The 52,709-nt window shown below is 68.9% G+C and carries 58 protein-coding genes and 1 tRNA gene (2 of these 59 only partly in view); 26 read left to right on the top strand and 33 right to left on the bottom strand.

Features of this window, described 5'->3' with window-relative positions:
• Together yidC and PW734_03885 are read left to right on the top strand one after the other, a co-directional pair.
• Positions 1–1,673: the 3' portion of a membrane protein insertase YidC gene (gene yidC / locus PW734_03890; GenBank protein ID MDE1170341.1), read on the top strand. Its footprint begins 55 nt before the window's first position; only the last 1,673 of its 1,728 coding nucleotides appear in the window; the start codon falls outside the window, past its left edge; the stop codon is at positions 1,671–1,673.
• Between the two features lie 40 nt (positions 1,674–1,713).
• Complete coding sequence (locus tag PW734_03885; protein ID MDE1170340.1) at positions 1,714–2,181, top strand: KH domain-containing protein; 468 nt, start codon at positions 1,714–1,716, stop codon at positions 2,179–2,181.
• Here the strand turns inward: PW734_03885 and PW734_03880 are convergent.
• The 5 genes from PW734_03880 to PW734_03860 are packed head-to-tail and all read right to left on the bottom strand — an operon-like array spanning position 2,070 to position 7,582.
• Complete coding sequence (locus tag PW734_03880; protein MDE1170339.1) at positions 2,070–3,110, bottom strand: TIGR01777 family oxidoreductase; 1,041 nt, start codon at positions 3,108–3,110, stop codon at positions 2,070–2,072. The two genes, PW734_03885 and PW734_03880, sit on opposite strands and share 112 nt — an antisense overlap.
• A gap of 12 nt (positions 3,111–3,122) precedes the next feature.
• Positions 3,123–4,487 (bottom strand): SRPBCC family protein, encoded by a 1,365-nt coding sequence (locus tag PW734_03875; protein ID MDE1170338.1) that lies wholly within the window; start codon positions 4,485–4,487, stop codon positions 3,123–3,125.
• A gap of 53 nt (positions 4,488–4,540) precedes the next feature.
• Complete coding sequence (locus PW734_03870; GenBank protein MDE1170337.1) at positions 4,541–5,077, bottom strand: MarR family transcriptional regulator; 537 nt, start codon at positions 5,075–5,077, stop codon at positions 4,541–4,543.
• Between the two features lie 60 nt (positions 5,078–5,137).
• The gene (locus tag PW734_03865; protein MDE1170336.1) at positions 5,138–6,193 is read right to left on the bottom strand and encodes a WD40 repeat domain-containing protein; all 1,056 of its coding nucleotides are present in this window, start codon (positions 6,191–6,193) and stop codon (positions 5,138–5,140) included.
• A gap of 6 nt (positions 6,194–6,199) precedes the next feature.
• Entirely contained in the window at positions 6,200–7,582 is a 1,383-nt protein-coding gene (locus PW734_03860; GenBank protein MDE1170335.1) for a GTP-binding protein, read from the bottom strand.
• Positions 7,583–7,675: 93 nt separating this feature from the next.
• On the opposite strand from PW734_03860, the gene PW734_03855 reads away from it, so the two are divergent.
• The 3 genes from PW734_03855 to PW734_03845 are packed head-to-tail and all read left to right on the top strand — an operon-like array spanning position 7,676 to position 10,264.
• Positions 7,676–8,644 carry a metal ABC transporter substrate-binding protein gene (locus PW734_03855; GenBank protein MDE1170334.1) on the top strand — a complete coding sequence of 323 codons (969 nt, stop codon included), beginning with the start codon at positions 7,676–7,678 and terminating at the stop codon, positions 8,642–8,644.
• Positions 8,641–9,450 carry a metal ABC transporter ATP-binding protein gene (locus PW734_03850; GenBank protein MDE1170333.1) on the top strand — a complete coding sequence of 270 codons (810 nt, stop codon included), beginning with the start codon at positions 8,641–8,643 and terminating at the stop codon, positions 9,448–9,450. Before PW734_03855 ends, PW734_03850 begins: the two co-directional genes overlap by 4 nt.
• Positions 9,451–9,454: 4 nt before the next feature.
• On the top strand, positions 9,455–10,264 hold the full coding sequence (locus PW734_03845; GenBank protein MDE1170332.1) for a metal ABC transporter permease: 810 nt from the start codon (positions 9,455–9,457) through the stop codon (positions 10,262–10,264).
• A gap of 7 nt (positions 10,265–10,271) precedes the next feature.
• Here PW734_03845 and PW734_03840 read toward each other — a convergent pair whose 3' ends face one another.
• Positions 10,272–10,766, bottom strand: a complete 495-nt coding sequence (locus tag PW734_03840) for a DUF2062 domain-containing protein (GenBank protein ID MDE1170331.1) — start codon at positions 10,764–10,766, stop codon at positions 10,272–10,274.
• Complete coding sequence (mnmG, locus tag PW734_03835; GenBank protein MDE1170330.1) at positions 10,763–12,619, bottom strand: tRNA uridine-5-carboxymethylaminomethyl(34) synthesis enzyme MnmG; 1,857 nt, start codon at positions 12,617–12,619, stop codon at positions 10,763–10,765. Before mnmG ends, PW734_03840 begins: the two co-directional genes overlap by 4 nt.
• Before the next feature lie 127 nt (positions 12,620–12,746).
• On the opposite strand from mnmG, the gene dnaB reads away from it, so the two are divergent.
• The 4 genes from dnaB to PW734_03815 all read left to right on the top strand — a co-directional run bounded on the left by dnaB (position 12,747) and on the right by PW734_03815 (position 16,391).
• Positions 12,747–14,201: a replicative DNA helicase gene (dnaB, locus tag PW734_03830; protein MDE1170329.1), complete on the top strand. Its 1,455-nt coding sequence runs from the start codon at positions 12,747–12,749 to the stop codon at positions 14,199–14,201.
• A gap of 3 nt (positions 14,202–14,204) precedes the next feature.
• On the top strand, positions 14,205–14,528 hold the full coding sequence (locus PW734_03825) for a hypothetical protein (protein ID MDE1170328.1): 324 nt from the start codon (positions 14,205–14,207) through the stop codon (positions 14,526–14,528).
• Positions 14,529–14,821: 293 nt separating this feature from the next.
• On the top strand, positions 14,822–15,532 hold the full coding sequence (locus PW734_03820; GenBank protein ID MDE1170327.1) for a zinc-binding dehydrogenase: 711 nt from the start codon (positions 14,822–14,824) through the stop codon (positions 15,530–15,532).
• A gap of 61 nt (positions 15,533–15,593) precedes the next feature.
• On the top strand, positions 15,594–16,391 hold the full coding sequence (locus PW734_03815) for a hypothetical protein (GenBank protein MDE1170326.1): 798 nt from the start codon (positions 15,594–15,596) through the stop codon (positions 16,389–16,391).
• A 12-nt stretch (positions 16,392–16,403) separates the two neighbouring features.
• Here the strand turns inward: PW734_03815 and PW734_03810 are convergent, their stop codons facing one another.
• From PW734_03810 to PW734_03795, 4 genes are all read right to left on the bottom strand, one after another.
• Positions 16,404–18,086: a Na/Pi cotransporter family protein gene (locus PW734_03810; protein ID MDE1170325.1), complete on the bottom strand. Its 1,683-nt coding sequence runs from the start codon at positions 18,084–18,086 to the stop codon at positions 16,404–16,406.
• A gap of 64 nt (positions 18,087–18,150) precedes the next feature.
• Positions 18,151–18,309, bottom strand: coding sequence for a hypothetical protein (locus tag PW734_03805; GenBank protein ID MDE1170324.1), 159 nt, complete (start codon positions 18,307–18,309; stop codon positions 18,151–18,153).
• 55 nt (positions 18,310–18,364) lie between these two features.
• Complete coding sequence (locus tag PW734_03800) at positions 18,365–19,444, bottom strand: TRAM domain-containing protein (GenBank protein ID MDE1170323.1); 1,080 nt, start codon at positions 19,442–19,444, stop codon at positions 18,365–18,367.
• Positions 19,445–19,555: 111 nt separating this feature from the next.
• On the bottom strand, positions 19,556–19,933 hold the full coding sequence (locus tag PW734_03795) for an exosortase system-associated protein, TIGR04073 family (GenBank protein ID MDE1170322.1): 378 nt from the start codon (positions 19,931–19,933) through the stop codon (positions 19,556–19,558).
• 78 nt (positions 19,934–20,011) lie between these two features.
• Between PW734_03795 and PW734_03790 the strand changes: the two genes are divergently transcribed.
• Complete coding sequence (locus PW734_03790) at positions 20,012–20,815, top strand: alpha/beta hydrolase (GenBank protein ID MDE1170321.1); 804 nt, start codon at positions 20,012–20,014, stop codon at positions 20,813–20,815.
• Here PW734_03790 and PW734_03785 read toward each other — a convergent pair.
• From PW734_03785 to PW734_03750, 8 genes are all read right to left on the bottom strand, one after another.
• The gene (locus PW734_03785; GenBank protein ID MDE1170320.1) at positions 20,812–21,867 is read right to left on the bottom strand and encodes an SDR family oxidoreductase; all 1,056 of its coding nucleotides are present in this window, start codon (positions 21,865–21,867) and stop codon (positions 20,812–20,814) included. The genes PW734_03790 and PW734_03785 overlap by 4 nt on opposite strands.
• A 9-nt stretch (positions 21,868–21,876) precedes the next feature.
• The gene (locus PW734_03780) at positions 21,877–22,902 is read right to left on the bottom strand and encodes an HD domain-containing protein (protein ID MDE1170319.1); all 1,026 of its coding nucleotides are present in this window, start codon (positions 22,900–22,902) and stop codon (positions 21,877–21,879) included.
• A 6-nt stretch (positions 22,903–22,908) separates the two neighbouring features.
• Positions 22,909–24,960, bottom strand: a complete 2,052-nt coding sequence (gene tkt, locus PW734_03775; protein MDE1170318.1) for a transketolase — start codon at positions 24,958–24,960, stop codon at positions 22,909–22,911.
• A 43-nt stretch (positions 24,961–25,003) separates the two neighbouring features.
• A complete protein-coding gene (locus PW734_03770) occupies positions 25,004–25,636 on the bottom strand; it encodes a hypothetical protein (GenBank protein ID MDE1170317.1) in 633 nt (210 codons plus the stop codon).
• 49 nt (positions 25,637–25,685) lie between these two features.
• On the bottom strand, positions 25,686–26,438 hold the full coding sequence (locus tag PW734_03765) for a hypothetical protein (protein ID MDE1170316.1): 753 nt from the start codon (positions 26,436–26,438) through the stop codon (positions 25,686–25,688).
• Positions 26,435–27,589 carry an amidohydrolase family protein gene (locus PW734_03760; GenBank protein MDE1170315.1) on the bottom strand — a complete coding sequence of 385 codons (1,155 nt, stop codon included), beginning with the start codon at positions 27,587–27,589 and terminating at the stop codon, positions 26,435–26,437. The genes PW734_03765 and PW734_03760 overlap by 4 nt, the downstream gene beginning before the upstream one ends.
• A gap of 65 nt (positions 27,590–27,654) precedes the next feature.
• Positions 27,655–27,801 carry a DUF3309 family protein gene (locus tag PW734_03755; protein MDE1170314.1) on the bottom strand — a complete coding sequence of 49 codons (147 nt, stop codon included), beginning with the start codon at positions 27,799–27,801 and terminating at the stop codon, positions 27,655–27,657.
• Between the two features lie 40 nt (positions 27,802–27,841).
• Positions 27,842–28,729, bottom strand: a complete 888-nt coding sequence (locus PW734_03750; protein ID MDE1170313.1) for a DMT family transporter — start codon at positions 28,727–28,729, stop codon at positions 27,842–27,844.
• Positions 28,730–28,787: 58 nt separating this feature from the next.
• Here PW734_03750 and PW734_03745 point away from each other — a divergent pair, with 58 nt between their 5' ends.
• Positions 28,788–29,279, top strand: a complete 492-nt coding sequence (locus PW734_03745) for a GNAT family N-acetyltransferase (GenBank protein ID MDE1170312.1) — start codon at positions 28,788–28,790, stop codon at positions 29,277–29,279.
• Here the strand turns inward: PW734_03745 and PW734_03740 are convergent.
• The 4 genes from PW734_03740 to PW734_03725 all read right to left on the bottom strand — a co-directional run bounded on the left by PW734_03740 (position 29,268) and on the right by PW734_03725 (position 34,280).
• A complete protein-coding gene (locus tag PW734_03740; GenBank protein MDE1170311.1) occupies positions 29,268–31,451 on the bottom strand; it encodes a glycoside hydrolase family 31 protein in 2,184 nt (727 codons plus the stop codon). The two genes, PW734_03745 and PW734_03740, sit on opposite strands and share 12 nt — an antisense overlap.
• A 28-nt stretch (positions 31,452–31,479) precedes the next feature.
• Complete coding sequence (locus tag PW734_03735; protein ID MDE1170310.1) at positions 31,480–32,331, bottom strand: methylated-DNA--[protein]-cysteine S-methyltransferase; 852 nt, start codon at positions 32,329–32,331, stop codon at positions 31,480–31,482.
• A 52-nt stretch (positions 32,332–32,383) separates the two neighbouring features.
• The gene (locus PW734_03730; GenBank protein MDE1170309.1) at positions 32,384–33,397 is read right to left on the bottom strand and encodes a zinc-binding alcohol dehydrogenase family protein; all 1,014 of its coding nucleotides are present in this window, start codon (positions 33,395–33,397) and stop codon (positions 32,384–32,386) included.
• A 133-nt stretch (positions 33,398–33,530) separates the two neighbouring features.
• Positions 33,531–34,280 carry a glucose 1-dehydrogenase gene (locus tag PW734_03725; GenBank protein ID MDE1170308.1) on the bottom strand — a complete coding sequence of 250 codons (750 nt, stop codon included), beginning with the start codon at positions 34,278–34,280 and terminating at the stop codon, positions 33,531–33,533.
• A 109-nt stretch (positions 34,281–34,389) separates the two neighbouring features.
• Here PW734_03725 and PW734_03720 point away from each other — a divergent pair, with 109 nt between their 5' ends.
• Positions 34,390–34,851 (top strand): helix-turn-helix domain-containing protein, encoded by a 462-nt coding sequence (locus PW734_03720; protein MDE1170307.1) that lies wholly within the window; start codon positions 34,390–34,392, stop codon positions 34,849–34,851.
• Positions 34,852–34,945: 94 nt separating this feature from the next.
• On the opposite strand, the gene PW734_03715 is transcribed toward PW734_03720, so the two are convergent.
• A tRNA-Asn gene (locus PW734_03715) sits at positions 34,946–35,020 on the bottom strand.
• A gap of 122 nt (positions 35,021–35,142) precedes the next feature.
• On the opposite strand from PW734_03715, the gene PW734_03710 reads away from it, so the two are divergent.
• Positions 35,143–36,348 (top strand): DUF1343 domain-containing protein, encoded by a 1,206-nt coding sequence (locus tag PW734_03710; protein MDE1170306.1) that lies wholly within the window; start codon positions 35,143–35,145, stop codon positions 36,346–36,348.
• Positions 36,349–36,359: 11 nt separating this feature from the next.
• On the opposite strand, the gene PW734_03705 is transcribed toward PW734_03710, so the two are convergent.
• Positions 36,360–36,791: a response regulator gene (locus tag PW734_03705; protein MDE1170305.1), complete on the bottom strand. Its 432-nt coding sequence runs from the start codon at positions 36,789–36,791 to the stop codon at positions 36,360–36,362.
• 85 nt (positions 36,792–36,876) lie between these two features.
• Between PW734_03705 and PW734_03700 the strand changes: the two genes are divergently transcribed.
• From PW734_03700 to PW734_03690, 3 genes are all read left to right on the top strand, one after another.
• Positions 36,877–38,412 (top strand): ATP-binding protein, encoded by a 1,536-nt coding sequence (locus PW734_03700; GenBank protein ID MDE1170304.1) that lies wholly within the window; start codon positions 36,877–36,879, stop codon positions 38,410–38,412.
• Between the two features lie 74 nt (positions 38,413–38,486).
• A complete protein-coding gene (locus PW734_03695; GenBank protein ID MDE1170303.1) occupies positions 38,487–41,204 on the top strand; it encodes a GYF domain-containing protein in 2,718 nt (905 codons plus the stop codon).
• 77 nt (positions 41,205–41,281) lie between these two features.
• Positions 41,282–41,440: a hypothetical protein gene (locus PW734_03690; GenBank protein ID MDE1170302.1), complete on the top strand. Its 159-nt coding sequence runs from the start codon at positions 41,282–41,284 to the stop codon at positions 41,438–41,440.
• Between the two features lie 12 nt (positions 41,441–41,452).
• Here PW734_03690 and upp read toward each other — a convergent pair whose 3' ends face one another.
• Positions 41,453–42,076 (bottom strand): uracil phosphoribosyltransferase, encoded by a 624-nt coding sequence (gene upp, locus PW734_03685; GenBank protein ID MDE1170301.1) that lies wholly within the window; start codon positions 42,074–42,076, stop codon positions 41,453–41,455.
• A 54-nt stretch (positions 42,077–42,130) separates the two neighbouring features.
• On the opposite strand from upp, the gene hemB reads away from it, so the two are divergent.
• Positions 42,131–43,141, top strand: a complete 1,011-nt coding sequence (gene hemB, locus PW734_03680; protein MDE1170300.1) for a porphobilinogen synthase — start codon at positions 42,131–42,133, stop codon at positions 43,139–43,141.
• Here the strand turns inward: hemB and rnc are convergent.
• The 3 genes from rnc to PW734_03665 are packed head-to-tail and all read right to left on the bottom strand — an operon-like array spanning position 43,138 to position 45,484.
• Positions 43,138–43,830 (bottom strand): ribonuclease III, encoded by a 693-nt coding sequence (gene rnc / locus PW734_03675; GenBank protein MDE1170299.1) that lies wholly within the window; start codon positions 43,828–43,830, stop codon positions 43,138–43,140. The genes hemB and rnc overlap by 4 nt on opposite strands.
• Positions 43,831–43,841: 11 nt before the next feature.
• Positions 43,842–44,774, bottom strand: a complete 933-nt coding sequence (locus tag PW734_03670) for a tyrosine recombinase (protein MDE1170298.1) — start codon at positions 44,772–44,774, stop codon at positions 43,842–43,844.
• Entirely contained in the window at positions 44,771–45,484 is a 714-nt protein-coding gene (locus PW734_03665) for a sugar phosphate nucleotidyltransferase (protein ID MDE1170297.1), read from the bottom strand. Before PW734_03665 ends, PW734_03670 begins: the two co-directional genes overlap by 4 nt.
• 45 nt (positions 45,485–45,529) lie before the next feature.
• On the opposite strand from PW734_03665, the gene cysK reads away from it, so the two are divergent.
• Positions 45,530–46,492 (top strand): cysteine synthase A, encoded by a 963-nt coding sequence (gene cysK / locus PW734_03660; GenBank protein ID MDE1170296.1) that lies wholly within the window; start codon positions 45,530–45,532, stop codon positions 46,490–46,492.
• A gap of 7 nt (positions 46,493–46,499) precedes the next feature.
• On the opposite strand, the gene PW734_03655 is transcribed toward cysK, so the two are convergent.
• Entirely contained in the window at positions 46,500–47,372 is an 873-nt protein-coding gene (locus tag PW734_03655) for a formyltransferase family protein (protein ID MDE1170295.1), read from the bottom strand.
• 71 nt (positions 47,373–47,443) lie between these two features.
• On the opposite strand from PW734_03655, the gene hisI reads away from it, so the two are divergent.
• Genes hisI through PW734_03640 form a run of 3 tightly spaced genes read left to right on the top strand, consistent with a single transcriptional unit; the run spans position 47,444 to position 48,577 of the window.
• A complete protein-coding gene (hisI, locus tag PW734_03650) occupies positions 47,444–47,869 on the top strand; it encodes a phosphoribosyl-AMP cyclohydrolase (GenBank protein MDE1170294.1) in 426 nt (141 codons plus the stop codon).
• 4 nt (positions 47,870–47,873) lie between these two features.
• Positions 47,874–48,362, top strand: coding sequence for a hypothetical protein (locus tag PW734_03645; GenBank protein MDE1170293.1), 489 nt, complete (start codon positions 47,874–47,876; stop codon positions 48,360–48,362).
• Positions 48,359–48,577, top strand: coding sequence for a hypothetical protein (locus PW734_03640; GenBank protein MDE1170292.1), 219 nt, complete (start codon positions 48,359–48,361; stop codon positions 48,575–48,577). The genes PW734_03645 and PW734_03640 overlap by 4 nt, the downstream gene beginning before the upstream one ends.
• Before the next feature lie 57 nt (positions 48,578–48,634).
• Here PW734_03640 and PW734_03635 read toward each other — a convergent pair whose 3' ends face one another.
• Both PW734_03635 and PW734_03630 read right to left on the bottom strand, forming a co-directional pair.
• On the bottom strand, positions 48,635–49,282 hold the full coding sequence (locus PW734_03635; protein ID MDE1170291.1) for an ATP-dependent Clp protease proteolytic subunit: 648 nt from the start codon (positions 49,280–49,282) through the stop codon (positions 48,635–48,637).
• A 31-nt stretch (positions 49,283–49,313) separates the two neighbouring features.
• Positions 49,314–49,538, bottom strand: a complete 225-nt coding sequence (locus PW734_03630; GenBank protein ID MDE1170290.1) for a hypothetical protein — start codon at positions 49,536–49,538, stop codon at positions 49,314–49,316.
• A gap of 85 nt (positions 49,539–49,623) precedes the next feature.
• Here PW734_03630 and PW734_03625 point away from each other — a divergent pair, with 85 nt between their 5' ends.
• Genes PW734_03625 through PW734_03610 form a run of 4 tightly spaced genes read left to right on the top strand, consistent with a single transcriptional unit; the run spans position 49,624 to position 51,433 of the window.
• Complete coding sequence (locus PW734_03625) at positions 49,624–50,241, top strand: type II secretion system protein (protein MDE1170289.1); 618 nt, start codon at positions 49,624–49,626, stop codon at positions 50,239–50,241.
• A gap of 60 nt (positions 50,242–50,301) precedes the next feature.
• The gene (locus tag PW734_03620) at positions 50,302–50,544 is read left to right on the top strand and encodes a hypothetical protein (protein MDE1170288.1); all 243 of its coding nucleotides are present in this window, start codon (positions 50,302–50,304) and stop codon (positions 50,542–50,544) included.
• A gap of 39 nt (positions 50,545–50,583) precedes the next feature.
• Complete coding sequence (locus PW734_03615) at positions 50,584–50,988, top strand: rhodanese-like domain-containing protein (GenBank protein MDE1170287.1); 405 nt, start codon at positions 50,584–50,586, stop codon at positions 50,986–50,988.
• A 4-nt stretch (positions 50,989–50,992) separates the two neighbouring features.
• Positions 50,993–51,433, top strand: coding sequence for a rhodanese-like domain-containing protein (locus tag PW734_03610; protein ID MDE1170286.1), 441 nt, complete (start codon positions 50,993–50,995; stop codon positions 51,431–51,433).
• Positions 51,434–51,444: 11 nt separating this feature from the next.
• On the opposite strand, the gene PW734_03605 is transcribed toward PW734_03610, so the two are convergent.
• Positions 51,445–52,383, bottom strand: coding sequence for a 5'-3' exonuclease H3TH domain-containing protein (locus PW734_03605; protein MDE1170285.1), 939 nt, complete (start codon positions 52,381–52,383; stop codon positions 51,445–51,447).
• Positions 52,384–52,425: 42 nt separating this feature from the next.
• Here PW734_03605 and PW734_03600 point away from each other — a divergent pair, with 42 nt between their 5' ends.
• Positions 52,426–52,709, top strand: the 5' end (the start) of a protein-coding gene (locus PW734_03600) for a glycosyltransferase (GenBank protein ID MDE1170284.1). It continues 943 nt past the right edge of the window; the window shows 284 of its 1,227 coding nt (coding positions 1–284); the start codon lies at positions 52,426–52,428; its stop codon lies beyond the right edge, outside the window.

Genomic DNA, 52,709 nt, shown 5'->3' with positions numbered 1-52,709 from the left:
TCATCGTCGGCTGGCTTCTCTACTCCTCCTACCGCTGGCCCACGCCGCAGCCCCCGGCCAAGCCCGCCGCCCGCGCGGAAGCCGCGGCGCAAAAACCGGCCGCCTCCGCTCCGGCAATTGCCCCCAGCCTCAAGTCCGCGCCCAAAAACACGGCGCCGGAGACCCGCACCGCCCTGGCCAACGGAAACCTGCGCGCCATCTTCACCTCCCGCGGCGGCGGCGTGGCCCGCATCGACCTCCTCCAGCACGCGGCGCAGAAGAACGCCGACCCCGTCGTCCTCAACGGCGGCGCGGACGACATCACCCCCGTTTTCAGCCTGACCGGCTGGGACGCCGCGCCCGCCGCGTACGCGCAGTCCTCCGACGCGCAGTCGGTCACCTACACCCGCACGCTTCCCGGCGGCCTCCGCCTGGAGCGCCGCTACACCCTGGCCCCCGGCGACGGCTACCAGATCGAGCTGGAACAGAAGATCACCAACCCCGGCGCGCAGGCCGTCACCCTGCCGGAATACGGCATGGAAATCGGCGCCGCCCTGCCCCTCTACGACGGCGACCTGCCGCAGACCGTCAGCGCCAACTGGGCCCAGGACGAGGGCAAGCGCTACGGCCGCGTCAACCCGGGCGAGTTCAACCCCTCCAACGGCTTTCTAAGCTTCGGCGCCCACCCCGCGCGCGACGCCGTCTCCAGCCCGGAAAAGGAAACCGACCTGCGCTGGGCGGCGGTGAAAAACCGCTTCTTCGCCCTCGTCGTCGTCCCCCCCGCCGACCGGCCCATCTCCTCCGTCGTCGGCCGCCCCGTCACCGTCTTCCCCCCCGGCGTCGACGCGGGCGTCTTCCGCCCCGCCACCGGCATCCAGGCGGAAGCCCGCTTCGCCCCCCTCACGCTGGCCGCCGGGGAAACCCGCACGGAACACTACGTCCTCTACGCCGGCCCCAAGGAGCACGGCCGCCTGGCCGCCCTGGGCCACGGCGCGGGAGAGCTGATGGAATTCGGCTTCTGGAGCTGGGTCGCCATCCCGCTCATGAGCATCCTGGAAGCCCTCCACCACGTCATCCCCAACTACGGCTGGGTCATCGTCTTCCTGACCCTGGCGCTGAAAATCATCTTCTGGCCCCTCCAGTCCGCCGCCAACCACAGCATGAAGCAGATGCAGGCCCTGGCGCCGAAACAGAAAGAACTTTCCGAGAAATACAAGAGCGACCCCCAGCGCATGCAGATGGAAGTCATGAAGCTCTACAAGGAATACGGAGTCAACCCCGTCGGCGGCTGCCTGCCCGTCCTCATCCAGATCCCCATCTTCTTCGGCTTCTACACCATGCTGCAGAGCGCGGTGCAGTTCCGCCACCAGTCCTGGCTCTGGGTCCACGACCTGGTGAAACCGGACACCATCGCCCTCCTGCCCGGCCTGCACCTGCCGGTCAACCCCCTGCCCATCATCATGGCCGTCAGCCAGTGGGTCGTCATGAAGATGACGCCGCAGGCCACCGAAAACCCGCAGATGAAAATCATGCAATTCATGCCCCTGGTCATGCTGGTCCTCTTCTACAACTTCGCCGCCGCGCTGGCCCTCTACTGGACAGTTAACAACCTCGTCACCGCCGTGCAGACCTACCACAACCTGCGCAAACCCATCCCGCTGCTGCACCGCATCAAAAAGAAAAAGAAGTCGTAAGCCGCCCTGCGCGCGGGCAGGATAAGGGGACACGATTTTTATGAGCACCGTACAGGAAGGGCAAAGTCCGCGGGAAGTCCTGGAACTGATGCTGGGTCACCTCGGCCTCGTCTTTGAGATCGAGGAGAGCCACGACACCGCGCGCGACCGCGTGCTGCTGAACATCCGCACGCGCGAGCCCGCGCGCCTCATCGGGCGCGACGGGCGCACCGTCGACGACCTGCAATACCTCCTCAACCGGATGATCGACCGGGGAGAGGGGGACGGCGGCCGCATCGTCGTCGACGTCGAGGGCTACCGGCAGAAGGAAGAGCACGAATTTCTGGAGCAGATCCGCGTCCGGGCCGAGCGCGTCCGCCAGACCGGCGAGACCGAGACCCTGCCCCCCATGAACGCCTACGAGCGGTGGACCGTGCACCAGGCCTTCAAAGACGACCCCGAAGTGGCCACCCGCAGCGTGGAAATGCCCGGCGGCCGCCTGAAGCAGGTCGTGATCGAGCGGCGGTAACGCCGCAAATCGCGCGCGGCCTCTTCCCATTGCGGGTGCTGAAAGGCAAAGCCCTCCCGCAACAGCCGTCCCGGCACCACATAGCGGCTTTTCAGGACCAGCTCCGTCTCCGTCCTCAGAAAGAACGCCGCAATCTCCAGCATCCAGGCGGACGCAGGCAGGCCGAAAGGAACGCCCCAAGCCCGGCGCAGTCCCCGCATGAACGAAGCGTTCGACAGGGGTTGGGGGGCGGCGAGGTTGACGCAGCCGGAAAGCCCCCCGTTTTCTATCAGCCAATAAACCGCCCGGACAAAGTCGTCCCCGTGAATCCACGAGACGTATTGCTTTCCGTCGCCCGAGCGTCCCCCCAGCCCCAGGCGGACCAGCCAGGACAACAGGTTAAACGGGCCGCCGGCCCCGGGCGTCATGACAATGGCCGAGCGCAGCAAAACCACGCGGGTTTTCGGCAGCGGCCCCGCCTCCTCTACCGCTTTTTCCCAAGACGTGGCCACATCGATGCTGAAGTTCCACGTTTCGGGAACCCCCGGCTCGCCGCCGCCCAAAAGCCCGTCCTCCTCATTGGCGGCGTCGTAGCGGTGGGCGTAAATCGTCGCCGTGCTGGCTTGCAGCCAAACGGCGGGGGGACGCGCGGCACCGGCGATCGCCAGGCCGACCGCCCGGACCGAATCCACCCGGGAGTCTTTGATCTCCCGCCGGTTCTCCGGGCCGTAACGGCAATTGACGCTCCGACCCGCCAGATTGATCACGGCGTCCGCCCCCTCCAGCTCCCCGGCCCACGCCCCGACGGTCCGGCCGTCCCAAGCCACCACCCGCCAGGGGGCCGGCCGAACCCGCCGGCTCAAGACGACGACCTCATGCCCGTCGCGATGAAGGGCGCGGGCCAGCAGCGTCCCCACCTGGCCCGTGCCGCCGGGAAGAACGATTTTCATCGGAGGGCCGGACTAAGCCGGGGTGGTTTCCGAGAGGGCCTTGATATGATTCAGCACGCGCAGATGGATGCGGTGGATGATGAAGTCGCTCCAGAGCTCCCAGTAATTCACGGGCCAGATCCGGTTCGTGTACCACGTCGTCCCTTCCAGCCGCGTGCGGTTTCCCGCCAGCGGCACCAGGCGAAGCTCCCCGTGCTTTGAAACGATGTAGCCGTCCAAGTGGGGTGGGTGGATGTGCGCATACGGAGTCAGCTCATCCAGCGGCTCCGGCTGATGCGTCACAGAAAACGCCAGAAGGCGCGGCGGGTCCCATTTTTGGACGGGCTCGACAAATTCTCCCGTCGAGAAAATGCAGTGGCGCACGGCGCCGACGCCGCACCCGTCGATCCGGGCGTGCGTGGGATAGGCGATGCCGGTGTGGAAAAGCCACTCCCGCTTTTCCGGAATCGCCGAAAAGGCGACGACGTTCGGCCAAACCTTTTCCGGCGGCGCGTCGATATCGACCTGGGAGCTCACCTGCAAGACGGGCGGTTCCAAATCGATCCAGCTCTCCATGCCCATGAACAACGGCGTCGCGGCAAGGATCGCCGCCGCGACCACGGGAGAGACGCGGGCGTGCCTCGCCTTCTGGATCGCATAACCGACAAGGCCCCCGGCCAGCGCCAAAACCAGCGCGATCGGCGCCGCCATGAGAAGACAAATCAGGCCCTCAAACGGAATGGCAAACAAAGCCGCGCCAATAAAAACCACCGGCAGCACCGCCACCCTAAGGCTCGCTCCCAGGCCCCTGGGCCACCGGTAATTGTAGATCAGCACCGATGTCAGTCCGAGCTCGAACGGAAGCGCAACGAAAAGGCCCGAGCCGTAGTTGTGCAGCACCTTCACGCCCAGCACCACCAGTCCGGTCCCCACCAGGCCGACGATCCCGATGCTGCCCAGGGCTCCCGTCAGCCAATCCCATCCCCCCGGCAACGGCGGAGGGACGCTGCTCGCCCTCTCAGCGGAGCGGGGAGGAAGAAGGCTGAGCAAAAGGAAAAACAGCAGATTCACCGCCGGCACGAAGAACAGAAGGCAAAGCCCCCCATGAAGCCCCGCCGACTTGAGCCGCTTCCACGTCAGCGCGAGCCCCATGAAAAGGAACGGAAGCGCAGTGAGGAGAAGCGCCAAATAAAACCCCTGCTCCGAAACGCCCACGGCATCGATCGACGCGCTGGCATGCGGCTTCACATAGCTCGACATCTGCCACGTGCGCCTAAAACCAACCCAGGCAATCACGCGATCCAGATTGTACTTCACCGCAATGAGAATGAACCCTTGCGAGAAATAGGCCCACCGCCCGATTGGAGCGGCCAGCCAGTTCTTGATACCTTCCACCATAGTGACCTCCTTTTTGGGTTACCCTTACCCCGCGTAACGCCGGGGCGAAAAATTCAGCTCTTCTTTTTCCCAAGGAACTTCAAAGCCAGAGACATAAGGATCCCCCGCTCCGTGCGCGAGACGCGCTCCATCACCGCCTCAGCCAAGCCGATGAACTCGCCGAGCGCCTTGACCTGTTTATGGAAGGCCGCCGCCTGCTCCCCCTTCAGGGAGCGCGTCTTGGCCTCGCACGCGCGCAGCACCCCGGCCACCGGCTCGATCTCCCGGCGCTTTCTGCCCCGGGTGATGGTGCAAAACATTTTCCAGACATCCTTCTCCGACTCGAAGTATTCCTTCCGCTCCCCCTTGCGGAGCACCGTCCGAATCAGCCCCCAATCGATGAGCTCTTTGAGGTTTTGATGCGCGTTGCCCCGGCTGATCTTCAGCTCGGCCATCACCTCGTCCGTGGTGAGGGGCCGCTCGCTGGTCATGAGCAGAGCGTGGATCTGGGCCATGGTGCGGTTGATCCCCCAGGCGCTCCCCATCGCCCCCCAATGGGCGATGAATTCATCCCTGGCTTCAACGAGAGCGGGGTCCAGAGCCGCATCCATATTTTCAATATTTACTGAAAATTCAATATTTGTCAAGACCTCTCGCCGCGGCGGGCGGGGCTACAGCTTGAAGAGGAGGACCTCGCCGCCTTCGCATCCGGCGGCCAGGGCGGCGCCGTCGGGCTTCCAGGCCAGGCGGTGCGGGATGCTCTCCGGCACGGCGCGCATGCCGACGGGGTCGTCCTTGCCGATCTGCCAGATGAAGATGAGCTGGTCCCGGCCCGACGACGCCACGCGGCTCTCGTCGGTCGGATGCGCGGCCAGGGCCGCCACCGCTTCCGAGTGGGCCATCCACTCCTGCGGCGCGCTCCCCTCCGGGCCCGCGCCCCGGAAGTCCCAGCAGACCACGTTCGGCCCGCCGCCGGTGGAGAGGGACTGCCCCCCCTTGTGCCAGGCCAGCTCGCGGACCTTGCCCGCGTAGCCCGCCATGCGGAGCGATTCGTCGGTGCCGACCTTCCAGACCTCGACGCTGGCGTCGCCCGTGCCGGCGGCGACCCATTCCGCTTCCCACGACTCGGGCCGCCAGGCGGCGGCCAAAAAGGAGGTGCCCCACGCCTTCGCGGCGACGGGCTGCGCCTCGCCCGCCTTCCAGACGGAGAGCGCGCCGAAGCCGCCGACCACCAGCTCCGGCTCCCTCGGATGCCAGGCCAGGGCGGCAGGCGTCGCCTTTTCGAACGGCGTCACCCGGCCAACCTCGGTCCCGTTGGCGTGGTAGAAGAGGACTTCCTTTCCGGAGGTGAAGGCCAGCGTCCCGTCGGCCGCCCAGGCGCCGTGCTCGCTCCAGCGGCGGCGTTCCTGGAATAGGGTGACGATCGGCGCGCCGGTGTCGGCATGCCAGAGTTTCACCGCGCCGTCCTGGCCGCCGGTGGCCAGGAGCGGCTCCGCCGGATGAAAGGCGAGCCAAAGCGCGCCCGCCGGATGGGCGTCTTCCCGGATCCAGCGGGGCTTACCCGTCTGGCCGTCCAGGACGGCGACCTCCCCCGCCAGCGTGGCGGCGGCCAGGGTGTGCCCGTGCGGCGCCCATTGGAGGGCGTGGACGCAATCGGCCCCGGCCCATTTCCAATGGGGGGGGCGGGCCTTCGACAGTTTTTGCAGGGCGGGGGCGGGCTCGGCCATCGCTCGTTACGCTTTGCAGGCCAGGACGCCTTTTTCCAGGGCGGCGCGGTCCAGGTTCTTGCCGATGAAGACGACGCGGCTCTTGCGCGCGCGGTCGCCCCACGGCTTGCCGGGGCGGCCGTCGAGGAGCATGTGGACGCCCTGGAAGACGAATTCCTCCGCCTTGTCGGCGAAGCTGACGATGCCCTTGAAGCGGTAAAGGTCGGCCCCCTTGTCCCGCAGGAGCGCGCCGATCCAGGCCTCGAACGCGCCGAGTTTCAGGTCGCCCGGCACCTCGATGCCGACGGAGCCGATGCCGTGCTCGTGCTCATGGGTGTGGCCATGGCCGTGCCCGTGGCCGCCGTGGGGATTGTCCGGGCCGAAGCCGTGGCCCTCGGCGGGGGCGACGAGCTTGCCCTTTTCCGTGGTGACGCGCGCGCCGGTTTCCTGCGGGCCGTGCTCGGTGAAGAGGGCGTAGCCGCCCGCCTGCGGCACGCGCAGGGTGAAGGCGGTGTCGCCTTCGGCCAGGGAAAGGATGCTCGGCGTTTCCTCCACGTTGAGGACGCCGCCCGCCGCGACCGGCTCCGGCGCTTTCTCAAAAAGATGCTCCGCCTCGTGCTCGGCGACGTGGAGGCCGCGATGGCTCACCTCCTTCACGGGGAAGAAGGCCACCGTCTGGCTCTCCTCGCCTTCCGGGGCCTGGAGGACGTAGCGGTATTCCCCCGCCTCCAGGTTGTAGAGGCCGCCCCAGCGGAAGGCGGGCTCTTTTTCAAAGAGGGCGGGATCGACCTCCACCGCCTTGTCCAAGTTGAACGCGCCGACGCCGATCACCTTGTCCAGGCCGATCTCCGCGTTGCGCGTCCGCTCGATCTTGGCCACGGCGTTGATGGCGTGGATCCGCCCTTCCAGCGCGGCCAGCTCCTCGGCGGAGACCAGGTCGGTCTTGTTGAGGAGGATGACGTCGGCGAAGGCGACCTGGCGGCGGCACTCCTCGCTCGAGTCGAGGTGGAGGAGGAGGTGCTTCGAATCGACCAGGGTGACCACCGCGTCGACGCGGAGCTGCTCCCGCATCTCGGCGTCCATGAAGAAGGTCTGGATGACCGGGCCGGGATCGGCCAGGCCGGTCGTCTCGATGAGGATGGCGTCGAACTTCTGCTTCCGCTTCAGCAGCGTGTTGAGGACGCGGATCAGGTCCCCCCGGACGGTGCAGCAGAGGCAGCCGTTGTTCATCTCGAAGATCTCCTCGTCGCTGGAGACGACCAGGTCGTGGTCGATGCCGATCTCGCCGAATTCGTTCTCGATGACGGCGATCTTCTTGCCGTGCTGCCCGGTGAGGATGCGGTTGAGAAGGGTCGTCTTTCCGGCGCCGAGGAAGCCGGTGATGATGGTGACGGGAACGGGGGTGGCCATAGGGGTGAAAAAGGGGAGCGTCATCCTCCCCCCGATCGGCACGGAAAGCAAGCGACCCTTGCAAACGGCATGCATATCCTGCAGGCTGCTTGCATGCGGCGCGCCCTCCTTCTTTTTCTTCTGCTTTTTCCGGCTTGGGCGGACGCCGCGCCGCTGCGGGTCGTCGCCTCCTTCCTCCCGCTCTACGCGGCGGCGCAGAGCATCGGCAGCGGCCGGGCGGAGGTGGCCGACCTGGGAGTGGGAGGCGCCGATCCCCATGACTTTTCCCCCAAGCCGAGCGACCTGAAGAAGATCGCCCAGGCCGATCTGCTGGTGGTCAACGGCCTCGGCCTCGAAAGCTGGCTGGAGCCGACGGTGAAGGAAGTCGGCGCGGGGAAGCTGGTCGTCGTCGATGCCAGCGCCGGATTCGATTATCTTCCCAATCCCCATACGCTCGTCATTCCGGAGCCGATGATCCTGGGCGATTTTCCGAATGGAGGCAGGATACATGTCGAAAAGCCCGAGACGAACGCCCCCGTCCCCGCCTCGCCCGCCAATGTAAATCCCCACGTCTGGCTCGACCCGCTCCTCCACGCCCGCCAAGCCCAAGCGATCGCTGCCGCGATGGAAAAGGCCGACCCTGCCAACGCCGCTTTTTACCACGCCAATCTCCAGGCTTATTTGGCCCGGGTTTGGGCGCTCGACGAAAAGTTCAAGGCCCTCTTCGCCGCGCTCCCGGCGGGAGAAAAGAACCTGGTCACCTTCCACGACGCCTTCCCCTACTTCGCCGCGCGCTACGGCCTCCATTACCTCGGCTCGGTCGAGGAATTCCCGGAGAAGGCCCCCTCCCCGCGCCAGCTGGAGCGGTTGACCGACCTGATCCGGAAAAACCGCGTCGGCGTCCTCTTCGCGGAGGAAGGCTACGAGCCGAAGCTCCTGCAGACCCTCGCCGCCCAGACCGGCGCGCGCGTCGCCCAGCTCGACACGCTGGAGGTGGGCCCGCCCGCGGCCGACGCCTACTTCGTCCGGATGGAGGCAAACCTCGACGCGCTGCGCAAAGCGTGGGAAAAGACCTCCCCATGAGCGACGGATGTCCCGACTGCGGCGGCCACTCCCACGGCGCGCCGCTGCCCCGCCGCGCCGCCCCGGCCCGCCCCCTGGTCCGCCTGCGCGGCGCGGGCGTCCGCCACGGGGAAAACTGGGCCGTCCACGGCATCGACCTCGACGTCGGGACGGGGGAGATCGTCGCCCTCATCGGCCCGAACGGCGCGGGAAAGAGCACGCTCCTCCGCGCGCTGGCCGGTCTCCAGCCCCTCACCCAGGGCGCGATCGAATGGGCGGAGGGCAAGCCGCTCCCCCTGGGCTACGTGCCGCAGCAGCCCGCGCTCGACCGGCGGCTCCCCATCTCCGTGGAGGAATTTCTCCGCCTCAAGCTCCGGCGGGAGCGCGGCTGGTCCTGGCTGCGGCGGCCGGACGCCGCCCTCCGCGCGGAGACGCGCGCCGCGCTCGACGCCCTGGGCGTCGGCCACCTGGAGGCGCGCCGCCTGGGCGCCCTCTCCGGCGGGGAATTGCAGCGGGTCCTCATCGCCTACGCGCTCCTGGGCCGCCCGCGCCTGCTTCTTTTGGACGAGCCGATGACCGGCATCGACGTGGCGGGCGGCAAGGCCTTCGAGGAGCTGCTCGACGCCGTGCGGCGGGAGCGGGACCTGGCCGTCCTCATGGTGACGCACGACCTCCACCGCGTCGGCGCGCTGGCCGACGTCGTCGTCTGCCTCAACTGCCACCTCTGCGCCGCGGGCGCGCCCGCCGAGGTGCTGCAGGAGCACATCCTCTCCGGCATCTACGCCCACCCGCAAGGGGGGACGGCCCCCCTTGGATTCCCCCGCTAGTTTCATGGACTTCTGGCACTATCCCTTTCTCCGCAACGCCTTCCTGGCCGCGCTCCTCCTGGGCCCGGCCTGCGGGCTCCTGGGCGTCTTCGTCACGCTGCGCGGGATGGCCTTCTTTTCCGACGCGATCGCCCACGCCGCGCTGACCGGCGTCGCCCTGGCGCTGCTCCTCCAGCAATGCCTCGGCACCCACGTCGACCTCCTGGCCGTGGTCCTCACCTTCAGCCTGGGGCTCTCCGCCGCCATGGCCCACCTGCTCAACCGCACCCATCTGCGGAGCGACACGGTGATCGCCTTTTCCTTCACGGGAAGCGTCGCCCTCGGCGTCCTCCTCATCAGCAAGCTGGGCCAATACCGCCTGCTCGACGGGGTTCTCTTCGGCGATATCTACGCCAACGCGCCGCGCGACCTCCTGGCCCAGGCGGGGCTGGCGGCGGGGCTCTTCGCCTTCTTCGGCTGGAATCTGCGCCCCTATCTGTTGACGCTGGTCGAGCCCGACCTGGCCCGCGTCGAGGGGGCGAACCTGGAGCGGCTCAACCTCGTCTTCGCCCTCCTGGTCGGCGCGACGGTCACCCTTTGCCTGAAGATGCTCGGAACCCTGCTTCTCAGCGGGCTGATCGTGATTCCTCCGGCGGCGGCCAAGCTGGTGGCCCGCAACTTCCGGCAGATGATTTTTTACTCCGTGGGGCTCGGCCTCGTCGGCGCGGGAAGCGGCGTTCTCCTCTCCTACGCCTGCGATACCCCCACCGGCCCCACCCTGGTTTTAACCGACCTGGGGCTTCTCTTTCTTTGCTTTATTTTTCGACTTAAGTAATTCGATATTAATTACTTAGGTCTTCGTCTTCTTTTTTCTTGGCCGCGCGCTCGAGCTTTTGCTCGATCCCCCACAAAGTCAGCACATAGGCCAGGATCGCGGGCAAGACCGCCAGCAGTACCGACCCCAAAAGAACCGGCCAAAGGTGATAAGCCTCCTGCTTCCAGAGGGAGGGATGATGAAGAATATGGAGCATCTTCTCCGCCCGGAGCGGCTGCGGGGTGTGAAGCAGCCAGCTGCCGAACTGATAGCTGGCGTGGAGGTAGAAGGGATAGATCGGCAGCAGCAGCTCGTGCAGGGCGACGGCGGCGACGGCGGCGACCTTGTTCACCCGGCAGGCCCAGGCGGTCAAAAAGGTCAGGATCGTTTTGAAGCCGAAGAAGGGAGTGAACCCCCAGAAGACCCCGATGGCGACCCCGGCCGCGATCGACTTCTTATCGTCCTCCAGATGAATGATGGCGTGGATCTGGCCTTTGGTCCAACAGATGACTTTTCCAATCATGACGCGTTCTTTTCTCCTCGTTTCGACCAGACCATGAGTAGGGCAATGTCGCTCGGATTAATACCAGAAATGCGGGCCGCCTGGCCGAAGGTGCGGGGACGGATCGTCTTCAGCTTGTGGCGGGCCTCGGCCTTGAGGCCGTGGACTTGGTCGAAATCGAGCCAGGGCGGGATCGGCTTCTCCTCCCCTGCCTTGGCCTTGGCGATCTGGGCTTGCTCCCGCTCGACATAGCCGGCGTATTTGATGTCGGTCTCGATCTGGTGGGCGACGTCGATCGGCAGGCCGCGCCACGGCTCCGGCAGGTCCTGCCAGCTGAAGTCGGGTCGCTTGAGCCAGGAAGCCAGCGTAATCCGCTCTTTCTTGTTCTCTTCCAATCCGGCCCGGGCGGCGGCGATCTGCCGCTTTTTCTCTTGAACCCGCTCCAGGCGGAGCGGCGAGGCCAGGCCGATCCCGGCCCCCAGCTCGGTCAGCCGCAGATCGGCATTGTCCTGGCGGAGGAGGAGCCGGTGCTCGGCCCGGGAGGTGAACATCCGGTAAGGCTCCTGCGTCCCCTTCGTCACCAGGTCGTCGATCAGGACGCCGATGTAGGCCTGGTCCCGGCCCAGGATGACGGGGGGCTTCCCCTGGTTCTTCCGGGCGGCGTTGATCCCGGCGACCAGCCCCTGGGCGGCCGCCTCCTCATAGCCGGAGGTGCCGTTGATCTGCCCGGCAAAGAAGAGCCCTTCGACTTTTTTTGTCTCCAAGGAGGGGGAAAGCTGGGTCGGCGGGCAGAAATCGTATTCGACGGCGTAGCCCGCCCGGAGCATCTCCGCGTTCTCGAGGCCGGGGATCGACCGGATGAAGGCGTACTGGACCTCATAGGGCAGGGAGGTGGAGCACCCATTGATATAGTACTCCTCCGTATCCCGGCCCTCCGGTTCCAGGAAGATCTGGTGCCGCTCCTTGTCGGCAAAGCGGACGACCTTGTCCTCGATCGACGGACAGTAGCGGGGGCCCACCCCCTCGATCTGGCCGCAGTACATCGGCGACAGGTGGAGATTGGCCTTGATGATCTCGTGCGTCGCGGCAGAGGTATAGGTGATCCAGCAGGGCAGTTGTTCCACGTGGAACATTCCGTCCCGCATCCCGTTGAGGGTGAAAAGCCGTTCCGGCTTAATGGTATCGAAAACGTAAGAAAAAAGCGGGGGCGGCTCGTCGCCCGGTTGGGCCTGGCACTGGGAAAAGTCGATGCTCCGGCCATTGAGGCGGGGGGGCGTCCCGGTCTTCAGGCGGCCCAATTCGAACCCCAGATCCCGCAGGGAGTCGGAAAACCGGCTCGCCGCGTCGCCCATCCGGCCGCCGGGCTGGTTTTTGAGGCCGACGTGGAGGAGGCCCTGAAGGAAGGTCCCCGTGGTGACGATCACCGTCTTCCCCCGGTAGGTGACGCCGAATTGGGTCGTCACCCCGGTCACCCGGTCGTTCTCGACTTCCAGGGAGGCGATCTGCCCCTGCTTCAGGTCGAGGTGCTCCTGCCGTTCGCAGGTCGCTTTAATGCGGAATTGGTAGGCCTTTTTATCGCACTGGGCGCGGGGGGCGCGGACGCTGGGCCCCTTGGTGGCGTTGAGCATGCGGAACTGGATGCCCGTGGCGTCGGTATTGAGGCCCATCTCGCCCCCCAGGGCGTCGATTTCCCGGACCAGGTGGCCCTTGGCCAGGCCGCCGATCGCCGGATTGCACGACATCTGGCCGACCGTGTCCAGGTTCATGGTCAAAAGAAGGGTCCGGCACCCCATCCGGGAGGCCGCCAACGCCGCCTCCACCCCCGCATGGCCCGCCCCGACCACGATCACCTCATATTCTTTGGGATAAATCATAAGTATTTTTCCAAGAAAGACTTATGGAGTTGTTCCCAAATTACTCACAAAAATCGGGCGCAAATCGTTCCAGGCCAAAGATTTGTGTTGAAATGCGCGGCGTTGTGCAACATTGTGCAGCCTTCGTATGGTTTCCCGCGCTCCCGCCCGCAAGAAGGCCCCCGTTTCCGGCACGGCCGCCGATCCCGCCCAACTCACCGCCCCGCTCTATAGCGCGGAAGCGGAGAAGGCCGTCCTCGGCTCGATGCTCGCCCACCCGGACATGGTGATGTACCAGGTCCTTGAGTCGCTCAACCGGGACGACTTCTTCGTCCCGGCGCACCAGGAAATTTTCGAGGCCATCAAGGATCTGCACTTGAGCCAGCATGCCATCGACATCATGACGGTGCACCAATATTTGGTCGACCGGAAATTGGCCGACGTCGTCGGCAGCCCCGGCATCCTCGCGGAGCTGGGCGCGGCCCTGGTCACCCACCTGAACGTGGCCACCTACATCCGCCTGGTGCGGGACAAGAGCCTGCTGCGCCACCTCCAGGGCGCGTGCATCAACATCGTCCAGGACATCGCCGACTCCCCGCACGAGGTTTCCGCCGTCCTCGACCGCGCGGAGACGGAGGTCTTCCGCGTCACCGAGTCCGGCCTCACCCAGTCGACCGTTCCCGCGAAGGACGAACTGGAGCGCGCCATCGCCATCATCGACCAGTTCCGCAGCCGCAAGGGGCAGCTCCAGGGCATCCCCACCGGCTTCTCCCAGCTCAACGAGCTGACCACCGGCTGGCAGAAGGGGGACATGGTCGTCCTCGCCGCGCGCCCCGGCGTGGGCAAGACGGCGCTGGCCCTCACCTTCGCCCGCCACGCCATGTCGGACCGCTACGATCCCGCGCGCGACACGTGGGTGAAGCCCGGCCACCCCGTCGGCCTCTTCAGCCTGGAAATGACCAACGCGCAGCTGATGCTCCGTCTCCTGGCCTCCGTGGCGGGGGAAAGCCTGCAAAAGATCCGCCGCGGCGAGCTGGACGACTTCGGCATGGAGAAGCTGCGCCACATCGCGGAAGACATGAAGGGCTGGCCCCTTTACCTGGACGATTCCAGCCACCTGACGATCAACCAGCTCCGCGGCAAGGCCCGCCGCATGAAGCAGCGCTACAACATCGACCTGCTCATCATCGACTACCTCCAGCTCCTCCACTCGGAATCGGCCCAGGCGAAGGAAAACCGCCAGAACGAGGTGGCGGAGATCTCCCGCGGCATCAAGGCGCTGGCCAAGGACCTCGACATCCCCATCATCGTCCTGGCCCAGCTCAACCGCCGCGCCGAGGAAGGCAAGACCGAGCCCGCCCTGCACAACCTGCGCGAGTCGGGCGCCATCGAGCAGGACGCCGACATGGTCCTCCTCCTCCACAAGAAGGACGAGGAAGAGGGCGCCGCGCCGAGCAACCTGCGGGACTACACCCTCATCATCGCCAAGCAGCGCAGCGGCCCCACGGACAAGCTGCCCATCCGCTTCAACGCCCCCTTCACCCGCTTCGAGGACCCCGTCCGCCACGAAAGCCGCCAGGGCGACCTCCACGACGAGGAGTAGAAAATGAGCCGCCGCCCCCAAAGCACCGTGCTGGCCCAGTCCAAGTCCGAACTGGCCGGCCACACCTATTACGACGGCCCCGGCACCCTGCAAGAGCCGGACGGCGGTTTCCAAACCGTCGAGCCCGGCCGCACCCTCGACCTGACGGAGGCGCCGGACGGCCTCCGCGTCCAGGGCGGCGTCCTGCGCCAGGTCGCCGAGCGGACCCGCTGGACCCACAAAGTCACCCTCGACCCGCAGGAGTGCCTCGCCCTCCGGCGGAGCACGAAGGGGGAGGGCCCGGCCCTGGCGCCCCTCGACCTCGCCGCCATTCAGCGCGTCCGCTGAGCCGCCGATGCGTGCCCTTCTCCTCGACCGCCCCGGCACGCCCTCCTCCCTCCGCCTGGCCGACGCGCCGGAGCCCGCGCCCGGCCCCGGCCAGGTCGCCGTCCGCGTCGAAGCCGTCGGCCTCAATCCGGTCGACTACAAGGTGATCGCCTCCGGCCATCCCGACTGGGCGTGGCCGCACATCCCGGGCCTCGACGTCGCCGGCACCATCGAGGCCGTCGGCCCCGGCGGCGACCCATGGATCCCCGGCCAGCGCGTCTACTTCCACGGCGACCTGCGCCGCCCCGGCGGCTTTGCCGAGGTGGCCCTGGCCGACGCCGCCGCGCTGGCCGCCCTGCCGGACGAGGTGGCCGCGACCGACGCCGCCGCGCTTCCCACGGCGGGCTTCACCGCCTACCAGGCCCTTTTCCACCGCGTCCGCCCCTGGGGCGGGCCAGTCGATCCTCATCCACGGCGGCTCCGGCGGCGTCGGGGGATTCGCCCTGCAGCTCGCGCGGGAACTGCGGCTCCGCGTCCTGGCCACCGCCTCCCCGGCCAACCTGACCCTGGTCCAGGAATTGGGGGCCGACACGGCCATCGACTACACCGGGGGAGAGGCCGCGATCGCCGAGGCGGTCCGCCACGCCACCCAGGGCCTGGGCGTCGACGTCGTCCTCGACGCCGCCGGGCCGCCCCGCGCGACGGAGGCCTTCGACCTCCTGGCCTTCGGCGGGGCGCTCGTCTGCGTGGCGGGCCTGCCCGATTTTTCCAAATGGAAACCCTTCCACAAAGCCTGCTCCGTCCATGAGATTTCCCTGGGCGCGGCCTACGGCCCGGGCGGCTCCCCCGCCGCGCGGGCGGAGCTGGGCCGCCTGGGCGCGTCGGTGATCGGGCGGCTGGCGGCGGGGCGGATCTCCTCCCTGGTCACGGAAGTCGTCCCGTTCGAGGAGATTCCCCAGGCCCTGGGCCGCCTCCAGCGCCGGGAGGTGACGGGCAAGATCGTCGCCCGCGGGCCGGGGTTTTAGGCGCCGGGCCGGCCTTTTTTAGGAAAGATAGCCGAATTGTACTCCTAAAGGGGGCATTCGCATGAACTGGAAAGAAGCCGCGGAAGAGACGAAAGACACCAACTACGCCTGGTGGCACATCCGCGAGGCGGTGGAGAGGTTTTCCGATACCGAGGCGGCCGAGATCGCCGCCCTGGTCGCCCAGACCGCCCGGCAAAAAAACTTCCCCGTTTTGGCCAAATCCCCCAACGGGGTGGACTTCCTTCTCGACCGTTCGGCGTTTCAAACCTTGTCCGCCTATCTCGCCGCTCCCGGCACGCCGCTGGGCAAGGAGATCGCGATGGATGAAATGCTCACGCGCTACGAGCGGCTGGATCAAAAAGGCCCCAAAGATCCCGCCTACCGCCACAACCTCCAGGCGCTCATCTGTTCTTTCGCCAAGGAGGTCGACCTTCAGAATCTGAGCTTTCCCAACGGAGGATCGCAGAAAGACGAGCTCCACCCCTACGGCGGGCCGGTGCGGCACCTGCTGTTTCAATGGAATAACCTGGGGACCTTTCACTGGCAGGCGGAACCTTACGCCCGGCGGCTCCAAAAAATCGGGATCGGCCCGGAGGCGCTCGACGCGGCGCCGAAGACCCCCTTCCTTCGCCCCATGCAGGAGGCCGCCTCCGCCGCCCAAACCGATTTTCTGACGCAGGAGCGCCACCCCAAAGCCGCGGACTTAAGCGCCCTGGCGGGGGCCCGCAGGGCTTCCTCTTTTTGTTCCGGCGACGACGGGCTTCTCCATCGGAGCGACAAGATCGCGCTCGATCTTTCCGATTCTTACCGCGACCACAGCGGCGGCGGCTGGGGCGGCGGGGGCGGAAGCTTCGACTAGGGCCCGGGCCGCCTAGTCCTGCTCCGGCAGCGGGGTGGCGGCGGGGGCGGAAGCGGCGGGGCCGCGGCGGCGCTTGGCCGGGGCGGTGGTGAAGGAGTAGCCGATCGTGCTCACGTGGCTGTTGATCCGCCGGAAGCTGTCGAGCATGTCCAGGAAATGGGCGCTGACCGCCAGCGCGTCGGCGCCGTCGTGGCCCGCGTGCATCTTCAGCCGCTCGTAGTGGGCCTTCTGCTCCTGGCGGCACCACTCGTTGAGCGTTTCCTTTCCGCGCAGGAAGGCGCGGACCTGGCCCGCGCCCTGGGTGGTGAGCAGCCCGATCGCCTCGTCGAAGCGGTGCATGACCCGCTCGTAGACGGCGCGCAGGACGGCGGCCTCCTCGGCGGGGAGGATGGTCCCCTCGTTCAGGTGCTTGCGCAGCTGGTCGCAGAGGCTCTTGTCGATGATGTCGCCGACCGACTCCAGCTCGTTGGAGAAGGTCAGGAGGGCGAACTGCCATTCGGCCTCCTTCTTCGTCAGCCCCTCGCGGATGCGGGAGAGGTAGTTCTGCACGGCGCGGTAGGTGCCGTCGACCAGGTCGTCGGCCTGCTGCACCTGGGCGATGAGGGCGAGGTTCCGCTCCGTGTGGACGCGCCAGGCGCTGGCCAGCATCTGCTTCACCGCGTCGGTCATGCGCAGGGTCTCCCGCGTGGCGTTGGCCAGGGCGACGGAGGGGGTCTCCAGCGCCTGCGGGTCGAGGTAGGTCTCGATGGCGGGGAGGCCCGACGCCGTCGGCTCCGGCGCGGGCAGCAGGTCGCGGACGAGGAGGACGATCCGGTCCAGGAAGGGCATGGCCAGGAGGCCGACCAGGAGGTTGAAGAGGCTGTGGAAGACGGCGATGTGCCGGGTCACCGAGCCGGTGCCCAGGTGGTAGAGCGCCTCCGTGAGGGAAGGCGCGGCGAAGAGGAGGAGGAGGGCGAAGGTCCCCTTGATCATCAGGTTGGCCGTGGTCAGGCGGCGGCCTTCCAGGGTGTTCCAGCCCATGATGACGCCGGTGACCGAGATGCCCAGGTTGGTCCCCAGCACCCACGGCACGGCCAGGGAGGCGGCGAAAACCGGGTTGGCCGCCAGCGCGATGGCGAAGCTGATGCTGACCGTGGAGCTCTGCACCGCCACGGTGAAGAGGGCCGCCAGCACCAGGACCAGGAGCGGGTGGGTGGAAAAGAGGGTGATCCAGGGCCCGTTGGCCGGATCGCGCAGGAAGACGCTCACCCCCGCGCCGATGTACTGCATGGCCACGAAGATGAAGCCGAAGGAAAGGAGGCACTGGCCGATGCCGCGGATCGTCTCCCGGTGGAGGAACTGGAAGCCGATGACGCCGAAGACGAGCAGCACGCCCGCGTAGCTCTGGACGTGGAAGGCCAGGAACTGGGCCATCACCGTGATGCCCAGGTTGGTCCCCAGGAGGACGGCGAGCATCCGCGCCGCGTCGATGCGGCCGCTGTCGATCAATTGGAGCGTCAGGAGGGAGAGCGCCGTGGAGGAGGGGGCCAGCGTGCCGACGGCGACGCCGGAGCCGAAGGCCTTCCACCGCCCCTGGGTCATCCGGGAGAGCCAGAGGACCAGCTTGCCGCCGAAGAGGCGGTCCAGGCCTTTCCGCAGAAAACGGACGCCGAAGATCACCAGGGCGATGCCGCCCGCGATCTGGAAGAAAAGCATCGGTGTCTTAGAAAAGAAAAGGGGTCGTCACCCGTTCGTAACCTTGGAGGCAAAAAAACGGGCCTTAGCCCATTTTGACGGGGCCGCCCTTTTCCACGCAGGCGCCGAGGCCTTCGAGGATCTGGCGGAAAAAGCCGGGGCGCTTGGGGGAGACGTCCTTCATCGCTTCGGCGACGGGGGCGGTCCGTTTCGGAAAAGAAGGGAGCGGGGCGGGCTGCTTCATAGAAGGGGAAGAAAATAGGCCTTCCGGCGCGGAAGATCAATCCCTCAATGCCGCGCTACACCGGCGCCAGCACGGCGACGGCCTCCACCTGCGCGGTGCGGGGGAAGAGGTCGACAGGGACGACCCTCTCGACGCGGAAGACGGAAGAGAGCCCCGCCAGGTCGCGCGCCAGGGTGGCCGGATCGCAGGAGACGTAGACCGCGCGCGCGACGCCCGACGCGCCGGCCCGCAGCGCTTCCAGCGCACCGGGGGCCAGGCCTTCCCGGGGCGGGTCGAGGAGGACGAGGGCGGGCGCGGAAGCCGCCGCGGCCAGGGCCTCGGCCAGCCGGTCTTCGACCTTTCCTTCAATCCACTCCACCTGTGGGAGCTGCCGCCGCCGGGCGTCGCGCAGGGCGCGGCCGTCGGCCTCGATCGCCCAGGCGCGCGCGCGGCCCGCGGCGAGGGCCTCCGTGAAGAAGCCGCCGCCGCAGTAGCCCTCGACGAGGTGGGGCGCGTCGGTCGCCGCCGCCTGCGCGGCGACGAGGTCCCGCAGCGGCTCCAGGAGAAAGCGGTTCACCTGGTGGAAGGCCGACGGCGGCAGGTCGGGCATGCGCAGGGAGAAATGGCCCTCGGCGGGCCGGGGCTTCTTCCGGCGCAGGTCGGTGAGGGCGTCGTTGACCTCCGGCGCGGCCAGGAGGCAGTGGGCCACGTCGACGATCTCCCGGGAGCCCGCCCGGTGGAAGCCGAGGCGGCCCTGCCCCGCGTGGACGGTGATGCGGTTGCGGTAGCCGTAGGCCTGGGGAGAGGGAACGATCGGGTCGACCGGGGCCTCCACCTTTCCCACGCGGCGGAGCGTCTCGGCAACCTGGGCCTGCTTGGCCCGCAGCTCCTCCTCATAGGTAAGGTGCTGGTATTGGCAGCCGCCGCACGGCCCGTAGTAGGGGCAGGGCGCGGCCTGGCGGGCGGGGCCGGCCTTCACCACGCGGACGACCTCCGCGCGGCCGAAGTTCTTCTTGAGCGTCGTGACGCGGACCTCCACCTCGTCCCCCGGCGCGGTGAAGGGGACAAAGTAGACCCGCCCCTCCGCGCGGCCGATCCCCTCCCCGCCGAAGGCCAGGGTGTCGATGGAAAGAGTCAGGGGAGGATTGGCAGACATTATGCTCGAATGGTTTGAGTGGGCCGAGGCGGATGCGCACCGGCTCCGCCCACGAAAAAAGCCGGGATCGGGGGATCCCGGCTTTCTCGTTAGCCTGGAAGTTCAGGGGTTCTAGTAGAAATTGATGAGATCGCCCGGGGGGTAGTCCTGCACCACCATCGAGTCGTAGGCGGGCTGCTTGAAGCCCTGATAGCTGACGCCCGGGCCGATCGGCAGCGGGGAGGTGGCCACGTCGACGACGCCCAGGCCGATGTCCTGGACCACGCGGCTGGTCCCCTGGACCAGGCCCTTCGACCAGGCAACGGTGGGGCCTTCCAGCTCGTTGAGAGAATACATCGAGTCGAAGATCTCCGCCGGAGCCCAGGCGATGTTCGCGATGCCGCGGCCCATCTTGTCGTAGAAATTGTCCTTCAACGGCATCGAAATGTCGGCACGGGCCAGGGTCAAACCTCCCAAAACGAGCGCCAGCGCGAGGGTCTGCGGCTTCATACCGTTATATTTCCACTAAAAACGGGAAAATCCAGTACGAAGATTGCCGTCTCCCGGCAGCCCGGCATAACCGGGGGAATGGCCGATTCCATCCCCCTCTGGCCCGGCGGCGCGCCGGACGCCCGCGGCGGCGCCCCCCACGACGCCCCCGCCCTGACCCCTTTTCCGGCCGACGTCCCGCACCCCGCCCCCGCCCTCCTGGTATTGCCCGGGGGCGGCTACGAGTATCTCAGCCCCCGGGAGGGGGAGGAATTCGCCCTTTGGCTCAACGAGCGGGGGATCCACGCCTTCGTCTTAAGCTACCGGCTGGGCAAGAACGGCTACCGCCACCCGGCCATGCTCCAGGACGCCGCGCGCGGCCTGCGGACACTCCGCCACCGCGCCGGCGAATTCGGCATCGCGCCCGGCCAAATCGGCATCATCGGCTCCTCGGCGGGCGGCCACCTGGCGGCGACTCTTCTGACCCGGTTTGACGCCGGGGATCCCGCCGCCGCCGATCCGGTGGAGCGGCTCTCCTCCCGGCCCGACCTGGGCGTCCTTTGCTACCCGGTCATCACCCTTTCCGGCCCCGCCACCCATGAGGGGTCCCGGGACCAGCTGCTCGGCGCCGGGGCGGAGGAAGCGCAGCGGCTTCTTTTAAGCGCGGACCTCCACGTCACGGAACAGACGCCGCCCTGCTTTGTCTGGCACACGCAGGAAGACCCCTACGTCCCGGCGGAAAACGCGCTGCTCTTCGCCCGGGCCCTCCAGGCCAAGAAAGTCCCCTACGCGCTCCACGTCTATGAGCGCGGACCCCACGGCCTGGCCTTGGGCAACCATCCCTGGACGGCGGAGCTGCTTCGCTGGCTCTCCCTGCGCTGGCCGGTGCGGCACGCGGGCTAGCCCGGAATAATCTTTTCCGCCCGCAGACGGGCGAAGAGGTCGAGGAAGGAATCCTCCGTCACCTGCACGTCCCGGAAGCCGAGGCGGCGGTTCTTCGTCATGTCGGTCAGGGTTTCCAGCGGACGGCCCAGGTCGGCGTCGGTATGCCACCAGGAAACCAGCGTCTCCAGGGCGAAGGGCTGGAGGTTGTGCTTGGTGACGACCTTGTCCCACAGCGGCGCGGCGTCCGCCCACATCGCTTCCAGCGGCTGGGCGTGGCCCGGGTATTCCGCCGCCTCGACGCCGAGGGCGCGGGCGAGCTTTCCCCACATCCGGCGCCAGCGGAAGACGTCGCCGTTGACGATGTTGAGGGCCTGGTTGCCCGCCTGCGGCTCGGTGGAGGCCCATTCCAAGTGGCGCGCCAGGATGCGGGCGTCGGTCACGTCGGTGAGCGCCTCGTACTGCTGGGGGGAGCCGGGGAAGACGAAGGGCCGCCCCGTCTCCCGGCAGAGGGCGGCGTAGACGGCCAGGGTGACGCCCATGTTCATCGCGTTGCCCAGGGCCCAGCCGATGAGGGTGTGGGGCCGGTGGACCGACCAGCGGAAGCCCTGGCGGGCCGCCGCCTCGAAGAGGATGTCTTCCTGGGCGTAATAGAAATTGGGGTAGGGAACGCGGGGCTGCTCCTCGCTGAAGGGGGTGTCCGGCTTCACCTTGCCGTAGGACTCGAAGGGCCCCAGGTAGTGCTTGAGGCCGGTGACCAGGGCGACGTGCTCCGGGCAGGCGGGAAGGGCTTCCAGGAGGTTGCGGAGCATCGCGCCGTTGACGCGGATGTTCTCCGCCTCGTTCGCCTGGCGGGCCCAGGTGCAGTAATAGACGTGGGAGAAGGCCTGCCCCTCCAGCGCGTGGCGGACGGAGGCCGGATCGGCCAGGTCGGCGACGACGGGGACGATTCCCCGGTGGGTGCCGGGGCGGCGGGCCAGGCCGTGAACGGTCCAGCCGTGGTGGACGAGGTGGTCGGCCAGGTTCTGGCCGGAAATGCCGGTCGAGCCGACGACAAGGGCGGTGGGCTTCATCAAAAAAAATCAGGCGGCGGGCGGAACGTAGGCGGCCAGGGAGCGGACGGGGCGGCCCTCCAGCGGCGGGCGGCGGTCGAAGATGCCGGGGGCGATCTCCGCCTTTTCCTCGTAGGCGCTGCGGAGCATCTCCAGCTTGGCGTCGAGGTTGTCGAGGTAGTGGAGCGCCCACGCCTCCGGCGTGCGCGGCGTCACCGGCGCGCCGAATTCCCGCTGGCCGTGGTGGGAGGCGATGAGGTGGAGGAGGTGGAGCTTCACCTGCTCGGCCGACGGGGTGGCCGCCTGGGTGAACTCCTCCCGCTCCGCCACCGTCCGCCAGAGGGCGTTGACCAGCTCCATCCCCACAGGGATGTGGCCAAGCAGCTCGCCAATCTGGGTGTAGGGCATGACGAAGCCCTCGGCGGCGTAGTCGTTCTCCCACAGCTTGCCGCAGTCGTGGAAGAGGACGCCCGCGCGGACCAGGTCCCAATTAAGCCGGGGATAGACGGGGGCCAGCGCCGCCGCGCCGCGCAGCATCTGCGCGACGTGCTCGACGAGGCCGCCGCGCCGGGCGTGGTGGAAGTCGCGCGCCGCCGCCGCGCGGGCGAAGCGCTCCCCGTATTGGGAAAAGAAAACCTGGCAGAGGACCCGCAGCCGCGGATCGGCCAGGGAGGCGGCGGCTTCCTCGATATAGGCCAGCTCCCCGGCCAGGAAGTCGCGCCGTTCCGGCGTCCCCGCCAGGAGGGCGGCCGATTCCTCCTCCGAAAGGGGGCGGAAATGGAGCCGGTCCGGGTTGAGGCCGAAGCCGTTGCGCCGGAAGACGGCCTCGACCCAGAGGAAGGCGCCGGGGCGGAGGCCCTGGGCCTCCTCGTAAGCGGGCGCGTCGGACCAGAGCTTGATCCGTTCCGCGCCGGTGCCGTCGGCCAGCTCCAGCTCCAGGTAGGGCTTGCCCGTCTTGGTGGTGCCGGGACGGGCGGCGGCGACCTGGCAGGCCAGGCCGCCGCTCCACTCCGTGCCGTCGGCGGGCGCGGCGAGGAGGAGTTCCCGGAAAGTCACGGAGGGTTAGGAGGCGAGGAGCGCCTTGGCCTTCTCGACGACGTTGTCGACCGTCAGGCCGTAGACTTTCGCCAGCTCCTTGGCCGGGGCGCTCGCGCCGAAGCGGTCGACGCCGACGAACGCGCCGTGGCGCCCGATGTAGTGGTCCCAGCCCATGCGGATGCCGGCCTCGACGGCCAGGCGCTTGACCGCCGCGGGGGGCAGCACGCTGTCCTGGTAGGCCTGGTCCTGCCGGTCGAAGAGGTCCCAGGAGGGCAGGGAGACGACGCGGATCTTCTTCCCTTCCGCGGCCAGCTTCTGCCCGGCCTCGAAGGCCAGGGAAAGCTCCGAGCCGGTGCCGATGAGGATCAAATCGGGGGTGGCACCAACCTGGCTCTCCCACAGGACGTAGCCGCCCTTGAGGACGCCGCTGGCGGCGCCGGTCTTCGTGCGGTCGTAGACGGGGAGGTTCTGGCGGGAGAGGGTCAGGATCGTCGGGCGGTCGGTGTTGTGCAGCGCGGCCAGCCAGGCGTAGGAGGTCTCGTTGGCGTCGCCCGGGCGGATGACGGAGACGCGCGGGATGGCGCGGACGGTGGCCAGGTGCTCGACCGGCTCGTGCGTCGGGCCGTCCTCGCCGACGAAGATGGAGTCATGGGTCATGACGTAGATCCCCTGCAGGCCGGAGAGCGCGGAGAGGCGGATCGGCGGGCGCATGTAGTCGGTGAAGACGAAGAAGGTGGAGCCGAACGGGATGAGGCCGCCGTAGTAGCCCAGGCCCGCCACGATGGCGCCCATGGCGTGCTCGCGGATGCCGAAGTGGAGGTTGCGGCCGCCGAAGTCGCCCTTGAGGAAGGAGCCGAACTCCTTGATCCAGGTCTTGGTGGAGGGGGCCAGGTCGGCGGAGCCGCCCAGGAGCTGGGGCACCTTGCCGAAGAGGACCTTCAGCACCTCGCCGCCCGCGTTGCGGGTGGCCTGGGGCTTGTCGGCGGGGAACTGGGGCAGGGCCTTTTCCAGGTCGGCGGGGAGCTTCTTTTCCAGGGCGTCCTGGAAGATTTTGGCCTTCTCCGGCTCGGCCTTGGCGTAGGCGGCGAAGCCCGCCTCCCACTCCTCGCGGGCCTTGGCCCAGTCCTTGCGCTTGGCGGCGAAGAACTCCTTCACGCGGCTGGGGACCAGGAAGTGCTGGTCTTCCGGCCAGCCCAGGTTCTTCTTCGTCGCGGCGACCTCTTCCTCGCCGAAGGCGTCGGAGTGGGCCTTGGGCGTGCCCTGCATCTTGGGGGAGCCCTTGCCGATGACGGTCTTGCCGATGATGATCGTCGGCTGGCCGGTGACGCCCTGCGCCTCGGTCAGCGCCTTCTCGATCTGGGCGCGGTCGTTGCCGTCGATCTGGATGACGTGCCAGTGGTAGCCCTTGAAGCGGGAGGGGACGTCGTCGGAGTAGGAAAGGTCGGTCTTGCCCTCGATGGAGACGTGGTTGTCGTCGTAGAACCAGATCAGGTTGTCCAGGCCCAGGTGGCCGGCCAGGGAGGCCGCCTCGTGGGAGATGCCTTCCTGGAGGTCGCCGTCGGAGACGATGGCGTAGACCTTGTGGTCGGAAACTTTGAAGGAGCCGCTGTTATAGGTGGCGGCGGTGAACTTCTGCCCGATGGCCAGGCCGACCGAGTTGCCCGTGCCCTGGCCCAGGGGGCCGGTGGTCACCTCCACGCCGACCGTCTCGTGCGACTCGGGGTGGCCCGGGGTGAGGCTGTGGAGCTGGCGGAAGTTCTTCAGCTGGTCCAGGGTCATCTTCTCGAAGCCCGCCAGGTGCAGGAGGGAGTAGATGAGCATGGAGCCGTGGCCCGCGGAGAGGACGAAGCGGTCCCGGTTCGGCCAGTGGGGGGCGGTGGGGTCGATGCGGAGGAACTTGGTCCAGAGGACCACGGCGAAGTCGGCGCAGCCCATCGGCAGGCCGGGGTGGCCGGACTCGGCCTTCTGCACCGCGTCGAGGGTCAGGGTGCGGATGGTGTCGGCGGCGAGCTGCTCGATGGGGACGTTCTGGAAAGAGGCCGGTTCGGCGGAGGCCGTGGGGGCAGGGGTGGACATGGTAACGAGAACCGTAACCAGGGCCGCCGGAGGTGTCAAAAAACTAATAGGTCGCCGTGATGGAAAGGACCGCCGTGCCGCTCCGGGACTGGGTCCAGGGGCCGCTGTCGCCGGAGGCGCCCCCCACGCTGTCGTAGCCGCCCGCCTCGTCGTACCACAGCGGCAGGGTGAAGCCGTCGGCCGTCCCGTCGACCGGCCACCGCTTCGGGATGGCGACCAGGAAGCGGTAGCTGCTGACGGTCAGAATCGCGTTCTGGGCGCTGAAGGCCAGCCGGGGATAGATCAGGCCGCCCCAGGAATAGGCGTAGGGGGAGGCGCCGGTCCCCCAGACGACGAGGGAGACGGTGGCGTCCCCTCCCGACACTCCCGCCGGGCAGACCAGCTCCCGCTGCGTCCCGCCGCGGTCGACGGTCACCGTGTCGGTGATGGGGGCGGAAAAGGAGGGGTTGGAGGGATTGGGCTGCGTGCCGGAAAAGGCGAAGGCGGCGGCGGCCTGCCAGGTCTTCGCCTGCCAATACCAGCGCATCGCGTCGGCCAGGGAGAGGCCGACCGGATAATAGGTCCCCGGCCCGACGTAGCCGGCGGGGAGGGTGCTGCTCGTCGGGTCCCACAGGCCGGACGCGGGCAGGACGCAGAAGGGAAAGGAGCCGGAGCGGGAAAGGTGGAGGACGGCCATCCCTTCTATTTATAAAAGGCGGAAGGACCGCGCCTCGACGGAGGAAATGTCAGGAATGGAGGAGCCAGTCGAGCGCCCCGTCGACCGCCTTGAGCAGGTCCCGGTCGACGCGCAGGAAACGGTTCCAGCCCAGGGCGAAGGGGAAGAGCCGGTGGGGGAAAGCCCCGGCGTCGATCCAGCCGGTTTCGACGAACCAGCCGTTCCGGTCGAACGCGGCGGCCACGGGCAGGTCCTGCAGCGCGGCCCCCTTGGCCGCCAGGGAAAAGCTCCCCGCCCCCCCGGCCGACATGCCGAAGCGCTCCGCCAGCCCGCTGCCGCAGCGGCCCCGCGCGGGCGGGTTGACCAAAAGGAGGCCCATCAGCCGGGCCGGGGCCGGGGGCTGGGCGGCCAGCAGCGCCTGCGCCGCCCCGGGGCCCACGCCGCCGTAGAGGATCGGCACCCGGTCCGCCCGCTGGACGGGGACGGCGGCGGCGGCGATCCGCTCCAGGTCGGAGGCCAGGTTCTCCGCCGTGTAGGGCGCGGCGGCGTAGGCGGGCAGGTCGAGGCCCAGGACGTAGAGGCCGTTGCGGACCAGGTGGCGGCAGAGGGTCTCCTCCCAGAACGTCCACCCGTTCCCCCCGGAGACGAAGACGAGGATCGCCGCCGGCGGCCCGGCGGGCGGCAGGTCGTAGACCGTCGCGCGGCCCCGGGAGAGCGGCAGCGTCAGGACGGGGCGCGCGGTGGGAGCGGCCGCGCGGTCCTGCGCGGGCAGGAGCGGCGCGGCGGCCAGCAAAAGCAGGACGGAAAAGATCAGGCTCTTCATACCGCCTCCTCCGGTTCCTCGCCGGAAAGGCGCTCGCCGTCCCGGTAGACGGAGCGGAGCCGGGGCTCCCGCTCCGTGTCGAAGAGGCAGAAGTCGGCGGGCATCCCCTTTTCCAAGCCGTGGGAGAGGCCGATCCACGCGGCGGGACGCAGGGAAAAGGCGTCCCACAGATCGTTCCACGGCAGGCCGGAAAGGGCGGCGGCCTGGAAGACGCCCCGGAAGGGCGTCAGCGTCGAGCCCGCCAGGCGGCCCGTGCCGGGCTGCGTCGCCCGGCCGTCGGCGGCCACCGCCACTTCCTGCGCGCCCAGGGTGAAGGGGCCCTCGCCCGCGGCCCCCGCCGCGCTCATGGCGTCCGTCGTCAAAAGGAGGCGCGGCCCCAGCGCCCGCGCCAGCGCGCGGAAGGCGGGCGGCGGCACGTGGAGCCCGTCCGGGATGAGGAAGGCCCGCAGCCGCTCGTCGGCCAGGACGTGGAAGAAGGGGTTCTCGAACTTGTCGATCTGGCGGGGCAGCGCGTTGCCCAGGTGGATCCAGGCGTCGGCGCCCGCCTCCACCGCGTCCGCCAGGGCCGGGCCCATCGCCAGGGAGTGGCCGATCGCCGCGCGGACGCCCGCCGCGCGCAATTGGCGCAGGAAGGGGAGCGCCCGCTCCGGGGCGATCTCCGGGGCCAGCGTCACCAGCCGGACCGCGCCGCCCGCCGCCGCCTGCCAGCGGGCCAAAAGGGAAAGGTCGGCCGGGATCATCCGCGCCGCGTCGTGCGCGCCGCGCGTGCCCGGATCGGGATTCAGGAAGGGCCCCTCCAAATGAAAGCCCAGGCAGCCGCCGGGGGATTCCGCCCGCCGCGCGGCCAGCGCGCGCAGGAGCGCCTCCCCCTCGTCCGGCGCGTGGGTGATGAGGGTGGCCAGGAAACGGGTGCAGCCGTGCGCGGCCAGCGCGCCGTGCGCGCGGGCCCAGGCCGCCGGATCGGCGGGCAGGCGGTTGAAATCGGCGCCGCCGAAGCCGTTCACCTGAAGGTCGACGAGGCCGGGAGCGATCCACGGCAGGCCCGCGGCGGGCCCCGTCCAGAGTTCGAAGGCGGCGAAGCGCCCGTCGGCCACGGCGATCCGCATCGGCGCGCCGGTCCGGTAGTGGCGCGCGGCCAGATGGAACTCCATGGGCCGACTCTACGCCAACCCCCCGCGCCCCCGCAACCACGCCGCGCTCCGCTTTCTCTTAAGCGTTACGCGCGCCAGAGCACCAGGATCAGGATGACGATCAAGAGGAGGCTGCCGCTCGGGTAATAGCCCCAGCCGGCGGCGTAGGGGAAAACGGGCAGCGCGCCGAGGAGGGCGAAGAGCAGGAGGATCAGCAGGATGGTGCGTAACATGGGATCGGTGGGGTTGGTTTCCCCAACGTAACCCCGTTTCCTACTTCCGCAAACGGCGGGCGGTGAGCAGGCCCGTCGCGCAGCCGGTTCCCGCCAGGATGACGGCGCAGCCCACGACCATGCGGAGGGTGACCGCCTCATGCAGCAGGACGACGCCCAGCAGCATGGCGAAGACCGGGACCAGGAAGGTGACCGACATCGCCCGCGCCGGGCCGACGTGCGCGACGAGCCGGTAAAAGACGATGTAGGCAAAGGCGGTGCAGAGAACGCCAAGCGCCCCCACCGCCGCCCACGCCGCCGGGGTAACCGCCGCTCCCGGGCCGCGCGGAAACAGGAGCCATGCGGGCAGGGCCATGAAAAGGGCCGCCCCCACCTGGCTGCCGCCGGCGATGAGCAGCGGCGGCACGCCGGGGAGCATCTTCTTGGAATAATTCGTCCCCACGCCGTAACAGAGCGTGGCCAGGAGCGCCGCCGCCAGCGCGGGCCCCGCGCCGCCCGCGTGGAAGGAGGCCTTCCCCCACACCAGGAGGACGACGCCGTAAAAGCCGATGAAGAGCCCCGCGACCCGCATGCGGGTGAGCCGCTCCCCCAGCCAGACGCGGGCGATGAGCGCGCCGAAGAGCGGCGTCGCCGCGTTGAGGACCGCCGCCAGCCCGGCGGTGATGGTGAGCGTGGCGTAGGCCAGCAGGGCGAAGGGGATGGCCGAGTTGACGATGCCGACGACGGCGATGTGCCCCGCCTGCCGCCAGGAGGCCGGGGCCTGCCGCCGCAGGAGGAGGAGCGGCAGAAGGGCCAGCGCGCCGATCGCCACCCGCAGGGCGATGAGCGGGACCGGCCCCAGCTGCGGCGCGGCCAGCCGCATGAAGGGGAAGGAGCAGCCCCAGATGGCGGCCAGGAGAACCAGTTCGGCGGCGTCGCGCGGTTTCATCGGAGGCTCCCGATAAAAGGGGTTCGCCAACCGCCCGCCAAGCGGCAATTTGGGCGGCATGGAACTGCGCCCCGCCACGGAGGCCGACCTGCCCGGCATCCTGGAAATCTACAACCACGCCATTCTCACCAGCACCGCCGTCTACGACTACGAGCCGCACTCCCTGGAAATGCGCCGCCGCTGGCTGGAGGAAAAGCGCGCGGCGGGAATGCCCGTCTGGGTCGCCGCGGAGGGGGAGGCCGTCCACGGCTTCGGCGCGTACGGGCCCTTCCGCCCGTGGGCGGGCTACCGCTTCACCGTGGAGCACTCCCTCTACGTCGCGGAGGCGCGGCGGGGCCAGGGCCTGGGCAAGCGCCTCCTGGAACGGCTCCTCCTGTCCGCGCGGGAACAGGGAATGCACACCGTGGTCGCCGGGGTCGACGCGGCCAACGAGGGGAGCATCGCCCTCCACCGCGCCTTCGGCTTCGAGGAAACGGGCCGCCTGCGGGAGGTCGGCCAGAAGTTCGGCCGCTGGCTCGACCTCGTATTCCTGCAGAAGCTACTGAGCTAGATCGAAGGAGCCGCTCGGCCCCAGATCGGCTTCCGGGCTCTCCTTCTTCCCTCCCGCGCCGTAGACGACCGCGCGGACGCGGCGAAAGACGGAAGGCCCGTCGTAGCTCCCCTCCCGCACCCAGCCCAACGTCCGGCGCGCCTCGTCCCACGTAAAGCGGGTCTTGCGCACCGCGCCGCTCAAATAGCCGTCGGTCGCCCCGTCATCCTCCACCAGCGTGAAGGCGGCGTCCTTCCCCGCGTAGACCTCCACCGTGAGCGGGCCGCCGGGGAGATCCGCCGTCGTCTGGACGACGGGCCCCAGCGGCAGGATCGTGCCGGGCCGGACGTAGAGGGGGATCTGGTCCAAGGCCGCATCGACCTCCGCGCGGCCCGCCGGAAGCTCCCGCGCCTCCTCGAAGGCGCGGAGCCGCTCCGGGAAATAGACGCTCCGCTTCGTCCCCGGCGCCAGGACCGGCGCGGCCAGGAGGCCCGGGCCCAGGAACCACTCGTCGGACAGATCCGCCGCCTCCGCGTCGCCCGGGTAAAGCATCGCCACCGGCCGCAGGAGCGGCAGGCCGCTTTCCCACGCCTCATGCGCCAGGCTGTAGAGATAGGGGATCAGGCGGTAGCGGAGGTCGAGCGCCCCGCGCATCGCCTCCTCCGCCTCCTCCCCGAAGGCCCAGGGGAAATGGGGCGGCACCTTCCGCGCGGAATGGGAGCGCATGACCGGCAGCAGGGCCCCCGCCTCCATCCAGCGGGCCAGCATCTCCGGCGAGGGGCGGCCGGGGAAGCCGCCGATGTCGCAGCCCGCGTAGGGCATCCCGGCCAGGCTCCAGTTGAGGAGGTTCACCGGCGTCACCGCCAGCGCGGGCCAGGTGGAGAAAATATCCCCCGTCCACGCCGCCGCGCCGAGCCGCTGCAGGCCGGGGGAGAAGGAGCGGTTCAGGCTCCAAAAACGCTCGTGCGGCCGGGCGCGGCTCCACGCCTCCCGCTCCGCCTCGTTCCACCAGTAATATTTGGTGTAGATCGACTCCCCCTCGTCGTTCCACCAGCCGGCGACGCCGTCCCGCGTCATCGGCTCGAGCTGCGCCGCATACCAGGCGCGCGCCGCCGGATTCTCGAAGTCGAGGCCCCGCAGGTCGGCCTTCGTGCTCTTCTCCCCGTTCCCGCCCGCCGCGCGGATCCACTTCTTTTCCCGCAGCATGGCCAGCGTCTCCGCGTCGCCGATGCGCGGTTTGCGGATGGGAATGACGCGGACGCCCTCCTTCGCGTAGGCCGCGATCTGCGCCGCCGGATCGGGGAAGAGCGACGGATTCCACGAGAAGTCGCCGAACCGCGGCGCCCCCTCCGGCGGCAGCTCGTAGTCGGGCGTGGCCGTGTAGCACTCAAAGTCGAAGATGAAGGCGTCGACCGGCAGGCGGCGGAGACGGAAGGTCTTCAGCGTTTCATCGACATAGGCCGGATCCTTCCAGCCCCAGCGGGACTGGAGATAGCCGAAGGTCCAGCGCGGCGGCACCGGCGCGGCTCCGCTCAAGGCCGCGTACCGGCGGCAGGACTCCGCCAGGTCGGCGGCGGGGAAAAGGTAAAGGGAGGCCGTCCGGCCGGGAAAGGTCCAGCGCACCTTCTGCGCGTCGGCGGCCCACCGGGCCGGGGCGTCGTCCACCTCCGCCACCCCCAGCGCGCCGTAGCCCGCCGCGGACCAGTAATAGGGAATGGCCGCCTTGCCGTTGCCCAGGCGGGAAAGCCCCTCCGTCTTGAGCAGCGCGTCCGCCTCGCCCCGCCCGCCGCCGCCCGCGCCATAGGCACGGAACGGCGCGCCCGCCGGCAGCGCGAGGTCGAGGGCCAGCGCGCCCTTTTCCTCCCGCGCCACCGTGCCGCGCGCCAGCACCATGCCGCCCGCGCGCAGTTCCCACGCGCCGGTCGCCTTCTCCACCGCCAGCTCCTGCCCGTCCACGGACACGCCGCGCCAGCCGTCCTTATCCACCTCCGTCCCCGCGCGCGCCCGGGCCAGCGCCGGATCGGTGAAGATGCTGGCGGGCCGCTCCGGCGCGCCGAGCGACTCGGTCAGGCAAAAGAGGCCGGGCTTGAGCGCCTCCACCCGGACGTGGACCGGGCCGACGTCGAGATCCGCGGCCCAGGAAAGAGAGAAAAGGGAAGCGAGCGCGGAGAGGGAAAGGGCCAAGCGGCGCATTTCCCCATCTTAAGCCGAAAAAGAAAAATTACGAGCGCGCCTCCCGCTCCAGGAGGATCCGCTTCCGCTCCGCCGTCCAGCGGTAGCCGGAAAGGCCGCCGTCCGTCCGCACCACCCGGTGACAGGGCACGGCCAGCGCCAGGACATTGGCCGCGCAGGCCCCCGCCACCGCGCGGACCGCGCGCGGCGCGCCGATCTTCCGGGCGATCGCCGCGTAGGTCGCCGTCGTCCCCGCCGGGATGCGGCGGAGCGCCTGCCAAACCCGCTTTTGGAAGACCGTGCCCCGGAGATCGAGCGGCAGGCCGATTTCCAGCCCCGGCGCCTCCACGCAGCCGACGACCCGCGCCACCCATTTCTCAAACTCCCGGTCCGCCCCCGCCAGGCGGGCACGGGGGAAACGCTCCTCCAGCTCGCGCACCAACACGGCCGGATCGTCCCCCAGGGAAATCATGCAAAGCCCCTTCTCCGAGGCGGCCACCAGCAGCGCGCCGAGCGTGGTGGCGGCCACGGCAAAGCGGACCTCCGCCCCCGCGCCCCCCTTCCGGTAGGCGCGCGGCGGCATCCCCAGCTCCCGGGCCGCCTCCGCGTAGAAGCGGCCGCTGGAGCCGAAGCCCGCCTCGTGGAACCCCTCCGTCACCGTCCGGCCCCGGGGCAGCGCGGCGCGGACCTTCTCCGCCCGGCGCGCGGAGGCGTAGGCCTTCGGCGTCAGCCCCGTCGCCGCCTTGAACGCGCGGTGAAAATGGTGGCGGCTCATCCCCGCCGCCCGCGCCAGCGCGTCCAGGGAGGGGGCTTCCGCCGCCGCTTCCAGAAGGCGGCACGCCCGGGCCACCGCCGCCGCGTGGCGGGTGGCGGTCTGCGGCAGGGGCGGCTTCTTCGTCATGCGGGAAAGCTTACCCCTCCCCGCCTTCCGAAACACTCCGGTTCTGGCTTTTTTACCAGCCGGAGAGGACGATCTTCCCGATCGTCCGGCCGCTTTCCAGCTTCTTGTGGGCGGCGCGCAGGTTGGCCGCGTCGATCGGGGAAAGCGTCTCCTTCAGCGTGCCGCGCAGGGCCCCGGCCTCAAAGAGCGCCGCCGCCGCGTCCAGGATCTCCCCCTGCCGCGCCATGTCGGGGGTTTGGAACTGCGCCCGCGTGAACATGAACTCCCAGAAAAACGCCGCGCTCTTCGCCTTGAGCAGGCCCAGCTCCAGCGGCTTCCGGTTCTCCACCACGCAGACGATCCGCCCCTGCGGCCGGACCGCCTCCGCCATCGTCTCCCAATAGGCATCCGTGTCGGAGAAATTGGCGATGAAGTCGACCTCCCGGTGGCCGAAGGCCGCCAGCTGCGGCGCCAGCGGCTGCCGGTGGTCGGCCACGTGGTCGGCGCCCAACGCCTCCACCCAGGCCCGCGTCTCCGGCCGGGACGCCGTCGTGACCACCGTCAGCCCCGCGCGCTTCGCCAATTGGATCCCGATCGAACCGACTCCGCCCGCCCCGCCGATCAGGAGGAGCGTCCGCCCCGCGCCGCCCCCTTCCGGCGCGATCCCGAGCCGCTCGAAAAGCGCCTCCCACGCCGTCAGCGTCGTGAGCGGCAGGGCGGCCGCCTCCGCAAAGGAAAGGGTGTGCGGCTTGCGCCCTACGATCCGCTCGTCGACCGCCTGGAGCTGCGCGTTCGACCCGGGCCGCGTGATGTCGCCCGCATAGTAAACCGCGTCGCCGGGGCGAAACCGCGTCACCTCCGCCCCCACCGCCTCCACCACTCCGGCGGCGTCCCAACCCAGGACCCGGGGCGCGGCTTCGACCTTCGCCTTCGGCGCCCGCACCTTCGTGTCCACGGGATTGACCGAAACGGCCTCCACGCGCACCAGGAGATCGCGCGGCCCGGGCACCGGATCGGGCAGCTCGCAGTCAAAGAGGGACGCCGGATCGTCGATCGGCAAATAACGGCTCAGGGCGACGGCTTTCATGGGAAGTCCTACTCTAAGATGCCGCGCGCGGGCGGCAAGAAAGAGGGAAAGACCCCACGGCTACGGCGCCCAGGCTTCGCGCCATCGCGATCCCGCAACCGGGCCGCAGGCCAGTCGCGGGACCGCGCCGGGCTCAGACCTGCGCCATTCCCCCATCTACGGCGAGATCCACGCCCGTGATGTAAGAACTTTCATGGGAAGCCAGGAATACGACAGCCGACGCGATTTCCTCGGGCTTGCCCCTGCGCCCCAGCGGAACCTGCGAGACAAACTGAGCCACCGCCTGATCGACCTGTTCAGGAGGAAGGCCCACCTTGTCCAGGGCCGGAGTTTCGATCGGGCCGGGACTCATCGAATTCACGCGAATCTTGCGGTCCTTCAGCTCCGCCGCCCAGCCTCGCGCGAAGCTGCGCACGGCCGCCTTGCTGGCGGCGTAGGCGGTAAACCCCGGCAGCCCCATCACATTCGCGACAGAAGAGTTCAGAATGATCGAGCCGCCGTCCTTGAAGAGCGGCAGGGCCTTCTGCGCCGTGAAAAACAAGCCCTTCACGTTCACGTCGAAGGTCTGGTCGAAATGGGCCTCGGTCGCCGTCGCAAGCGCCGCAACGGTCCCGCCGCCCGCGTTGGCAAAGAGGACATCAATGTGGCCGTGCTTCTCCTTCACGACGGCGTAGAGCCGGTCCAGATCCTCCAGGCGCGACACGTCGCCCGCGACCGGCGTGACGTTTCCGCCGATAAAGGCCGCGGCCTCCTTCAGCTCCTTCTCGCGCCTGCCGGTGATCACGACATGGGCTCCCTCTTCCACGAAACGCTTGGCCACGGCCAGGCCAATCCCACTATTGCCGCCCGTCACGACCGCGACTTTCCCCGTAAGTTTATTCATGCTTTTGAGACTCCTGTTTCCTGTTTGAGGCCGCCCTAAGGACGGCGCTTTGTTTCATTAGTTACTTGCAACTTGCAAGTGATATTGGCTTAAACAATTAGCTTTCAAGTTGCAAGCTATTTACCGCAAGATAGCGGCAATGGGAAAAGCCAAGTCCGATTGCAGGCAGTCAGGATGCCCCGTTGCCTTCACCCTCGATGCTTTCGGGGACAAGTGGTCGCTTCTTATCGTTCGGGACATGCTCCTGAACGGCAAGAGGCACTACGGCGAGCTTTTGGAATCCCCGGAACGCATCGCGAGCAACATCTTGGCCGACCGCCTCAAGCGGCTGGAGGAAGGCGGCGTGATCACCAAGGCCGCCGATCCCAAGAACCAGAGGAAATATGTTTATGCGCTGACGCAGAAGGGAATAGACCTTCTGCCCCTGGTGCTTGAATCGGTGGTCTGGGGTTCCAAGCACGTCCCCGAAAACAGCACCCCGAAGGAGTTTTTGCGACGCCTTAAGAAGGACCGGGGAGCCGTCGCCAAAGAAGTCCTTGCGGCCTTAAGGCGCAAGGAATCCGCTCTGTAAGAGCGCCCGTGCGACAAGGCCCTTGGCCGGTTTTCTTTTTTTCACCAAGCCGGAGGGGGGAATCCGCGCACCCGTTGGATTTAGTAAGTGAAAATGGCTCCGGAGGTAGGGCTCGAACCTACGACCAATCGGTTAACAGCCGACCGCTCTACCACTGAGCTACTCCGGAGTGGCGAAGAGGGAAGACGCTATCAGCGCCGCCTGCGGGGTTCAACTTTGAATTTGCGGCCCGCGGCCCCTCCGTACAACGTACCCCCCGTGCGCGTGATCCGGCGTTTGGGCTTTCGGGGAATGGCTGCCGCTCTGGCTCTGGCCTGCGGGGCCGGGCTGGGGCTGCCCAGCGCACGCGCCCTGGAGCCGGTGACGATCGACCTGGGCGTCGATATGATGGAGCGCGACCACTTCGCCCTTTTCCAGGGGAAGCGCGTGGGCCTCATCACGAATCAGACCGGGGTGGACAGCTCCGGCCGGACGACGCGGGAGGCCTTCAAGGCGGCTCCCGGCGTGAAGCTGGCGAAGCTTTTTTCCCCGGAGCACGGGATCGACGGGACGGTGCCGGCGGGCCAATACGTCCGCTCCCGGAAGGACCGGGTGACGGGCCTGCCGGTCTATTCTCTCTACGACGCGACGCGCAAGCCCAGCTCTTCGATGCTGGACGGCCTGGACATGCTGGTCTTCGACATGCAGGACATCGGCTGCCGCAGCTACACGTATATCAGCACGATGGTGCTGTGCATGGAGGCGGCGGGGGACAAGGGGATCCCGTTTGTGGTGCTGGACCGCCCCAATCCGCTGGGCGGGGAGCGGGTGGAGGGGCCGATGGTGGAGCCGCGCTGGGTTTCTTTTGTCAGCCAGGTGCCGGTGCCTTACGTGCATGGGCTGACGGTGGCGGAGCTGGCCCGGATGGTGAATGACCTGGGCTGGAATAAGCACAAGTGCCGGCTGATCGTGGTGCCGATGCGGGGCTGGGAGCGGGGAATGACGTGGAACGACACGGGGCTGCGCTGGGTGCAGACGTCGCCGAATATCCCGTATGCGACGTCCCCGGCCTATTATGTGGTGACGGGGCTGGCGGGGAGCCTTTCCGGGCTGAACATCGGCATCGGCACGCGGGAGCCGTTCCAGCGCTTTGCCTGCGCGGGGGTGGACGGGGCGTCGATGGCGGCGCGCTTCCGCGGGCTGGAAATTCCCGGGCTGGTGGCGACGCCTTACGCCGATCCTTTGGGCAGCTGGGAGGGGGTGAGCCTGAAGATCGATCCGCACGCGAGGACGAATCTCTGCGCGATGGCGCTTTATTTCCTGGCGACGGGGGAGCGGCGGGCGCACATCTTTGACCGCTCGACGCCGAGCCAGCTCAATCTCTTCTATAAGATCTACGGCAGCGCGACGATCCGGGGGAAGCTGGCCAATGGCGCGTCGGTCGGCTCGATCGTGAATGCCTGGGAGCCGGCGGTGGCGGCTTTCCGCGAGAAGCGGGCGCCGTATCTCCTCTATTAGCCGGGCGCCTTTTACTGGGCGCCGGAGAACTGGTTGTGGGTCAGCCAGTAGCTTTTGAGCATCTTTACGAGCTCGACGAGCTGGTGGAAGGAGGTGGGCTTTACCAAATAGGAGTTGGCGCCCAGGGCGTAGGCTTTGGCCACGTCGCGGCTTTCCCGGGAGGAGGTGAGGACGACGACGACGAGCCGGGAGACGTCGGCCTGCTTGCGGATCCATTCCAGGAGGTCGAAGCCGCTCTGGCCCGGGAGCTTGAGGTCCAGGAGGATCATGATGGGGCGGTCGGCGGGGAGAGCCCGCTTGCCGCCGAGCTTGGCCATCAGTTCCTGGCCGTTGGGGACGACTTCCAGGGGGTTGGCGACGGTGGCGGAGGCAAACGCCTTCTTCATGAGGAGGGCCGCGTCCGCGTCGTCTTCGACCAGGAGGATCGTCCCTTGATTCAACATAGTTTTACCGGGGACTAAGTATTAGAGGTGAGCCTACAAACATTCAACTGGCAAATCGGCCGCGCTCCCTTTGGAATAGGACGTCGTGGGCTCCCCGGACGATTTGGCCGAGATGCTGGAGGTGGTGACGGAACCCGTCGTGGCGCTGGACGGGGAGGGCCGTCTGGCCTTTTGGAATCCCGCCGCGCAGGCCCGCCTGGGCTTGCGGGAGGAGGACGCCGGGGCGGATGGCCGCGCGCGGCTTCCGGCTTTCCTGGCCGCCGCGCTGGACGCGCCGGCGGGCGCCCCTTTCCTGGCCGACACGCCGGAGGGCCTTTCCTGGGAGGTCGCCGCGCGGCTCCGGGCGGGCGGCGGCCTTCTTCTGCGGCTACGGGACGTCACCGCGCTGCGGGACGCGGAGCGGCAAGCGCGCGAGGCGGAGGAAACCCTGCAGACGGCGCTGGCGCGGGAACTGGCCCGGCTGTCGCAACTGGAGACGCTCATGGAGTCGGTCCCCGCCGCCGTCTTCATCGCGCACGACCGGGAGGCCCGCGTCATCACGGGCAACCGGATGGCGGCCGAGCTGTGCGAGATGCCCCCGGGCGCCAACCCGTCCAAGACGGCGGAGGACCCCTCCGCCACGGCCCACTTTACGATCATGCGGGACGGCGCGGAGGTGCCCCCGCAGGAGCTGCCCATCCAGGCGGCCGCCGCGCGGGGCGTCGCCGCGCGCGGGGTGCAGATGGACCTGGCCTTCCGGGACGGCCGTGTACGCCACATCTTCGGCAACGCCTACCCCATCCGGGACGAGGGGGGCGAGCCCTGCGGGGCCATCGCCGCCTTCGTCGACGTTACCGACCGGCTGCGCGGGGAGCAGGAGATCCGCCGCATGAACGAGACGCTGGAGGCGCGCGTCGAGCGCCGCACCGCCGCCCTGCAGGACGTGAACCAGCAGCTGGAGTCCTTCTGCTACTCCGTTTCCCACGACCTCCGCACTCCCCTGCGCAGCATTATGGGGATGACGGAGCTGCTCCAGCAGGAGCCGCCGGAGGGGGAGGCGGACCCGGGGTATCTGGACCGCATCCGCCGCGCGGCGGAACGGATGGACGCCCTCATCCAGGATCTCCTCCACTACAGCCGCCTGACGCGGGAGGAGCTGCCGCCGTCGGAAATCGACCTGGGCGGCCTGGTCGCCTCCCTATTGGAGGAGTTCGCCTTCGAGCACCGGCAGCGGGGCGTGACGGTGGAGAACCGGACCGGGGCGGAGCGGGTGCGGGGCCACGCCGTCACCCTCAAGCAGGCGCTGGCCAACCTCCTGGACAACGCCGCCAAATTCACCCCCCTGGACGCCGCGCCCCGGCTCGTCCTTTTCACGGAACGGCGGGGCGGGTTCCTCCGTCTCTCCGTCCGGGACCACGGCATCGGCGTGCCGGAGGCGTACCGGGAGCGCGTCTTCGCCCTTTTCGAGCGGCTCCACCATCCGGAGGAGTACACGGGCACCGGCATGGGCCTCTCCATCGCGCGGCGCGCCGTGGAGCGGATGGGCGGGCGGATGGGCTGCGAGGCTCCGGGCGACGGGATGCCGGGAGCCGTCTTTTGGATCGAGCTTCCGCTGGCGGGCGGCGGGGAAGATAAGGCCTAGGGCCAATCGCTTCCTCTTTACGTGAGCGGCTTTTATTGTATCAATAAGTCGATTCGCCTGCGCGGTTTGCACGCATGAACCTTTACGTTGCCAAAAACGGTCAGCCCACAGGACCATTCCCGGAGGAAGAGGTCCGTAAAAAGCTGGCGGCCGGAGAGGTTCTGCCCGGCGATCTGGCCTGGCATGAGGGGTTGAAGGAGTGGGCCCCCCTGCGCCTGCTGCTGCCCCCCGCCAAGCCCGCCCCCGTCGCCACCCCCGCGCCGGAAGCGGAAGCGGCGCCCGAGCCCGAGCCGACCGCCGCCGCGCCCGAGCCGGAACCCGAGCCCGAGCTTGCCCCTGAGCCGAAGAAGGCCGAGGCCGCCCCCCAAAAGAGCGCCCCCGCCGCCAACAATCCCGTCATCTCCCTTTCCAAGCCCCCCGCCGGCAAAGGCAGCCCCGCCGGCGCGCCGAAGCTCAAAGCCCGCCCGCAGGGCATGTTTTCCCGCCCGGTCGAGCCGAAGGCCGCCGCCACGCCGGAGCCCGAGCCCGCCCTCGAACCGGCTACCGCTCCCGAGCCGGAACCGGCCCCGGAACCCGCCGCCGTCTTCGAACCGGAGCCCCAGCCGGAACCGGAGCCCGCCCTCGAGCCCGAGGCGATTTCCGAGGAAGCCCCCGCGCCGCAGGCCCAGGCGCCGGCCCAGGCTGAAAACCATCCCGACATCGAAGCCCAGCGGCAGGAGGTCGAGCACTTCAAGCGCCGCGTCGCCGAGATGGAGGAGGAGCTGACGCGCCTCCGCATCCAGGCGGAAGCCGTCGAGGCCGAGCGCGCCTCCCTGGCCCGGGAGAAGAATTCCCTTTCCGCCCGCCTCGCTTCGGAGGAGGAGACCGCCGCCCTCCAGGCCGACCTGGAGAAGCTGCGGGAGGAAGTCGCCGCCGCCACCTCCGACCGCGACCAGCTGCGCGGCCAGACGGAGGAGGCCCGCGCCCGCCTCAGCCAGGCCGACAAGGAGCTGGAAAACCTCCGCGCCCAGGCCGCCCAGCTCGCCGCCGACCGGGCCGCCCTGGCCAAGGAGCGCGAGATGCTCGCCAACCGCCTCTCCGCCCAGGAGAGCGAGGGGTCCAGCCTCCACGGCGACCTGGAAAAGCTCCATGCGGAGGCCGCCACCGCCTCCGCCGAACGCAACCGCTTCCAGGCCGAGTCCGCCGAGCGCGCCGAGCGCCTGGCCCAGGCCGAAGGGGAGTTGGCCAGCCTCCGGGCCCAGGCCAACAACGTCGAAGCCGAGCGCGCCGCCCTGACCAAGGAGCGCGAGATGCTCGAAAGCCGCCTGAAGGCGGAAGAGAACGAGGGGGCCACCCTCCAACAAGATTTCGAGAAAACCCGGACCCAGCTGGCCCTTCTGGAATCCGAGCGCGAAACCCTGCGCTCCCAGGCCGCCCAGCTGGCGGCCGAGCGGGACCAGCTCAAGCTCCAGGCCGCCGCCGGAGGCACCGCCGCCGCCGAGCGCGACCAGCTGCGCCTCCAGGCGGAGGCCGCGCAAAAGCGCCTCGCCGATCTGGAAGGCGAGGTCCACCGCCTCCGCACCCAGGCCACCGGCGGCGACAGCGAGCGCGCCGTCATCGCCCGCGAGCGCGACATGCTGGCCAGCCGCCTGGCCGCCGAAGAGGCGCAGGGAGCCACCCTTCAGTCCAATTTCGAGAAAACCCGCGCCCAGATCACCGCGCTGGAGACGGAACGGGAAACCGCGCGCGTCCAGTCTGCCACCGCCGTCGCGGAGCGGGACGCCCTGCGCGCCCAGCTGGCCACCCTCACCGCCGAGCGCGACCAGCTCCGCACCCGGGGCGAGGCGGAACTGACCGCCCTTCGCGAGCGGCTCATCGCCGCCGAGGCCGCGCGGGACGGCGCCCTCAAGGAAAAGACCATTTTGGCCGAGGAAGAACGCCGCCACGCCGCCCGCCAGAGCGAGGCGGAGGCGGAAGCCTCCGGGCTCCGCACGAAAGTCGCCGAGCTGCGCGACGCCGTGGCCGAGGCCACCGGGGCCGCCCACGCCGAGAAAGCCCGCCTGGAAACCGAGCTGCAGAAGGTCCGCGAGCAAGTCTCCGCCCAAGAGGCCGAGGCCTCCCGCCGCCGCCACGAGCTGCAGGCGGAGGTGGAGCGCCACGAGGCCGAGGCCGAGAAGGCCCAAAAGGAAGCCCACGCCCTTTCCCGCCGCCAGGCGGAGATGGAGGAAGAACTGCGCCAGCTCAAGGTGAGCCTGAGCGACACCGTCTCCGAGGCCGCCCGCATGCGCACCCAAGTCCGCGAGGCGGGCGAACGCCTGCGCGAGGCGGAGCAAACCGCCGCCGACGAGCAAAAGCAGTGGCTGCGCGAGGCCAAAGCCCTCCGCGGCCGCCTGGCCTCCGTGACGGAAGACGCCGAGCACCTCCGCGCCAAGGTCTCCAAGCTCCAAGGCGAGCTGGCCGAGGTAAGCCACGCCGCCGCCGAGACCCACCGCGAGCTCCTTTCCCAGAACCGCGCGCTCAAAAGCCGCCTCTCCAACGTCGGCAAGCTCGTCGACGACCTCAAGGAAGTCCTCAACCTCAAGCAATACGGGGAGCTGCCCCTCCGCCTCCGCAGCCAGGCGGAATTGGGCGGCGGCGGCCTGACCAAGGAAGAAGAGGAGGAGAGCTACCAGGACAGCAACTTCGGCGCGGAAGACGCCGAGGACGCCCAGTCCGAATACGGGACCGAGGGCGGGGAACCGGCCGAGGACGCCGAGGCGCCCGCCGAGGAAGAGGCCGCGGCGGAAGAGCCGCCCGCCGAAGAAGAGCAGTAATCCCTGCCCTTCCCCGCACTTCTACTCAATTTCCCTCCGCGCCCCCGCGCGGGCACGTGGGCTGCTTTTTCCAAAGCATGAACACGCATCCCGCGCGGCGGAACGGAGCCCGGGCCGTCGCCCTGTCCGCCGTCGAACAACAGGAGGCCACCCTGGCCTTTCTGCGGGGAATCTTCCTCCTCCAGATGCTCGCCGCCGGGGTCCTTTTCCTCCTCCCCCTCCGGGCCCACTTTTAAGCCGGTCCCGATCTAACCGCCGAACTGGCGGTCACCCGCGTCGCCCAGGCCCGGCAGGATAAAGCCGTGCTGGTTGAGCTGCCGGTCGACGGAGGCGGTGAGGATCGTCACGTCGGAGTCGAGCGAGCGGATCTGCTGGATCCCCTCCGGCGAGGCCAGGCAGCAGACGAAGGTGATCGACCGCGCCCCCCGCTCCCGCAGCCGGGAAATCGTCACGCAGGCGCTGTGGCCGGTGGCCAGCATCGGGTCCAGGATGAAAACAGCCGTCTCCGGCGTCAGGGGCGGGATCTTGTCCAGATAGATGACCGGCTTGAGCGTCTCCTCGTTGCGGGAGGCGCCAAAGAAGGCGACGGAGGCCTCCGGCAGGATGCGCTGGAAGCCGCGCAGCATCCCCAGGCCGGAGCGGAGGATGGGGACCAGCATCACCGGCTGGGAAATTTTCCGCGCCTGCGTCTCCTCCAGCGGCGTGCGGACGGGAACTTCCAGGGTTTGCAGGCGGGCCGTGGCCTCCACCGCCATGACGCTGGAGAGCTGTTCCAGGGCGGAGACGAACTCCTCCCGGCCCGTCGCCTGGTCCCGCATGGTGCGGAGGCGGTCGGCGGCGATCGGGTGCTCGATGAGGTGGAGGGGGTTCATAAATTTTGAAACTTGAGACGTTATCCCCAAAACCGCAGAGTTTTAAACCCTTTTATGGCCCAGCTCCCCCTCCCCCGCCGTCCGCGCCGCCTGCGCGCCACGCCCGCCGTCCGCGCCCTCGTCGCGGAGACCGACGTTCTGCCCCGCCACCTCATCGCCCCCCTCTTCGTCCGGGAGAACGCCTCGGTGCCCGCCGCCATCGCCTCCATGCCGGGGGTGAAACGCCACCTCCTGCCCGATCTGGTGAAGGAGGCCGCCGCCCTGCACAAGCTGGGCATCCCCGCCGTGGCCCTCTTCCCCGCCCTGGCCACCGTGAAGAAAGACGGCCGCGGCACCGCCGCCACCGATCCGAAGGGCCTCATTGCCCGCGCCATCCGGCTCCTTAAAAAGGAGCTGCCGGAGATGCTGGTCATCACCGACGCGGCGCTCGACCCCTACACCACCCACGGCCACGACGGCGTGCTGGATAAAAAGGGCCGCGTCGACAACGACGCCACCGTCGCCATCCTGGCCCGCCAGACCGTCCTCTACGCGGAGGCGGGGGCCGATTTCGTCGCCCCCTCGGACATGATGGACGGGCGCGTCGCCGCGCTGCGGGCCGCCCTGGACAAGGCCGGGCACATCCACACCGGCATCATCGCCTACGCCTCCAAGTTCGCCTCCGCCTACTACGGCCCGTTCCGCGAGGCGGTGGGCAGCGGCGCGCGCAAGGGGAGCGGCTACCTGGACAAGCGGACCTACCAGCTCTCCCCCGGCAACCGGCGGGAGGCCCTGTTGGAAGCGCTGCTGGACGAGGAGGAGGGCGCCGACATCGTCATGGTGAAGCCCGCCGGGCCCTACCTCGACGTCCTGCGGGAGGTGCGCGACGCCGTCCACGTCCCCGTCGCCGCCTACCAGGTTTCCGGGGAATACGCGCAGATCCAGGCCGCCGCGCAAAACGGCTGGCTCGACCTGGAAAAGACCCGGGACGAATCCCTCCACGGCATCCGCCGCGCGGGGGCCGACATGATCCTGACCTACTTCGCCCGCGGCTACGCGGAGAGCTGGAAGAAACTGAACGCCTAGAGCGCGGCCAGCGCGGCGCGCGCGGCGGCGGCCTCCGCCTCCCGCTTGCTCCGGCCCGCGCCGCGGGCCAGCTCCTTGCCGCCCCAGTAGACGGCCACCTCGTAGCGGCGCTCGTGCGCGGGGCCTTCCTCCGCCAGGCAGACGTAGCTCGGAGCCTCGCCGCCTTCCTGCTGGAGTTTTTCCTGGAGCGCGCCCTTGGCGTTGAGCGGGCCAACGTTGGATGCCGCCTCCGCCTCCAGCGCGGCGAAGAAGGGTTCCAACAGGCGCAGCGCGGCGCCCCGCGCCGCCTCCCAGCCGCCGTCCCGGTGGACGGCCCCCAGGACCGCCTCCACCGCGTTGGCCAGGTTGGAGGTGCGGGTGCGGCCCGCGTTGCGCTCTTCCCCGAAGCTCATGGAAAGGAGCGTTCCCAGCCCCAGCTCCGCGCCGACCTGCGCCATCCGCGCGCGGCTGACCAGGCTCGCGCGCCAGACCGTCAGGCGGCCTTCCGGCGCGGCGGGAAAAAGCTCGTAAAGGCGCTCCGTGGCGGCCAGCTGGAGCACGGCGTCGCCCAGGAACTCGAGGCGCTCGTTGTCGGCCACGGCGGCGCCCTCCTCCCGCCCGTGGACGGAGGGGTGGGTCAGCGCCTCGCGCAACAGCGCGGCGTCGGCGAAGCGGTGGCCGATCTTTTCTTGGAGCAGGTCGAGGGTCATGGAAGGGGGGGCTAGGCCGCGCGGAGTTTCGCGCGGGGATGGAACTGCCGGTGGGCGGCGCGGAGCCGGTCGGCGTCGACGTGGGTGTAGATCTGCGTGGTGGCGATGCTGGCGTGGCCCAGGAGTTCCTGGATGACGCGCAGGTCGGCTCCATGGGCCAGCAGATGGGTGGCGAAGGAGTGGCGCAGGAGGTGCGGGTAGACGTTCTTCCCGATCCCGGCCCGGCGGGCGATCTCCTTGACGATCTGTTCCAGCCGCGCGGGCGTCAGCCGCGCGCCGCCCCGGCCCAGGAAGATTTCCCCGCCGCTCTCCGGCCCGGCCAGGACTGGGCGACCTTTTTCCAGCCAGAGGTCGACGGCCTCCAGCGCGGCGCGGCCCAGCGGCACCAGCCGCTCCTTGTTCCCCTTGCCCAGGACGCGCAGGACGCCCTCCGCCGGGGCGTAGCCCTCGATCCGCGCGGTGGCCAGCTCGGAAAGGCGGAGGCCCGCCGCGTAGAAGACCTCCAGCACCGCCTTGTCCCGCAGGCCCAGCGGCGTCTCCGGGAAGGGGGCGGCCAACAGCCGACCGACCTCCTCCTCCGTCAGCGTGTCGGGGAGGTGGCGGGGAACCTTCGGCAGTTCCAGGTAGGCGGCGGGGTCGAGCGGGATCTCGTTCTCCCGCCGCAGCCGGGAAAAGAAGTGGCGCAGGGCGACGACGGCGATCTTGAGGGAGGCCGGGGCCAGGTCCCGCTCCGCGCGCAGATCCCGCAGGTAGGCGGACAGGTGCTCCGGCGCCACCTGCGCGGGGGAGAGCGCCCCGTGGCGCGCGGCCGTCCAGCCGGCGAAGGCCTCGAGCGCGGCGCGGTTCAGGAGCTGGCTGCGCGCGGCATGGTCCCGCTCCGTGGCCAGGAAGGCGACGCAGTCGTCGATCTCCCGTTCCCAGAGCGGCGGCGGCGCGGGAGTCATGCGTTGAGTTCGGCCAGGACCTGCGGGTCGCGGACGTCGACCCAGGAGCCGCCCAGGATCACGCCGTGGAGGCCGCGCTCCCCGGCCAGGTCGCGCAGGGCGTCGGTCAGCTCGTATTCCCCGCGCGGGGATTTCTCCAGCCGGGCGGTGAAGGCGAAGAGGCGCGGGGTGAAGAGGTAGAGGCCGCTGTTGTAATAGGCGTTGGCCGGGACCTGGTCGGCGGGCGGCTTTTCCACGATGGCGGTCACCGCACCCGTCCCGTCCAGGACGATCGCGCCGCCCTTGGTCAGGTCCTGCCCCTCGACGAGGCCGATGACGCCGTCCGGCCGCCCCGCCTCCTCCCAGCCGCGCACCATGCGGGCGTAGGCGGAGGGCTCCACGAGGATGTCCCCGTAGGAAAGGAAGAAGGGGTCGTCCGCCAGCCAGGCCCGGGCCACCTCCGGCGCCTTGCCGGTGCCGTCCTGGACGGCCTGCTCCCCGTAGCGGATGGAGACGCCCCAGGCGGAGCCGTCGCCAAAATGGCGGCGGATGATTTCCCCCTGGTAACCGACGACGATGAAGAACTCCCGGATGCCCGCCGCGTCCCGCAGGCCGGTGAGGATGGTCTCCAGGATGGGGGTGCCTTTGACGGGGACCATCGGTTTCGGCAGGGAGGCGGTCAGCGCCCCCATGCGGGTGCCGCGCCCCGCGGCCAGGATGAGGGCCTTCATGAGGAGGATTGCGCGCCGCGCGGAGCGGCTTTAACTTGGAAACCTATGGCTTTTTTCGAGGACATCGTCGGGACCGTCGGCCGCACGCCGCTCATTCGCCTGAACCGCCTGACCGCCGGATTGGGTGCCACCATCGCGCTAAAAGCCGAATTTTTCAATCCCTTAGGCAGCGTGAAGGACCGCATCGGCGCGGCGATGATCGCCGCCGCGGAGAAGGAAGGCCGCCTGAAGGAAGGCACCACCATCATCGAGCCGACGAGCGGCAACACCGGCATCGCCCTGGCCTTCGTCGCCGCCGCGAAGGGCTATCCCCTGGTTCTGACCATGCCGGAGAGCATGAGCGTGGAGCGCCGCACCCTGCTGGCCCTCCTGGGCGCCCGCCTGGTCCTTACCCCCGCCGCGGAGGGGATGAAGGGAGCCATCTCCAAGGCGGAATCCCTTTCCCGCGAGATCCCCAACTCATGGATCCCGCAGCAGTTCGAGAATCCCGCCAACCCGCAGATCCACCGCCTGACCACGGCGGAGGAAATCTGGGCCGACACCGACGGGAAGATCGACGCCTTCGTCGCCGCCGTCGGCACGGGCGGGACGCTGACCGGCGTCGCCGAGGTGATCAAGGGGCGCAAGGCCGCCGTGAAGGCGGTCGCCGTCGAGCCGAAGGACTCCCCCGTCATCACCCAGACCCTCAACGGGGAGCCGCTCAAGCCCGGCCCGCACAAGATCCAGGGCGCGGGCGCCGGCTTCGTGCCGAAGAATTTGAACCTGAAGATCGTCGACGAAGTGATCCAGGTCACCAACGACGAGGCCCTCTCCATGGCCCGCCGCCTGGCGAAGGAGGAAGGCCTCCTCGTCGGCATCTCCACGGGCGCCAACGTCCACGCCGCCCTGCAGCTGGCCGCGCGGCCGGAGTATAAGGGGAAGCTGATCGTCACCGTCGGCTGCTCGACGGGGGAGCGCTACCTCTCCACCGCCCTGGCCGACGAGGCCCGCAAGGCCGTCGGCGGCTAGCCGGGGATCAGCTGGCGCCGTGGACGCGGCCCCAGTGGACGTCGAGCTTCTTGGTCAGGAAGAGCTTCACCGCGCGCAGGAGGCACTTCGCCTCCAGGGCCTGGCCCCGGCGGACGATGCTGGCCAGCGGCTCCCCCATCTTCAGCCGCGCCGATTCCTGGGCCAGGATCGGCCCCTCGTCCAGCTGCGGCGTGACGAAGTGGGCGGTAACGCCGAAGACCTGCACCCCTTTCTCGAAGGCCTGCCGGTAGGCGTTGGCCCCGGGGAAGGCGGGCAGGAGGGAGGGGTGGATGTTGATGATCTTGTTCTTCCACCGCCAGACGAAGTCGGGGGAGAGGATCTTCATGAAGCGGGCCAGGACGGCGAACTCCACCTGGTATTGGTCCAGCAGGCCCAGGATCTCCTTTTCCGCCCGGGCGCGGTCCCGGTAATCGACCTCGTGGAAGGGGATGCCGGCCTTTTCGGCCAGGGGCTTGAGGTCGGGCCGGTTGGCGATGAGGACGACGGGGACGGCGGGCAGGGTCGGCTTTTTGCCCAGCGTCGCCTTCAGGAAGGCCTCGACGGCGTGGGGCTCCTTCGTCGCCAAGAGGGCGAAGCGGCGCGGGCCGCCCTGCTCGAAGCGCAGGGAGCATTCCATGCCCACGGCCTGCGCCTCCACCTGGAGGGCCAGGCGGACGGCCTCCGCGTTGAAATCGCGCGCAGCCTTCCCTTCCCAGGAGGCCAGCACCGCCATGCGGAACTGGCTGCGGGCCACCTGTTCTTCCAGCCCCTCGATGTTCGCGCCGAGGCGGAAGAGGAGCTGGGTGAAGCGGGCGATGACGCCCTTGCGGTCGGGGCCGATCAGGGTCAGGGCCACGAAGCGTTTTTTGGCCGGTTTCATGGGGCGGGCAGTTTTGCCCGGCTCGGCAGGCCCTTGCCAGACTATTTCCCAGGCCTTATAAATCGCACCCTATGGCCGCGTCCCACGAGATCGAGGAAGGCTTCCGCCTCCTCCCCGCTTTCGACCGCCAGGAGCTGCTCCCCTGCATCACGGTGGAGGCCTCCACGGGCGAGGTCCTCATGCTCGCCTACATGAACCGGGAGGCCCTGGAACGCACCATCGCCACGAAGAAGGCGACCTATTGGAGCCGCTCCCGGGGCAAGTTCTGGGTCAAGGGGGAGCAGTCCGGCCACTTCCAGCACGTCGAGGAGCTGCGCGTCGACTGCGACCAGGACGCCATCCTCTTGAAAGTCCGCACGGAAGGCGGCGCCGCCTGCCACGTCGGCTACCGCAGCTGCTTCTTCCGCAAGCTGAAAGACGGCTCGGAGGGCGAGCTGGAGCTGGCCATCGCCGAGAAGGCGTTCGACCCGGCCAAGGTCTACGGCCCCGGCCACTGACGCGATGAAGTCCGCGCTCCCGCTACTCCTGGGCTGCCTGGGCGCGCTCTGCCTGGCGGCTTCCGCGCAGGCCCGCGTGGGCGACACGCGCGCCCAGCTGGCGGACCGCTGGGGCGCGGGCAAGGAAATCGGCGAGCAGGTCCTCTACACCGCCGACCGCTATTCGGTGACCGTCACCTTCAACGCGGAAGGGGAGGCGGCCATGGAGATCTTCGGCCTGCGCCCGGACGCGACGGGCGCGCGCCCCGCCATCACCCCGGACGACTGCGAGGAATTCCTCCACCAGGAGGGCCGCGGCCAGCCGTGGCGGAAGCTCGACCTGCCCGGCGCCGGCGCCACCTGGGAGCGGGAGGACGGCAAGGTCTTCGCCCGCTTCATTCCGGGGCAGCAGGCCTTCGTCGTCCTGGGCATGGACAAGATGAGCGCAGCGCCGCTGCCCGGCGTCAACCGCGTGGCCCCCGGCCAGCCGCTGCCCACCGCGCCCGCGCCATGAAGTTGCTGCGGCTTCTTCTCCTTCTTTTGCTTTCGGGCTCCCTCTCCGGATGCGGCGGCGGCCAGAACCCCTACCCGGCCATCCAGCAGGAGTGGTATGAATCGGGCCTGAGCCGCGATCCGACCCACAACCCCAACTTCGCCCTGCCGCCGAGCAGCAACAACCCCGGCAACCCGAACGCCTACCACCCCCGGTACGACGCCGACGACTATTAAAAGAAAAAGCCCGGCCCCATGAAAAGGCCGGGCTTTTTGCGGGAGGCGCCTCCCTTCCTACTTCTTAGCGGGAGCGGGGGCGGGCAGGTCGCCCGCGGTGGCGATCACCTTGCCGACCAGGCCGTAGGCCTTCGCCTGCTCGGCGGACATCCAGAAGTTGCGGTCGGAGTCGCGCTCGATCTTCTCGATCGGCTGGCCCGTCTGCTTGGCGAAGATCTCGTTGAGGCGCTGGCGCATCTTGAGGATCTCCTCCGCTTCCACGCTGATGTCGGAGGCCTGGCCCCGGACGCCGCCGGAGGGCTGGTGGATCATGAAGCGGGTGTTCGGCAGGGAAAGGCGGCGCTCCACCGGCGGCGCGGCGTAGATCAGGGCGCCCGCGCTGGCCACCCAGCCGGTGCCGATGATGAAGACGCGCGGCTTCACGTAACGGATCATGTCGTGGATGGTGTCGCCCGCCTCCACGTGGCCGCCCTGGGAATTGATGTAGATGTAGATGTCGTCGTCGGAGTCCGCCGCCATCGCGATGAGCTTCTCGCTGACGTCCTGCGCCTTCTTCTGGTCGATCCCGCCGTAGATCAGGATGGTGCGCGCCTTCAGCAGGCGCTCTTCCAGGCGGGGCTTCGGCGGCTCGGGCGCGGGGGCCTTGGTTTCGGTCTCGGTTTCTTCGTCTTCTTCTTCGTCGTCGAGGTGGAACGGGCGCGGCATAGAAAGGGGGGTCAAGGCGGGGAGGGGGGTGTTAAACGCTGTCGTCGTCGATCCAGTCCGTCTCCGTCTCCACGGGCACGTTGCCCAGGCCGAAGGGCTTTTCCGCCACGGCGACGACCGCCTCGATGGGGAAGGCCGCCACCCGGCGCCCCTCGACGCTGAAGTAGAGGATGCCGTCGCGGGAGTGGAACTGGAATTCCTCGGCCCGGATGCGCAGGAGGCTCGGCAGGGTGGTTTGGACGACGTAGGTTTTCATCACGCCGTCACCCTAGGGCCATTTGAGGATGAACGCAAGGTACGGTCTATTGACTCCTTCACCCCCATGCCCTTAAGTATTCCCCGTGAGCCTGCACACTAAAAATCGCAACGCGTCCGCCTTTACCCTCATCGAACTGCTGGTGGTCATCTCGATCATCGCCATCCTGGCCAGCCTGGCGCTGCCCGCGCTAGACAACGCCCGCACCCAGGCGCAGGGCGTGCAGATCGTGAGCAACGCGCGGCAGGTCTACATCGCCATGCAGGCGGCTTCTTCCGACGCGGCCCAGAGCGGCCTGGGCGGCATCGGCTTCCCGGCCGACGCGGGCCCCCAGACCACCCCCACCGCCTACTTCCAGAACGTCTTGATCGCCAACGACTACCTGAAGGCGGGCGACCTCCGCGTCCTCTCCGCCCCGGGGTATCCCGCCGTCGTCGGCACGAACACGCTGACCGCCGCCAACAACGCCTTTAACCTGGGCAACACCGGCTCGATCGACGCGGGCACCGCCGTCCTGATCTACACCAAGAACTGGTCCTGGGGCCAGGATCCGAAGGAGACGAAGCAGCCCTTCGGCAACAAGGGCGCGGTGATCCTCCACAAGGGCGGCGACGGGGCCTTCTGGAAGGCCAACGTGGCCAAGAAGACCGACGGCACCATCGGCACCCAGCCCGCGGGCACCCCGGCCTGGATCACCGAATAAGCCGCTCCCCCGAAGAGGAGGCGAGGAATGACCGTTCTAAGCGCCCCTCGACTTGGGCAAATGGCCGGCGCGGCCCTGGCTCTCTGCCTCATCGGCGGCGCCGTCTTGGCATTATGGCAGGACGGCCCCCCGCCTTTGGAAAATTTCGCGGTTCCCGCTCTTCAGGTCCAAATCACCCCGCCCATGACCGTGATCGTGAAAGGCACCCACGCGAGAGGGCCGATCGGGCGCTACGATCTGATGGATTACTCATTAGGAGAGGAAATCGCCAAGTCGCTCCGGAATCAGATCAAAGTGCGGTAAGACCGGACACTCCGCCCCGCCAATAGCCGAATCGTACCCATGCCCTCGGTGACCGTCAGCCAGCTCGACCGCCTTCTGGAATCGCCCGGAACGGCGCTTTTCGACGTGCGGGACGCCGAGCTTTACCGCCTGGGCCACATCCCCGGGGCCGCCCACGCCCCCCTGGCGGAAATCCGGGAGCGCCTGTCTCCGCTGGACCGGGAGCAGCCCGTCTATTTCGTCTGCCAGATCGGCGAGCAGCGCTCCGTCGAGGCGGCCCGCCTGGCCGGGGAGCAGCTCGGCTTCCGGCAGGCCTTTTTCGTCGAGGGCGGCACCAAGGCCTGGCAGCGGGCCGACCTGCCGCTGGAGGGGGAATGGGCCCGGCGGCTGGACGGCTTTTCCGGGCAGCGCGCCGCCGCCGTCCCGGCCCCCGGGAAAAAGCCCGAAGGCCGCACGCAGGGATAAGCCCATGGCCTCCGTTTCCCCCCGCCGCCTGGCCGAGCTGCTTCCCTCCCGTCCGGCGATCGTCGACGTCCGGGCCGAGGCGGTCCACCGCCTCTCCCACATCCCCGGCTCCCTCTCCGCCCCCTACGCCATGGACGTCCCGAAGGGCGATCCGGCGACCTTCGCCGCCATCGCCCGGCAATTGGAAACCCTCGACCCCGCGCAGCCCGTCTACTTCGTCTGCCAGCTGGGGGAATACCGCTCCATCGAGGCGGCGGCCTTCGCCCGGGAAAAGGGATTTTCCCAGGCCGCCTACCTGGAAGGCGGCGTCACCGAATGGCGGCGGTCACGCCTGCCGCTGGACGGCACAGTGCCGCGCACCGAGCTGGCCTGGGCCGCCGCGCGGCGCAGCTCCCCCGCGCCGGAAGGGATCCCCGCGCGGGACCGGTCGCCGGAAAGGGCCTAGGCTCCCGGATTTTAGAGCAGCTCCCCCTGGCTCCAGGTCGGGGGCGCGGGCGGCTTTTCCTGCTTTTCCCTCCTCGCCTCCGGCGCGGGCGCTCCGCCGAGCATCCGCTGCGCCTCCGCCAGGAAGCCCCGGAACTCGTACGCGGCGAAGAGCCGCGCCTGCGCGGCCCAGTCGGGCGTGATTTGCAGCTCCCCGATGGGGCGCGGCAGCGGAAGGTCCTCCCGCAGCATCACCAGCTTGCGGTTGCGCGCCAGGATATCGCGGGAGGATTCCAGCATCTGCCGGTGCCGCTCGCTCTTCAGCTCGTGCAGGTGGGCCAGGAGGCCGTCCACCGTGCTATACGCCTGGATCCAGGTGGCCGCCGTCTTCGGCCCCACCCCGGGGACGCCGGGGATATTGTCCACCGCGTCGCCCGTCAGGGTCAGAATTTCGCCGATCTTTTCCGGCGGCACGCCCCACTTCTCCCGGACGGCCGCGGCGTCGATCAGGTCGAAGCCCGCCGGCGTCGGCTGGTAGACGGAGAGATTGTCCCCCACCAGCTGCATCAGGTCCTTGTCGTTCGTCGCCAGGACCACGTCGATCTTCTCCCGGGCCGCCTCCCGCGCGTAGCTGGCCAGGACGTCGTCCGCCTCCTCCCCCTCCACCGTCAGGCAGGCCAGGCCCAGCGCGGGGACCAAATCCTGGAAAAGGGGAATCTGCTTGGCCAACAGGTCGGGCGTCTCCGCGCGGTTGGCCTTGTAACTCTCGTGCTCCGCCAGGCGGTGGGCGGGCAGGCCGCCGTCCATGACCACGGCGGCCAGGTCCGGCTTCACGTCGGCGAGCATCTTTTTGAGCGCCTTGGCCATGCCGAAGAGGGCGTTCGTCGGCTCCCCCTTGGAGTTGGAAAGGTTCCGGATGGCGTAGAAGGAGCGGTAGGCGTAATAATGGCCGTCGACCAGGAGGAGCTTCATGCGGGAAAGGCCCAATCTAGCTCACCCCGGAACGGCGCCGCAATGAACTATCTTCTCTGCTCCTGGGGCTCGGGCGGCGACTTGATCCCCTTCCTCTCCCTCGGCGCCGCGCTGCGCCGCCGGGGCCACGGCGCCACCCTGCTGGGCAATCCGGAGTGGCGCGCCCGGGCGGAAGCGGCGGGCCTCCGCTTCGTCCCCGCCTTCGCCGCCGCGCCGCCGCTCGATCCCGGCGCGTTCTCCACCCGCCTGGCGGGCCTGGCCTCCTTCCGCACCCTCTTCGAGAAAACGATCCTCCCCCTCCTGGACGAGATGACGGAGGCCGTCTT

The organism is Verrucomicrobium sp. (assembly GCA_028283855.1).
Taxonomy (GTDB): Bacteria; Verrucomicrobiota; Verrucomicrobiia; order Methylacidiphilales; family GAS474; genus GAS474.
This window is presented reverse-complemented; position numbering and strand designations above follow the sequence as displayed.

Excerpts from the sequence above, each read along its gene's own strand:
- PW734_03885 (MDE1170340.1), top strand. The coding sequence starts at position 1,714 with ATGAGCACCGTACAGGAAGGGCAAAGTCCGCGGGAAGTCCTGGAACTG.
- PW734_03880 (MDE1170339.1), bottom strand. The coding sequence starts at position 3,110 with ATGAAAATCGTTCTTCCCGGCGGCACGGGCCAGGTGGGGACGCTGCTG.
- PW734_03875 (MDE1170338.1), bottom strand. The coding sequence starts at position 4,487 with ATGGTGGAAGGTATCAAGAACTGGCTGGCCGCTCCAATCGGGCGGTGG.
- PW734_03870 (MDE1170337.1), bottom strand. The coding sequence starts at position 5,077 with ATGGATGCGGCTCTGGACCCCGCTCTCGTTGAAGCCAGGGATGAATTC.
- PW734_03865 (MDE1170336.1), bottom strand. The coding sequence starts at position 6,193 with ATGGCCGAGCCCGCCCCCGCCCTGCAAAAACTGTCGAAGGCCCGCCCC.
- PW734_03860 (MDE1170335.1), bottom strand. The coding sequence starts at position 7,582 with ATGGCCACCCCCGTTCCCGTCACCATCATCACCGGCTTCCTCGGCGCC.
- PW734_03855 (MDE1170334.1), top strand. The coding sequence starts at position 7,676 with ATGCGGCGCGCCCTCCTTCTTTTTCTTCTGCTTTTTCCGGCTTGGGCG.
- PW734_03850 (MDE1170333.1), top strand. The coding sequence starts at position 8,641 with ATGAGCGACGGATGTCCCGACTGCGGCGGCCACTCCCACGGCGCGCCG.
- PW734_03845 (MDE1170332.1), top strand. The coding sequence starts at position 9,455 with ATGGACTTCTGGCACTATCCCTTTCTCCGCAACGCCTTCCTGGCCGCG.
- PW734_03840 (MDE1170331.1), bottom strand. The coding sequence starts at position 10,766 with ATGATTGGAAAAGTCATCTGTTGGACCAAAGGCCAGATCCACGCCATC.
- mnmG (MDE1170330.1), bottom strand. The coding sequence starts at position 12,619 with ATGATTTATCCCAAAGAATATGAGGTGATCGTGGTCGGGGCGGGCCAT.
- dnaB (MDE1170329.1), top strand. The coding sequence starts at position 12,747 with ATGGTTTCCCGCGCTCCCGCCCGCAAGAAGGCCCCCGTTTCCGGCACG.
- PW734_03825 (MDE1170328.1), top strand. The coding sequence starts at position 14,205 with ATGAGCCGCCGCCCCCAAAGCACCGTGCTGGCCCAGTCCAAGTCCGAA.
- PW734_03815 (MDE1170326.1), top strand. The coding sequence starts at position 15,594 with ATGAACTGGAAAGAAGCCGCGGAAGAGACGAAAGACACCAACTACGCC.
- PW734_03810 (MDE1170325.1), bottom strand. The coding sequence starts at position 18,086 with ATGCTTTTCTTCCAGATCGCGGGCGGCATCGCCCTGGTGATCTTCGGC.
- PW734_03805 (MDE1170324.1), bottom strand. The coding sequence starts at position 18,309 with ATGAAGCAGCCCGCCCCGCTCCCTTCTTTTCCGAAACGGACCGCCCCC.
- PW734_03800 (MDE1170323.1), bottom strand. The coding sequence starts at position 19,444 with ATGTCTGCCAATCCTCCCCTGACTCTTTCCATCGACACCCTGGCCTTC.
- PW734_03795 (MDE1170322.1), bottom strand. The coding sequence starts at position 19,933 with ATGAAGCCGCAGACCCTCGCGCTGGCGCTCGTTTTGGGAGGTTTGACC.
- PW734_03790 (MDE1170321.1), top strand. The coding sequence starts at position 20,012 with ATGGCCGATTCCATCCCCCTCTGGCCCGGCGGCGCGCCGGACGCCCGC.
- PW734_03785 (MDE1170320.1), bottom strand. The coding sequence starts at position 21,867 with ATGAAGCCCACCGCCCTTGTCGTCGGCTCGACCGGCATTTCCGGCCAG.
- tkt (MDE1170318.1), bottom strand. The coding sequence starts at position 24,960 with ATGTCCACCCCTGCCCCCACGGCCTCCGCCGAACCGGCCTCTTTCCAG.
- PW734_03770 (MDE1170317.1), bottom strand. The coding sequence starts at position 25,636 with ATGGCCGTCCTCCACCTTTCCCGCTCCGGCTCCTTTCCCTTCTGCGTC.
- PW734_03765 (MDE1170316.1), bottom strand. The coding sequence starts at position 26,438 with ATGAAGAGCCTGATCTTTTCCGTCCTGCTTTTGCTGGCCGCCGCGCCG.
- PW734_03760 (MDE1170315.1), bottom strand. The coding sequence starts at position 27,589 with ATGGAGTTCCATCTGGCCGCGCGCCACTACCGGACCGGCGCGCCGATG.
- PW734_03755 (MDE1170314.1), bottom strand. The coding sequence starts at position 27,801 with ATGTTACGCACCATCCTGCTGATCCTCCTGCTCTTCGCCCTCCTCGGC.
- PW734_03750 (MDE1170313.1), bottom strand. The coding sequence starts at position 28,729 with ATGAAACCGCGCGACGCCGCCGAACTGGTTCTCCTGGCCGCCATCTGG.
- PW734_03745 (MDE1170312.1), top strand. The coding sequence starts at position 28,788 with ATGGAACTGCGCCCCGCCACGGAGGCCGACCTGCCCGGCATCCTGGAA.
- PW734_03740 (MDE1170311.1), bottom strand. The coding sequence starts at position 31,451 with ATGCGCCGCTTGGCCCTTTCCCTCTCCGCGCTCGCTTCCCTTTTCTCT.
- PW734_03735 (MDE1170310.1), bottom strand. The coding sequence starts at position 32,331 with ATGACGAAGAAGCCGCCCCTGCCGCAGACCGCCACCCGCCACGCGGCG.
- PW734_03730 (MDE1170309.1), bottom strand. The coding sequence starts at position 33,397 with ATGAAAGCCGTCGCCCTGAGCCGTTATTTGCCGATCGACGATCCGGCG.
- PW734_03725 (MDE1170308.1), bottom strand. The coding sequence starts at position 34,280 with ATGAATAAACTTACGGGGAAAGTCGCGGTCGTGACGGGCGGCAATAGT.
- PW734_03710 (MDE1170306.1), top strand. The coding sequence starts at position 35,143 with ATGGCTGCCGCTCTGGCTCTGGCCTGCGGGGCCGGGCTGGGGCTGCCC.
- PW734_03705 (MDE1170305.1), bottom strand. The coding sequence starts at position 36,791 with ATGTTGAATCAAGGGACGATCCTCCTGGTCGAAGACGACGCGGACGCG.
- PW734_03695 (MDE1170303.1), top strand. The coding sequence starts at position 38,487 with ATGAACCTTTACGTTGCCAAAAACGGTCAGCCCACAGGACCATTCCCG.
- PW734_03690 (MDE1170302.1), top strand. The coding sequence starts at position 41,282 with ATGAACACGCATCCCGCGCGGCGGAACGGAGCCCGGGCCGTCGCCCTG.
- upp (MDE1170301.1), bottom strand. The coding sequence starts at position 42,076 with ATGAACCCCCTCCACCTCATCGAGCACCCGATCGCCGCCGACCGCCTC.
- hemB (MDE1170300.1), top strand. The coding sequence starts at position 42,131 with ATGGCCCAGCTCCCCCTCCCCCGCCGTCCGCGCCGCCTGCGCGCCACG.
- rnc (MDE1170299.1), bottom strand. The coding sequence starts at position 43,830 with ATGACCCTCGACCTGCTCCAAGAAAAGATCGGCCACCGCTTCGCCGAC.
- PW734_03670 (MDE1170298.1), bottom strand. The coding sequence starts at position 44,774 with ATGACTCCCGCGCCGCCGCCGCTCTGGGAACGGGAGATCGACGACTGC.
- PW734_03665 (MDE1170297.1), bottom strand. The coding sequence starts at position 45,484 with ATGAAGGCCCTCATCCTGGCCGCGGGGCGCGGCACCCGCATGGGGGCG.
- cysK (MDE1170296.1), top strand. The coding sequence starts at position 45,530 with ATGGCTTTTTTCGAGGACATCGTCGGGACCGTCGGCCGCACGCCGCTC.
- PW734_03655 (MDE1170295.1), bottom strand. The coding sequence starts at position 47,372 with ATGAAACCGGCCAAAAAACGCTTCGTGGCCCTGACCCTGATCGGCCCC.
- hisI (MDE1170294.1), top strand. The coding sequence starts at position 47,444 with ATGGCCGCGTCCCACGAGATCGAGGAAGGCTTCCGCCTCCTCCCCGCT.
- PW734_03645 (MDE1170293.1), top strand. The coding sequence starts at position 47,874 with ATGAAGTCCGCGCTCCCGCTACTCCTGGGCTGCCTGGGCGCGCTCTGC.
- PW734_03640 (MDE1170292.1), top strand. The coding sequence starts at position 48,359 with ATGAAGTTGCTGCGGCTTCTTCTCCTTCTTTTGCTTTCGGGCTCCCTC.
- PW734_03635 (MDE1170291.1), bottom strand. The coding sequence starts at position 49,282 with ATGCCGCGCCCGTTCCACCTCGACGACGAAGAAGAAGACGAAGAAACC.
- PW734_03630 (MDE1170290.1), bottom strand. The coding sequence starts at position 49,538 with ATGAAAACCTACGTCGTCCAAACCACCCTGCCGAGCCTCCTGCGCATC.
- PW734_03620 (MDE1170288.1), top strand. The coding sequence starts at position 50,302 with ATGGCCGGCGCGGCCCTGGCTCTCTGCCTCATCGGCGGCGCCGTCTTG.
- PW734_03615 (MDE1170287.1), top strand. The coding sequence starts at position 50,584 with ATGCCCTCGGTGACCGTCAGCCAGCTCGACCGCCTTCTGGAATCGCCC.
- PW734_03610 (MDE1170286.1), top strand. The coding sequence starts at position 50,993 with ATGGCCTCCGTTTCCCCCCGCCGCCTGGCCGAGCTGCTTCCCTCCCGT.
- PW734_03605 (MDE1170285.1), bottom strand. The coding sequence starts at position 52,383 with ATGAAGCTCCTCCTGGTCGACGGCCATTATTACGCCTACCGCTCCTTC.